At 72.2% G+C, this 56986-nt stretch carries 49 protein-coding genes (1 of these 49 only partly in view); 32 read left to right on the top strand and 17 right to left on the bottom strand.

Going from position 1 to position 56986, the window contains the following annotated elements:
* A protein-coding gene (aspS, locus tag IEJ02_RS24625; protein ID WP_191066849.1) for an aspartate--tRNA ligase crosses the window boundary here: on the top strand, positions 1 to 1580 show its 3' portion. It extends 256 nt beyond the left edge of the window; only the last 1580 of its 1836 coding nucleotides appear in the window; the start codon falls outside the window, past its left edge; its stop codon occupies positions 1578 to 1580.
* A 160-nt stretch (positions 1581 to 1740) separates the two neighbouring features.
* Positions 1741 to 2706, top strand: a complete 966-nt coding sequence (locus IEJ02_RS24620) for an intradiol ring-cleavage dioxygenase (protein ID WP_191066848.1) — start codon at positions 1741 to 1743, stop codon at positions 2704 to 2706.
* A gap of 98 nt (positions 2707 to 2804) precedes the next feature.
* On the opposite strand, the gene IEJ02_RS24615 is transcribed toward IEJ02_RS24620, so the two are convergent.
* From IEJ02_RS24615 to IEJ02_RS24605, 3 genes are all read right to left on the bottom strand, one after another.
* Positions 2805 to 3200 carry a DNA-binding response regulator gene (locus IEJ02_RS24615; protein ID WP_191066847.1) on the bottom strand — a complete coding sequence of 132 codons (396 nt, stop codon included), beginning with the start codon at positions 3198 to 3200 and terminating at the stop codon, positions 2805 to 2807.
* A 413-nt stretch (positions 3201 to 3613) separates the two neighbouring features.
* Positions 3614 to 5347 (bottom strand): methionine--tRNA ligase, encoded by a 1734-nt coding sequence (metG, locus tag IEJ02_RS24610; protein ID WP_191066846.1) that lies wholly within the window; start codon positions 5345 to 5347, stop codon positions 3614 to 3616.
* A gap of 234 nt (positions 5348 to 5581) precedes the next feature.
* A complete protein-coding gene (locus tag IEJ02_RS24605; protein WP_191066845.1) occupies positions 5582 to 7864 on the bottom strand; it encodes a VWA domain-containing protein in 2283 nt (760 codons plus the stop codon).
* Between the two features lie 271 nt (positions 7865 to 8135).
* Here IEJ02_RS24605 and IEJ02_RS24600 point away from each other — a divergent pair, with 271 nt between their 5' ends.
* Positions 8136 to 10214: a PhoX family protein gene (locus tag IEJ02_RS24600; RefSeq protein ID WP_191066844.1), complete on the top strand. Its 2079-nt coding sequence runs from the start codon at positions 8136 to 8138 to the stop codon at positions 10212 to 10214.
* Positions 10215 to 10283: 69 nt separating this feature from the next.
* Here the strand turns inward: IEJ02_RS24600 and ligD are convergent, their stop codons facing one another.
* Positions 10284 to 11228: a non-homologous end-joining DNA ligase gene (gene ligD / locus IEJ02_RS24595; RefSeq protein WP_191066875.1), complete on the bottom strand. Its 945-nt coding sequence runs from the start codon at positions 11226 to 11228 to the stop codon at positions 10284 to 10286.
* Positions 11229 to 11396: 168 nt separating this feature from the next.
* Here ligD and IEJ02_RS24590 point away from each other — a divergent pair, with 168 nt between their 5' ends.
* Positions 11397 to 12434: a LysR family transcriptional regulator gene (locus tag IEJ02_RS24590; protein WP_137980846.1), complete on the top strand. Its 1038-nt coding sequence runs from the start codon at positions 11397 to 11399 to the stop codon at positions 12432 to 12434.
* Positions 12435 to 12584: 150 nt separating this feature from the next.
* Here IEJ02_RS24590 and IEJ02_RS24585 read toward each other — a convergent pair whose 3' ends face one another.
* Positions 12585 to 13649 (bottom strand): endonuclease/exonuclease/phosphatase family protein, encoded by a 1065-nt coding sequence (locus IEJ02_RS24585; protein ID WP_191066843.1) that lies wholly within the window; start codon positions 13647 to 13649, stop codon positions 12585 to 12587.
* Between the two features lie 158 nt (positions 13650 to 13807).
* Between IEJ02_RS24585 and IEJ02_RS24580 the strand changes: the two genes are divergently transcribed.
* On the top strand, positions 13808 to 15046 hold the full coding sequence (locus tag IEJ02_RS24580) for an alginate lyase family protein (protein ID WP_191066842.1): 1239 nt from the start codon (positions 13808 to 13810) through the stop codon (positions 15044 to 15046).
* 1084 nt (positions 15047 to 16130) lie between these two features.
* Here the strand turns inward: IEJ02_RS24580 and IEJ02_RS24575 are convergent.
* Both IEJ02_RS24575 and IEJ02_RS24570 read right to left on the bottom strand, forming a co-directional pair.
* On the bottom strand, positions 16131 to 17669 hold the full coding sequence (locus IEJ02_RS24575; protein ID WP_191066841.1) for an ATP-dependent DNA ligase: 1539 nt from the start codon (positions 17667 to 17669) through the stop codon (positions 16131 to 16133).
* A gap of 48 nt (positions 17670 to 17717) precedes the next feature.
* On the bottom strand, positions 17718 to 18233 hold the full coding sequence (locus tag IEJ02_RS24570; RefSeq protein WP_370467121.1) for a DUF7144 family membrane protein: 516 nt from the start codon (positions 18231 to 18233) through the stop codon (positions 17718 to 17720).
* A 242-nt stretch (positions 18234 to 18475) separates the two neighbouring features.
* On the opposite strand from IEJ02_RS24570, the gene IEJ02_RS24565 reads away from it, so the two are divergent.
* From IEJ02_RS24565 to IEJ02_RS24525, 9 genes are all read left to right on the top strand, one after another.
* The gene (locus IEJ02_RS24565) at positions 18476 to 21232 is read left to right on the top strand and encodes a SpoIIE family protein phosphatase (protein WP_223864338.1); all 2757 of its coding nucleotides are present in this window, start codon (positions 18476 to 18478) and stop codon (positions 21230 to 21232) included.
* Between the two features lie 282 nt (positions 21233 to 21514).
* On the top strand, positions 21515 to 23224 hold the full coding sequence (locus IEJ02_RS24560; protein ID WP_191066839.1) for a sensor histidine kinase: 1710 nt from the start codon (positions 21515 to 21517) through the stop codon (positions 23222 to 23224).
* Between the two features lie 14 nt (positions 23225 to 23238).
* Positions 23239 to 23667, top strand: a complete 429-nt coding sequence (locus IEJ02_RS24555) for a roadblock/LC7 domain-containing protein (protein WP_020869870.1) — start codon at positions 23239 to 23241, stop codon at positions 23665 to 23667.
* The gene (locus tag IEJ02_RS24550; RefSeq protein WP_020869869.1) at positions 23664 to 24023 is read left to right on the top strand and encodes a DUF742 domain-containing protein; all 360 of its coding nucleotides are present in this window, start codon (positions 23664 to 23666) and stop codon (positions 24021 to 24023) included. Before IEJ02_RS24555 ends, IEJ02_RS24550 begins: the two co-directional genes overlap by 4 nt.
* Complete coding sequence (locus IEJ02_RS24545) at positions 24004 to 24648, top strand: GTP-binding protein (RefSeq protein WP_370467120.1); 645 nt, start codon at positions 24004 to 24006, stop codon at positions 24646 to 24648. Before IEJ02_RS24550 ends, IEJ02_RS24545 begins: the two co-directional genes overlap by 20 nt.
* The gene (locus IEJ02_RS24540) at positions 24645 to 25931 is read left to right on the top strand and encodes a cytochrome P450 (protein ID WP_317985903.1); all 1287 of its coding nucleotides are present in this window, start codon (positions 24645 to 24647) and stop codon (positions 25929 to 25931) included. Before IEJ02_RS24545 ends, IEJ02_RS24540 begins: the two co-directional genes overlap by 4 nt.
* A gap of 150 nt (positions 25932 to 26081) precedes the next feature.
* Positions 26082 to 27296, top strand: a complete 1215-nt coding sequence (locus IEJ02_RS24535) for a helix-turn-helix domain-containing protein (RefSeq protein WP_191066873.1) — start codon at positions 26082 to 26084, stop codon at positions 27294 to 27296.
* A 104-nt stretch (positions 27297 to 27400) separates the two neighbouring features.
* The gene (locus IEJ02_RS24530; RefSeq protein ID WP_317985902.1) at positions 27401 to 27799 is read left to right on the top strand and encodes an ATP-binding protein; all 399 of its coding nucleotides are present in this window, start codon (positions 27401 to 27403) and stop codon (positions 27797 to 27799) included.
* Between the two features lie 459 nt (positions 27800 to 28258).
* Positions 28259 to 28804: a TetR-like C-terminal domain-containing protein gene (locus tag IEJ02_RS24525; protein WP_317985901.1), complete on the top strand. Its 546-nt coding sequence runs from the start codon at positions 28259 to 28261 to the stop codon at positions 28802 to 28804.
* An 88-nt stretch (positions 28805 to 28892) separates the two neighbouring features.
* On the opposite strand, the gene IEJ02_RS24520 is transcribed toward IEJ02_RS24525, so the two are convergent.
* From IEJ02_RS24520 to IEJ02_RS24500, 5 genes are all read right to left on the bottom strand, one after another.
* Positions 28893 to 29612, bottom strand: coding sequence for a DUF305 domain-containing protein (locus IEJ02_RS24520; protein ID WP_191066836.1), 720 nt, complete (start codon positions 29610 to 29612; stop codon positions 28893 to 28895).
* Positions 29609 to 30277, bottom strand: coding sequence for a thioredoxin-like domain-containing protein (locus IEJ02_RS24515; RefSeq protein WP_191066835.1), 669 nt, complete (start codon positions 30275 to 30277; stop codon positions 29609 to 29611). The genes IEJ02_RS24520 and IEJ02_RS24515 overlap by 4 nt, the downstream gene beginning before the upstream one ends.
* A gap of 87 nt (positions 30278 to 30364) precedes the next feature.
* Positions 30365 to 30778 carry a hypothetical protein gene (locus IEJ02_RS24510; RefSeq protein WP_191066834.1) on the bottom strand — a complete coding sequence of 138 codons (414 nt, stop codon included), beginning with the start codon at positions 30776 to 30778 and terminating at the stop codon, positions 30365 to 30367.
* Between the two features lie 200 nt (positions 30779 to 30978).
* Complete coding sequence (locus IEJ02_RS24505; RefSeq protein WP_137978773.1) at positions 30979 to 32079, bottom strand: phenylacetate--CoA ligase family protein; 1101 nt, start codon at positions 32077 to 32079, stop codon at positions 30979 to 30981.
* Positions 32080 to 32140: 61 nt separating this feature from the next.
* Positions 32141 to 33547 carry an aldehyde dehydrogenase family protein gene (locus IEJ02_RS24500; RefSeq protein WP_317985900.1) on the bottom strand — a complete coding sequence of 469 codons (1407 nt, stop codon included), beginning with the start codon at positions 33545 to 33547 and terminating at the stop codon, positions 32141 to 32143.
* A gap of 187 nt (positions 33548 to 33734) precedes the next feature.
* On the opposite strand from IEJ02_RS24500, the gene IEJ02_RS24495 reads away from it, so the two are divergent.
* From IEJ02_RS24495 to IEJ02_RS24485, 3 genes are all read left to right on the top strand, one after another.
* Positions 33735 to 34433: a response regulator transcription factor gene (locus tag IEJ02_RS24495; protein WP_191066833.1), complete on the top strand. Its 699-nt coding sequence runs from the start codon at positions 33735 to 33737 to the stop codon at positions 34431 to 34433.
* 197 nt (positions 34434 to 34630) lie between these two features.
* The gene (locus IEJ02_RS24490; protein WP_191066832.1) at positions 34631 to 35074 is read left to right on the top strand and encodes a hypothetical protein; all 444 of its coding nucleotides are present in this window, start codon (positions 34631 to 34633) and stop codon (positions 35072 to 35074) included.
* Complete coding sequence (locus IEJ02_RS24485; RefSeq protein WP_191066831.1) at positions 35071 to 35319, top strand: hypothetical protein; 249 nt, start codon at positions 35071 to 35073, stop codon at positions 35317 to 35319. Before IEJ02_RS24490 ends, IEJ02_RS24485 begins: the two co-directional genes overlap by 4 nt.
* A 61-nt stretch (positions 35320 to 35380) precedes the next feature.
* Here IEJ02_RS24485 and IEJ02_RS24480 read toward each other — a convergent pair whose 3' ends face one another.
* Positions 35381 to 35725 carry a hypothetical protein gene (locus IEJ02_RS24480; RefSeq protein ID WP_191066830.1) on the bottom strand — a complete coding sequence of 115 codons (345 nt, stop codon included), beginning with the start codon at positions 35723 to 35725 and terminating at the stop codon, positions 35381 to 35383.
* A gap of 96 nt (positions 35726 to 35821) precedes the next feature.
* Positions 35822 to 37615, bottom strand: coding sequence for a cellulose-binding domain-containing protein (locus tag IEJ02_RS24475; RefSeq protein ID WP_191066829.1), 1794 nt, complete (start codon positions 37613 to 37615; stop codon positions 35822 to 35824).
* 630 nt (positions 37616 to 38245) lie between these two features.
* On the opposite strand from IEJ02_RS24475, the gene IEJ02_RS24470 reads away from it, so the two are divergent.
* The 11 genes from IEJ02_RS24470 to IEJ02_RS24415 all read left to right on the top strand — a co-directional run bounded on the left by IEJ02_RS24470 (position 38246) and on the right by IEJ02_RS24415 (position 50067).
* Complete coding sequence (locus tag IEJ02_RS24470) at positions 38246 to 40270, top strand: TerD family protein (RefSeq protein ID WP_191066871.1); 2025 nt, start codon at positions 38246 to 38248, stop codon at positions 40268 to 40270.
* A gap of 96 nt (positions 40271 to 40366) precedes the next feature.
* Positions 40367 to 41278, top strand: coding sequence for a dihydrodipicolinate synthase family protein (locus IEJ02_RS24465; RefSeq protein WP_191066828.1), 912 nt, complete (start codon positions 40367 to 40369; stop codon positions 41276 to 41278).
* Positions 41279 to 41354: 76 nt separating this feature from the next.
* Positions 41355 to 42356 carry a proline racemase family protein gene (locus tag IEJ02_RS24460; protein ID WP_137978777.1) on the top strand — a complete coding sequence of 334 codons (1002 nt, stop codon included), beginning with the start codon at positions 41355 to 41357 and terminating at the stop codon, positions 42354 to 42356.
* A gap of 27 nt (positions 42357 to 42383) precedes the next feature.
* On the top strand, positions 42384 to 43067 hold the full coding sequence (locus IEJ02_RS24455; RefSeq protein ID WP_191066827.1) for a GntR family transcriptional regulator: 684 nt from the start codon (positions 42384 to 42386) through the stop codon (positions 43065 to 43067).
* A complete protein-coding gene (locus tag IEJ02_RS48800; protein WP_317985899.1) occupies positions 43064 to 44440 on the top strand; it encodes an NAD(P)/FAD-dependent oxidoreductase in 1377 nt (458 codons plus the stop codon). Before IEJ02_RS24455 ends, IEJ02_RS48800 begins: the two co-directional genes overlap by 4 nt.
* Entirely contained in the window at positions 44421 to 44810 is a 390-nt protein-coding gene (locus IEJ02_RS24440) for a (2Fe-2S)-binding protein (protein ID WP_191066826.1), read from the top strand. The genes IEJ02_RS48800 and IEJ02_RS24440 overlap by 20 nt, the downstream gene beginning before the upstream one ends.
* On the top strand, positions 44800 to 46248 hold the full coding sequence (locus IEJ02_RS24435; protein ID WP_223864337.1) for an FAD/NAD(P)-dependent oxidoreductase: 1449 nt from the start codon (positions 44800 to 44802) through the stop codon (positions 46246 to 46248). The genes IEJ02_RS24440 and IEJ02_RS24435 overlap by 11 nt, the downstream gene beginning before the upstream one ends.
* Before the next feature lie 276 nt (positions 46249 to 46524).
* Entirely contained in the window at positions 46525 to 46914 is a 390-nt protein-coding gene (locus tag IEJ02_RS24430) for a TOBE domain-containing protein (RefSeq protein ID WP_166484036.1), read from the top strand.
* A 56-nt stretch (positions 46915 to 46970) separates the two neighbouring features.
* The gene (modA, locus tag IEJ02_RS24425) at positions 46971 to 47840 is read left to right on the top strand and encodes a molybdate ABC transporter substrate-binding protein (protein WP_191066824.1); all 870 of its coding nucleotides are present in this window, start codon (positions 46971 to 46973) and stop codon (positions 47838 to 47840) included.
* 281 nt (positions 47841 to 48121) lie between these two features.
* A complete protein-coding gene (locus tag IEJ02_RS24420; protein ID WP_191066870.1) occupies positions 48122 to 48946 on the top strand; it encodes an ABC transporter permease in 825 nt (274 codons plus the stop codon).
* A gap of 20 nt (positions 48947 to 48966) precedes the next feature.
* Entirely contained in the window at positions 48967 to 50067 is a 1101-nt protein-coding gene (locus IEJ02_RS24415) for an ABC transporter ATP-binding protein (RefSeq protein WP_191066869.1), read from the top strand.
* 8 nt (positions 50068 to 50075) lie between these two features.
* Here the strand turns inward: IEJ02_RS24415 and IEJ02_RS24410 are convergent, their stop codons facing one another.
* Positions 50076 to 50564 carry a hypothetical protein gene (locus IEJ02_RS24410; protein WP_191066823.1) on the bottom strand — a complete coding sequence of 163 codons (489 nt, stop codon included), beginning with the start codon at positions 50562 to 50564 and terminating at the stop codon, positions 50076 to 50078.
* 801 nt (positions 50565 to 51365) lie between these two features.
* Complete coding sequence (locus IEJ02_RS24405) at positions 51366 to 51962, bottom strand: hypothetical protein (RefSeq protein WP_223864336.1); 597 nt, start codon at positions 51960 to 51962, stop codon at positions 51366 to 51368.
* A 165-nt stretch (positions 51963 to 52127) separates the two neighbouring features.
* Between IEJ02_RS24405 and IEJ02_RS24400 the strand changes: the two genes are divergently transcribed.
* From IEJ02_RS24400 to IEJ02_RS24390, 3 genes are read left to right on the top strand one after another with little or no spacing between them, the layout of a single operon-like run.
* Positions 52128 to 53588 (top strand): NsdA family TPR-like regulatory protein, encoded by a 1461-nt coding sequence (locus tag IEJ02_RS24400; protein ID WP_191066821.1) that lies wholly within the window; start codon positions 52128 to 52130, stop codon positions 53586 to 53588.
* A gap of 19 nt (positions 53589 to 53607) precedes the next feature.
* Positions 53608 to 54114 carry a hypothetical protein gene (locus IEJ02_RS24395; protein WP_191066820.1) on the top strand — a complete coding sequence of 169 codons (507 nt, stop codon included), beginning with the start codon at positions 53608 to 53610 and terminating at the stop codon, positions 54112 to 54114.
* A gap of 30 nt (positions 54115 to 54144) precedes the next feature.
* Positions 54145 to 54915, top strand: coding sequence for a hypothetical protein (locus IEJ02_RS24390; protein ID WP_191066819.1), 771 nt, complete (start codon positions 54145 to 54147; stop codon positions 54913 to 54915).
* 25 nt (positions 54916 to 54940) lie between these two features.
* Here IEJ02_RS24390 and IEJ02_RS24385 read toward each other — a convergent pair whose 3' ends face one another.
* On the bottom strand, positions 54941 to 56011 hold the full coding sequence (locus IEJ02_RS24385) for an alkene reductase (protein WP_191066818.1): 1071 nt from the start codon (positions 56009 to 56011) through the stop codon (positions 54941 to 54943).
* A 243-nt stretch (positions 56012 to 56254) separates the two neighbouring features.
* Here IEJ02_RS24385 and IEJ02_RS24380 point away from each other — a divergent pair, with 243 nt between their 5' ends.
* Positions 56255 to 56806 carry a MarR family winged helix-turn-helix transcriptional regulator gene (locus tag IEJ02_RS24380; RefSeq protein ID WP_191066817.1) on the top strand — a complete coding sequence of 184 codons (552 nt, stop codon included), beginning with the start codon at positions 56255 to 56257 and terminating at the stop codon, positions 56804 to 56806.
* Positions 56807 to 56986: the final 180 nt, after the last annotated feature.

The following is a 56986-nucleotide window of genomic DNA, read 5'->3' as shown; positions in this document are numbered from 1 at the left end:
ACCCCGAGCTGCCGACCGGCGAGATCGAGGTCGAGGTCACCGACGTCGAGGTGCTCGGCGCCGCCGACCCGCTGCCCTTCACCGTCTTCCCCGAGGACGGGGTCGGCGAGGAGCGGCGGCTGGAGTACCGCTTCCTGGACCTCCGCCGCGAGCGCATGCACCGCAACATCATGCTGCGCTCCGCCGTCATCTCCGCCATCCGGCAGAAGATGACCGCGCAGGGGTTCAACGAGCTGGCGACCCCGATCCTGTCCGCCACCTCGCCGGAGGGCGCCCGGGACTTCCTGGTCCCCTCCCGGCTGCACGCGGGCAAGTTCTACGCGCTGCCGCAGGCCCCGCAGCAGTTCAAGCAGCTGCTGATGATCGCGGGCTTCGACCGCTACTTCCAGATCGCGCCCTGCTTCCGCGACGAGGACGCCCGCGCCGACCGCTCGCCGGGCGAGTTCTACCAGCTCGACGTCGAGATGAGCTTCGTCGAGCAGGAGGACGTCTTCGGCGTCATCGAGAAGGTCATGACCGAGCTCTTCGAGGAGTTCGGCGGCGGCCGCCACGTGACCTCGCCGTTCCCGCGGATCCCGTTCCGCGAGGCCATGCTGAAGTACGGCTCGGACAAGCCGGATCTGCGGGCCCAGCTGGAGCTGCGGGACGTCAGCCACATCTTCGAGGGCTCCGGCTTCAAGGCGTTCGCGGACAAGCACGTGCGCGCGCTGGCCGTGCCGGACACCGCCGAGCAGCCCCGGAAGTTCTTCGACCAGCTCGGTGAGTTCGCCGTTGAGCAGGGCGCCAAGGGGCTGGCCTGGGTCCGGATCGGCGAGGACTCCAAGCTGACCGGCCCGATCGCGAAGTTCCTCACCGACGAGGACGTCGAGAAGCTGATCGCCGAGGTCGAGGGCAAGCCCGGTACGTCGATCTTCTTCGGCGCGGGCGACTTCGACGAGGTCTCCAAGATCATGGGCGCGGTGCGGGTCGAGGCAGCCAAGCGGGCCGGCCACTTCGAGGAGAACGTCTTCCGCTTCTGCTGGATCGTGGACTTCCCGATGTTCGAGCGGAACGAGGACACCGGGCAGATCGAGTTCTCCCACAACCCCTTCTCCATGCCGCAGGGTGGCCTGGAGGCGCTGGAGACGAAGGACCCGCTGGACATCCTGGCGTGGCAGTACGACATCGTCTGCAACGGTGTGGAGCTGTCCTCCGGCGCCATCCGGAACCATGAGCCGGACGTCATGTACAAGGCGTTCGAGATCGCGGGCTACTCCCGGGAAGAGGTCGAGCGCGAGTTCGGCGGCATGCTGCGCGCGTTCCACTTCGGCGCCCCGCCGCACGGCGGTATCGCCCCCGGCGTGGACCGCATCGTGATGCTGCTGGCCGATGAGCCCAACATCCGCGAGACCATCGCCTTCCCGCTCAACGGCAACGCCCAGGACCTGCTGATGGGCGCGCCGAGCGAGGTGGACGAGGCCCGGCTGCGCGAGCTGCACCTGTCGCTGCGCAAGCCGCCGCAGGTCAAGCAGGCCGGGAAGGCCGATAAGGCCGGGGAGGCCGAGAAGACGGGCGAGAAGGCCGAGAAGCCCGCCGAGTAGGCGGGGGCCGGACGAGACCCACGGGGCGGGGGCGTGCCGAACGGCGCGCCCCCGCCCTGCGTGTGCGCGCGGAGGGGGATGGCCGAATGCCGCTCTTCGCACAGCCATTCACAGCCGGCACCCATGGGGCTGCCAGGTTGCCTCCCTACTGTCCCGGCCCATGACCGAACAGCAGAGCAGCAACGGCCTCGAGCCGCGGCCCCGGCGGGACATGACGAGGCGACGGGTCGTGGTGGCGGGCGGCGCGGCGGTCGCGGTGGCGGGCCTGGGAGCGGCCGTCGCCACCACCGCCTCGGCGGGCGAGACCTCCGCGTCCGCCTCCTCGGCCACGCCCTCGGCCTCCGCGTCCTCCCCGTCCTCCGCGTCCTCCCCGTCCTCCGCGTCCTCCCCGTCCGGCGAGGTCTGTTACCGGCTCACCTCGGAGACCACCGAGGGGCCGTACTACATCGACGCCGACAAGATCAGAAAGGACATCACCGAGGACCGGGAGGGCATTCCGATGACCCTCCGCCTCAAAGTGATCGACTCCGAAAGCTGCGAACCCGTGGCGAAGGCCGCCGTCGACATCTGGCACTGCGACGCGCTGGGCCTCTACTCGGGCTACGAGAGCTCCAGCGGCGGTGGCGGCGGTGCCCCGCCCACCGGGACCCCGCCCACGGGCGCCCCGACGGGCGCGCCGACCGGTGCCCCGCCCGGTGGCGGCCACCAGGAGCCGACCGACGACAAGCGGTATCTGCGCGGCACCCAGCTGACCGACCGGCACGGCTTCGTCGAGTTCACCACGGTCTTCCCCGGCTGGTACCGGGGCCGCTGTGTGCACATCCACACCAAGGTGCACGTCGGCGGCAAGCTCACGGACGCCGGTTACGAGGGCGGCCACGCCTGCCACACCGGTCAGCTCTTCTTCGCCGAGGAGGCGGTGCTCGACTCGGCGAAGGTGGCCCCGTACAACACCAGCACCACGGAGCGCACCACCCTCGACGAGGACGGGATCTACCCCGGCAACGGCGCGCAGGGCGGGCTGCTGCACCTGAAGTACCGCAAGGGGAAGATCGAGAAGGGCGTCGTCGGCAGCCTCACGCTGGGGGTCGATCCCGACGCGACCCACGACGGCACGGACCTCTGACGCAACTGGGGTCGTCTGAGGCCCTGAGGCCCCTGAAGCCTTTTGGTCGTCCGACGCCCTGGGGCCGTCTGAAGCCTGGGGTCGTCTGAAGCCTGGGGTCACAGCCTCCGGTCCACGCCGCACGGTGTGCCCCGGTCCGCGCGGGCGGCCCGGTGCACGGCGCGCAACAGCCGCTTCGGCGTGGTCCGGTGCTGCCATAAGACGGCTCGGACGCCGTACTCCATCACCGCCATCAGCTCCGTCTCCCGGAGCTCGCCTGCGATCAGTACCACCCGCTGCCGGCCGCCCCGCACCAGGCGGCGCAGCTCCGCCCCGGCGCGGTCGTCGAGGCGCTCGGCGAGCATGACGGCGACGGCGCCGCGGGGTTCGTCGCCGAGCGGGCATGGCCGGTCGACCAGCTCGACGCTGGGCTGATGCTGCAGATGACGCACGACCCCGGCCCGGCTGAGCGGGTCGGGGCCGTGGACCGTCACCGTGACACGCGCGTCCGGCACTGTGTTCCTCGATTTCCCGGTGGCTATGGACTCCACAGGGTCTTCGAGGGGGCTAAACGAACGGTTGCCGCGCGATCAACACGTACGAGAGGGGGCGCATGAGGGGCCCGCGCGGCGCCGTTCCCGGCTGCGCCGAGGATCTTTCCCCTCCCCGCCCCTTCCCGTAACCAAGGGCTCCGCCCCTGGACCCCGGGTTCTGGGGCGGGACCCCCGCCGCTTGGCCCCCGCGGCCGGTGCGGGAGGCCTCCCCGCACCGTTACCAGGGGCTTCGCCCCTGGACCCCGGAGCCCCGTCATGCGGCGGAGCCGTGTATCGATGCTCAGCCGCCGCCGGGTCTGGGGCGGAGCCCCAGTTGTGGGAAGGGGCGGGGAGGGGAACAGCCCGCCGCAGGCGTCACCAACCGCCGGACACCCCTACGCCACGCCGTTCCCGTTCTGCTCCTCGCCGCCGAAGCGCTGCCGGAAGGACTCCAGGTCCTCCTCGGTGATCTTCGCGAAGAGCACCGGAGGAACCGTGAAGGCCGTGCCCGCCGGGACCGACGCCAGCGCCTTCGCCTCCTCCTGGCCGACCCAGGCCGCGGTGTCCTCGCCCAGCGCGAACGCCGACCGCATGGCCCGCGCCGAGGCCGGGATGAACGGCTCGGAGACGATCGCGTAGAGGTGGATGAGGTTCATCGCCGTACGGAGGGTGAGGGCCGCGGCCTCCTGGTCGGTCTTGATCTCCAGCCAGGGGGCCTTCTCCTCCAAGTAGGAGTTGCCCGCGCTCCACAGGGCACGCAGCGCCGCCGCGGCCTTGCGGAACTGGAGCGCGTCCATGTGCTCCTCGTACTCCGCCAGCAGCCGCGCGATCTCCTCGCCCAGGCGCTCCTCCGCCTCCCCGGCGGCCTTCCCGGCCGGGACCTCGTCGCCGAACCGCTTGCGGGAGAAGGACAGCACGCGGTTGACGAAGTTGCCGAGGGTGTCGGCCAGGTCCTTGTTGACGGTGGCGGTGAAGTGCTCCCAGGTGAAGGATGCGTCGTCGGACTCCGGGGCGTTCGCCATCAGGAAGTAGCGCCAGTAGTCGGCGGGCAGCACCTCGAGCGCGGCGTCGGTGAACACCCCGCGCTTGGCGGAGGTGGAGAACTTCCCGCCGTAGTACGTCAGCCAGTTGAACGCCTTGACGTAGTCGACCTTCTTCCAGACGTCCCGGGTGCCGAGGAGGGTGGCCGGGAACATCACCGTGTGGAACGGGACGTTGTCCTTGGCCATGAACTCGGTGTAGCGGACCGTCTGGTCCACGTCGTACCACCACGACTTCCAGTCGCGGTGCTCCGGGTCCAGGTCCGCCCACTCCTTCGTGGCGCCGATGTACTCGATCGGGGCGTCGAACCAGACGTAGAAGACCTTGCCCTCGGCGGCCAGGTCCGGCCAGGTGTCGGCCGGCACCGGCACGCCCCAGTCCAGGTCACGGGTGATCGCCCGGTCCTGGAGCCCCTCGTTCAGCCACTTGCGGGCGATCGAGGAGGCGAGCGTCGGCCAGTCCTTGCCGTGCTCGTCGACCCAGGCCGCGACCTCGTCCGCCAGCTTGGACTGGAGGAGGAAGAGGTGCTTGGTCTCCCGGACCTCCAGGTCACTGCTGCCGCTGATCGCCGAGCGGGCGTCGATCAGATCGGTCGGGTCGAGCACGCGGGTGCAGTTCTCGCACTGGTCGCCGCGGGCGCGGTCGTAGCCGCAGTGCGGGCAGGTGCCCTCGATGTAGCGGTCGGGGAGGAAGCGGCCGTCGGCGTTGGAGTACACCTGGCGGATCGAGCGCTCCTCGATGAAGCCGTTCGCCTTGAGCTCACGCGCGATCGTCTGGGTGATCTGCACGTTCTGCGCGGAGGAGCTGCGGCCGAAGTAGTCGAAGGCGAGCCCGAAGCCGTCGTAGATCGCCTTCTGCGCGTCGTGCTGCTGGGCGCAGAACTCGTCGACCGGCAGCCCGGCCTCCTTGGCGGCCAGCTCGGCGGGGGTGCCGTGCTCGTCGGTGGCGCAGATGTAGAGGACGTCATGCCCGCGCTGGCGCATATAGCGGGAGTAGACGTCGGCCGGGAGCATGGACCCCACCATGTTGCCCAGGTGCTTGATCCCGTTGATGTAGGGAAGGGCGCTGGTGATGAGGTGTCGAGCCATTGCAGGCTGCTCCCGAGTCGATACGGTAAGTGACAATTCGTTCTGCTGAGCCGCCCATATCGTATCCGAGCGACGGGGGCCACCCGCGCGGCGTTTTTCCGCGGCGGATGGCCCCCGGGGTGGCGCCGGTGCGGCGCCCGGTGGTGTGCCCGGTCGGACGGGGTCCCTAGTCAGCCCTGCTGTCTGCCCTGCTGCCAGCCCTGCTGTGTCAGTCCTGCTGTGTCAGTCCTGCTGTCAGCCCTGCGCGCGGGCGGCCAGCCAGCCCGGGAACTTCTTCAGCAGCTCCCGGTACAGCTCGGCGTCGGCGACCGTACGGGGGTCGAGCCCGGCGTGGAAGAAGCCGGTGTTGTCGACCACCCGCTTCTCGGGGACGGCGAGGGCGGGCGAGGTGTCCAGCTTCCGCAGGAAGTCGAACCCCTTCGCCTCCGGGTCCCCGAACGCCAGGAACTGCCAGAACAGCGGCAGCCCCGCCGCCTCGCACAGCGCCTTCTCGGCAGCGGTCTTGGTGGTGGGCGCGCCGTCCGTCTGGAAGATCACGAACGCGGGGTCGGTGGCGCCGGACGCCTTGTAGTGCTCGATGACGGCGTTGATGGCGGTGTGGTAGTTCGTCCGCCCCATGTGCCCGAGCGAGCCGTGCAGCTCCTCGATCCGGCCGGTGTGCTGGTCCAGCTCGAGGTCGGCGGTGCCGTCGATGTCGGTGGAGAAGAACACGACGGGCACGGTGCCGCTGGTGTCGAGCTGCGCGGACAGGGCGAGCGCCTGCTCGGCGAGGTGCGACACGGTGCCGTCCTTGAAGTAGCCGCGCATCGAGCCGGACCGGTCCAGCACGAGGTAGACGACGGCCCGCTGACCACCCAGCCCACTCTCCCGAACGGCCTCCCCGGCCGCGCCGTACGCCCCGACAAGACCAGGCGCCCGCGACGTGAGCTCGGCGAGAGAAATGGCGGCCCCTTCGCTCTCGGCCGCGGCCGCGGTCTTGGCCGCGGTGGCGGGCGCGTCGGCCTCGGCGGCGGTGGCGTTGTCTGCGGCCGCCCCGGGCTCCGCCCCGGCCGCGGTCTTGGCCTTGGCCTTGGGCTTGGTCTCGGGCTCGCTCGCGGCTGCGGGCTCGGCGTCTGCCTTGGCGGGCTCGTCGGCTGCGGGGGCGTCGTCGCCAGCCTCTGCCTCCGCCTCCGCCTCTGCCTCCGCCCCGGCGTCGGCCTTCGGCTCGGCGTCGGCGTCAGCCTGTGCGGCTGCCTCAACCTTGGGCTCGGCGGCTTCTGCTGCTGCCTCGGTTTCGGGCTCGGCCTTGGCCGTGGACTCGGGCGCCTCGGCGGGCTCCGGCTCGGGGTCCTCCGCAACCTCGGCTTGGGGCGTGGTGTCGGCCTCCGCCACTGGCGCCGCGGCCTCGGTCTCGGGGGCACTCGCGGCTGCGGGCTTGGCCTCCGCCTTGGCGGGCTTGTCGTCACTCTTGGCGGCGGGCGTGGCCTCGTCGGCAGCCTCTGCCGCTGCCTCATCCTCGGGCGCGGCGGTCTCTGCTGCCGCCCCGGTCGTCGCGGCGGCTTCCGTCTCCGCCTTGGTGGGCTCCGGCGCGGGGTCCTCATCAGCCTCGGCTTGGGGCGTGGTGTCGGCCTCCGTCACCGGCGCCGCGGCCTCGGTCTCGGGGGCACTCGCCTCTGCCGCCACGGTCTTGGCGGTGTCGTCGCCGGTCTTGGCCGTGGGGGCGGCCTCGTCGCCGATCTCTGCCTCGGCCTCGGCGGACCTGGGCTCGGCGTCGGCACTCGCCTGGGCTGCCACGGCCTCGGCGGGCTTGGCGTCGGTCGTGGTCGCGGAGGTGGCCTCGCCACTCGTCGCGTCTGCCGCCGGGGCATCGGCGGCTGCGGCCGCCTCGGGCGCGGTGGCGGGCTCCGCCTTCGCCTCGGTCGCCGGTTCGGGCGTCAGCTCGGGTTCGACATCGGCGTCGGTGGTGGCCGTGGCGTCGTCATCGGCCGATGACGACGGCTGGGCGTCAGCGTCAGGCTCGGCCGTGGCCTCCGGCTCGGCTGCGGGCTGGGGCTCGTCCGTCTTCGGCTTCGCCTCGGTGGCGGGCGCTTCCTTCTCGTCGGTCGCTGCCGCTGCCTCAACCGGGGTCTCGCCGCCGGAGGTTCCGGAGGTTGTCGTGTCCTCGGACGCGGGGGACTTCAGGATCTCGTCGAGGGACTTCAGCGGGGCGGACAGGGCCGGGTCGTGCGCGGATTCGTCGTCCGGGGTGTCCGGGGAGTCCGGGGAGTCCGCGGATTCCGGGGCCGAGGCCGCAGGGGCCGCGGTCGGCTCAGCCTTCGGCTCAGGCGCAGGCACCGGCTCAGGCGCAGGCTCCGGCTTGGCGTCCGACTCGGCCTTCCGCTCGGTCGCCTGGTCCACCGTCGGCTCCGCCGACTTACGCTCCGCCGACGTCGGCTGGGGGTCCGGGACAACCGCCGCCTCCGGCGCAGCAGAAGAATCGTCCACCCCCGTGGTTCGGGAGCGGCCGAAAACTTTGCGCAGTAGGTCCCGTATGCCCATGGGAGATACCTCTCACGTGTCGAGTGCGGTGCATGGCGGTGCATGTCCGTGGTGCCGAAAGGCTAGCGGGCCGTTCGGCGGCCCTCTTCCGCCGATTCCGCTCGCGCTTCGTTCACCTCTGGTTCAGCCGTTCGTCGCCACCATGCGGTTCTACGCCCATAGCTTCGCCGCCAAAGGATCCCGACGTCATGTCGGCCCGGACCGCGTCGGCGTACTGCCCATGCGGGGCCCGGCGAAGCCCATATGTGAACACCCTTACGGAGGGGAAGACGTGCGCAACCTCCTGCCGCTCATCAGCTCACACCCGGGCGGTCGTTCCGCGCTGACGTGCCGGTACCGCTGTGGCGACGCCTGCCTTCACGAGACGCCGAACACGAGCGACAACGCCTACGTGGGCGATGTCATCGCCGGTGCCGCCTCGCGCCGTGCCCTGCTGCGGGCCGGTGCCGTGGTGACCGTGGCGGCCGCGACCGGTGCGGTGGCGGTGGAGCGGGCGCCGCGGGCGTCCGCCGCGACGGGCGGCGCCGCCGCCGCGGAGCGCGAGGCCGCCGCGGCGAGCAAGGCCGCCCGCGGCCTCCGCTTCGCGCCCGTCGCCCCCAACACCGAGGACACCGTGGTCGTCGCCGAAGGCCACGACCAGAACGTGGTGATCCGCTGGGGCGACCCGATCCTGCGCAGCGCGCCCGCGTTCGATCCGGACCGGCAGAGCGCCAAGGCCCAGGCGGGCCAGTTCGGTTACAACAACGACTACATGGCGGTGCTGGACGTCCCCGGCGAGCGCGACCACCAGCTGCTCGTGGTCAACCACGAGTACACCGACGAGGTGCTGATGTTCTCGGGTTACGACCCGGAGAACCCCACCCGCGAGCAGGCCGAGATCGGCTGGGCCGCGCACGGGCTGTCCGTGGTCGTGACGGCCGAGGAGCGCGCTCTCGGCCGGCTCACCGCGCTGTCCCGCCACCGCCTCAACCGCCGTATCACCGCGACCACTCCGTTCGAGGTCACCGGCCCGGCGGCGGGCAGCGAGCTGCTGCGCACCTCCGCCGACCCGACCGGCAAGCGGATCCTCGGCACGCTGAACAACTGCGGCGGCGGCATCACGCCGTGGGGCACGGTGCTCTCCGGCGAGGAGAACTTCAACCAGTACTTCGCCAACGGAGGTTCGGTCACCGACCCGACCACCGCGGCCCGCCTCAAGCGCTACGGCATCACCGGCGCCGCCTCCGAGCGCAAGTGGGAACGGTTCGACGACCGTTTCGACGTGACCAAGGAGCCGAACGAGACCAACCGCTTCGGCTGGGTGATCGAGATCGACCCGTTCGACCCCGAGTCCACCCCGCGCAAGCTCACCGCGCTGGGCCGCTTCAAGCACGAGGCCGCCGAGCCCCGGCTGACCACCGACGGCCGTCCGGTCCTCTACATGGGCGACGACGAGAAGTTCGACTACTTCTACAAGTTCGTCTCCGCCAAGCGGATGATGAAGGGCAACAGCCGCACCGCCCGCGAGCACAACCGCACGCTGCTGGACGAGGGCACGCTGTACGTCGCCAAGTTCACCGGTGACAGCCCGTCCGCCGAGATCGACGGCTCCGGAAAGCTGCCCAAGGACGGCGAGTTCGACGGCGCCGGTGAGTGGATCCCGCTGGCCTGCGGCGACCGCTCCTTCGTGGAGGGCATGACCGCCGAGGAGGTCTACGTCTTCACCCGCATCGCCGCCGACAAGGCGGGCGCGACGAAGATGGACCGCCCCGAGGACGTCGAGCCGAGCCCCCGCACCGGCCGGGTCTACATCGCGTTGACCAACAACAGCGACCGCGGCAAGGCGGGCAAGGCCCCGGCCGACGAGGCCAACCCGCGCAACGGCAACAAGCACGGCCAGATCCTGGAGCTGACCGAGCGCTGGAACAACGCGGGCTCCACCCGCTTCAACTGGCGGCTGTTCCTGGTCTGCGGCGACCCCGAGGACCCGAGCACCTACTTCGGCGGCTTCCCCAAGGACCAGGTCAGCCCGATCTCCTGCCCGGACAACATCACCTTCGACGCGTACGGCAACCTGTGGATCTCCACCGACGGCAACGCGCTCGGCAACCACGACGGGCTGTTCGGCGTGGCCACGGCGGGCAGCCGCCGCGGTGAGGTCAAGCAGTTCCTGACCGTGCCGAACGGCGCCGAGACCTGCGGGCCGATCGTGCAGGACCGGCGGGTGCTGGTGGCCGTGCAGCATCCGGGCGAGATCGACGGCGCGAGCGTGGAGAAGCCCGCGTCCACCTGGCCCGACGGCCCGGGCAAGCTGACCCGGCCGTCCGTGATCAGCGTCTGGCGGCGCGACGGCGGCGACATAGGCGCCTGATCCGCTCCGGCGCCTGCCCCGCTCGGCGGTAGCCCGCCCCGGCGGTGACCCGAACCCGCTCCGGCGGGGTCAGCCCTCGCCCGCCGCGAGCCGCTTCAGCCGCTCGCGGGGGCCGCGCAGCGAACGGCCCCTGGTGTCCGTACGGGCCCAGGGGTCGTCCGCGATCCGCTCGCCGACCGTCCGCAGCGTCCAGCGGTCGGCCCGCAGCTCCGGGTCGTCCAGCTCCCGCGCGTCGATGGGCGTGGCCACGGGGGCCCCGGGCCGGGCCCGCACCCCGTACGGGCTGACGGCGGTCTGGGCGTAGGCGTTGCGCTGGGTGTCCAGGTAGAGCCGGCCGCCCCGCTTGGCCTTGCGGGGCTCGGTGGTGAGCCGGTCCGGGTGGCGGGCGGCCAGCAGATCGGCGGCGTCGCGGGCGAAGGCCCGTACGGTGTCGAAGTCGGCGCGGCGGTCCAGCGGGACGATGACGTGCAGCCCGCGCGAGCCGGTGGTCATCAGCAGCCCCGGCAGCCCGAGCTCGCCGAGCAGCCCGCAGCAGCGGCGGGCCGTCCAGCGCACCTCCTCGAAGCCGAACTCCTCCGACTCCGATGAGGGCGGATCGAGGTCGAAGACCAGCCGGTCGGGGTGGTCGGGCCGGTCGGCCCGGGAGAGCCAGCGGTGCGGGGTGACGCACGCCTGGTCGGCGAGATAGAGGAGGGTCGCGGTGTCGTCGCAGACCACATGGGTGACCTCGCCGCCCTCCTTGGGGAGCACGGCCCGCCGCACCCAGTCCGGAAAGTAGTCGGGTGCGTTCTTCTGCATCAGCGGCTTGCCGCCGATTCCGTCCGGATGGCGTTCCATCATCAAAGGGCGGCCGCGCAACTGCGGAATGATGCGCCGGGAGACCGAGCGGTAGTACGCGACGAGGTCCCACTTCGTGATCCCGTCGTCGGGGAAGAGCTCCTTTTCCGGCCGGCTGACTCGTACGGTGTGGCTGCCGGTCCTGACGTTCCGCGCATCGGTCCGCTTCTCGCTCATATCGGACTCGGGTAACCCCATGGATCGCTGACTAAACTCTGGAGTCCGGAAAACGGGAGAAGTGGAAAAGCGGGGGAAATCATGGTGAGACCCGGTTCGCTCGGCCCGCCGACGACGGATCGGCGCGGCCGCTGGGCGCAGAGCCCGCTCGCGCTGATGGACACCACGATGGACCAGTTGCGCACCCTGATCATGGTCCATGAGGCCGGTACGGCGCTGGGCGCCGCGCGGATTCTGGGCCGCGAACAGTCCAGTGTGCAAAAGCAGATCGACACCATGAACCGGAACTTTCGCGAGCTTTGCGGCGAACCCCTCGTACTCAAGCAGGGGCGGGGCAAGGACGTGCTGTTCACCGGCACCGGAGAAGCCCTGGTCGAATTGGCGCGCGGAACTCTCGGCGACTGGCTGGACGGCATCCATGAGTCACGGCGCCGCCTGGGAAAAACGCTGATGGTGGGCACCACCCGATTTACCCTCAGCTATCTGGCGGGTGCCGGCGAGCGGGTGGCCGAGGACTTCCGGCAGCGCGGTATCGAGCTCAAGGTCGGCCATGTGCGCACCCGGGACGTGCTGGCCAAGCTGCGCGCCAAGGACGTGGACCTGGTGTGCGGCTCCGTGGTGACCCGGCCCGACGGCGACGATGAGCTCGCCGCCTTCGATGTGATGGAGTGGCGGCGCAGCGGTGTCTCGCTGCTGACCAATCTCTCCGAGGCCGAGCTGCCCGGCCCCACCGCGCCGACCAGCGCGCTGCGCACCCTCCCGCTGGTGGTCTCGGCGAGCGGGCTGATGGCCGGGGTGCTGCACACCTGGTTCGGCGGCGACTACCGCGGCAAGCTGCGCATCGCGGCCGAGATCGACACCGTCAACTACGGTTTCGAGCTGCTGCGCTCCGGCCTGCTGCGTGGCTGCATGCTGGTCACCAAGGGGGTCGCGGACGCGGCGGGCGATCCGAGGGTGGCGTACGGACGCGGGCTGCGCGCCGTCGAGCTGGTCAATGACACCGGGCCCCGGCTGGAGGTGCTGCTGGGCGCGTTCACCCGGCGCGGGGAGCGCGCGTCCTATGACCCGGCCCATCCGCTCAATCTGCTCTGGGACTCGCTCGCGCAGGAGAACGCGCGCTGGCAGCGGGAGCAGCGCTGGCCCACGGCGGGCCTGGAGCCCGATCCGTTCGAGCTGGCCAACTCCTACGACCCGAGCGAGAGCTGAGCCCCCTGGTCGGCTCTTGAGCTCCCGTCGGTCCTCGAGCCCCCTGGTCGGCCCTCGAGCCCCCGTCGGTCCTCGAGCCCCCCGGCCAGCCCTCGAGCCCGGCCAGCCTTGAGCCCCCCGGTCGGCCCTTGAGCTCCCGAAGAGCTGCCCTCAGCTCTGCTGTCCGTAGAGGTCCAGCTCCACCAGCAGCGCCCGGTGGTCGGTGTGCGGCAGGTCCAGGAAGCGGGCCGTGCGCGGCCGTAGCGCCCGGCTGACCAGGACGTGGTCGATCTGCGCGCCCAGGACCGGGGTCGTGGTGCTCGGCCAGCTGGGTGTGCGGGACACCCCGGTGGCCCGTGCGCCGTCCCGCAGCCCGGTGTCCAGGACGGCCCGGAAGGCGGCGTGGTCCTGGGTGGCGTTGAAGTCGCCCGCGATCAGGGTGGTTTCCCCGTCCCGCCCGGCCGCGTAGGCCCGCAGCCGCCCCAGCTCGGTGCGCCAGAGGTCCACGTGCCCCGGCATCGGCGGCATGGGATGCGCGACCTGCACCCGCAGCCGCTGTCCCGCGACCCGGACCACCGCGCCCGGCATCCGCAGCGTTCCGCGCACCCCCTCCGCCCGGGTCAGCGGGTGGCGGCTGAGGATCGCCGAGCCCGCGGCGGCGCTGTCGCCGAGGGCGACGCTCCGGTACGGGTAGGCCCCGCGGACGGCGGCCGAGTCCAGCGCCGCGGCGCACCGCGTATCGCACTCCTGCACCGCGACCAGGTCCGGCCGCTCCCGGCGCAGCGCGCTCAGCAGCCCCTCCCTGGCCTGACCGAACTCGAGGTTCGCGGTCATCACCCGCAGCCGGGCGAGGACCGGTCCGCGCGGCTCGGGCGGGGAGCCGCCGTCGTACGGCTGGATGAACCACCCGGTGGCCGCCGCTGCCGCGAGCGCCCAGCCGCACCCCAGCGGCCAGCGCGCGGCCGTGCTCAGCAGCAGCCCGAGTGCCGCCGGAACCAGCAGCCAGGGCAGGAAGGCCAGCAGCTGCGGTAGGGGGGTGATGCCGTCGGTGTCCGCGGCGCGGGCCAGCACCACCGCGCTGACCAGGGCCAGCGGCGGCATCGCGCACCAGGCCGCCCACCGCCGGGCCCGTCCGCCGGGGAGCCGTAGCAGCCGGGCGACGGCGCCCCGGGCGCCGCGCGGTGCCAGGGGGCGGCCGTGGCCTGCGGCTTGGTCCTCCGCGACTGTCGTCTCCACGCTGGGCCTCTCGATCGGGGCGGGGCGCCCACATTCTCCTACGCACGGCAGGTCTAGACCTTGACGTGTTCATGAGCTAACTTCCCGGAGCACCACAGGAGTTCATGTCGGCATCCGTTGTTCACGCATACGAACTCACCGTCAGGAGAGCCGCCCCCATGCGCACCAGAGCCTTGTATCTCGCCCTCGCCACAGCGCTGGCCGCGCTGTTCGCGGGCATCCTCAGCGGCCCGGCCACGGCCGGGCAGCCCCAACGGTCCACCGCGTCCGAGGCCGCCACCGAAGCGGCGCCCAAGGTCACGCCCAAGGCCGCCTTCACCCACCCCGGCGTCCTCGTCAGCCGCGCCCAGCTCGACTTCGTCCGCTCCAAGGTGAACGCCGGCGCCCAGCCCTGGAAGGGCGCGTACGACGCGATGCTGGCGAGCCCGTACGCCTCGCTGTCACGCACCCCCAAGCCGCGCGCGGTCGTCGAATGCGGTCCGTACTCCGACCCCAACATCGGCTGCACCGATGAGCGCCAGGACGCGCTCGCCGCCTACTCGCTCTCGCTGGCCTGGTACATCACCCGCGACAGCCGCTACGCCGAGAAGGCGATCCAGATCATGGACGCCTGGTCGGCCACCATCAAGGACCACACCAACAGCAACGCCCCGCTCCAGACCGGCTGGGCCGGATCCTCCTGGCCCCGGGCGGCCGAGATCATCCGCTACAGCTACGACGGCTGGTCCGCCGCCTCGATCGACCGCTTCAAGACCATGCTGCGCACCGTCTACCTCCCGAAGGTCATCGGCGGCTCGAACTCCAACGGCAACTGGGAGCTGGTGATGATGGAGGCCGCCACAGGCATCTCCGTCTTCCTGGACGACCGGGCCGACTACGACAAGGCGATCGCCAAGTTCCGAGGCCGCGTCCCCGCGTATGTCTACCTGGAGTCCGACGGCTCCCTGCCCAAGACCGCGCCCGGCAGCGGCCTGGACACCCGCGACAAGATCATCAAGTACTGGCAGGGCCAGTCGACCTTCGTCACCGGGCTCACCCAGGAGACCTGCCGCGACTTCACCCACACCGGTTACGGCATCGCCTCCATCGCGCACGTCGCCGAGACCAGCCGCATCCAGGGCCAGGACCTCTACCCCGAGGTGGGCGAGCGGCTGCGGCAGGCGCTGGGCTTCCAGTCGAAGTACGAGCTGGGCGAGGCACCGCCGTCCTGGCTGTGCGGCGGCAGCGTCAAGCGCGGCCTCGGCCCGATCACCGAGGTCGGCTACAACGCCCTGCACAACCGGCTCGGCATCGCCATGGCCAACACCCAGAAGCTCACCGAGCGGCAGCGCCCGGCGGGCACCAACAGCCTCTTCCTGGGCTGGGAGACCCTGACCCACGGGGACAACCCCTCCTGAGCCCCGCCTGCTCCCGGGCCGACCCCGGGGCTTGCTCCCGGGCCTGCTCCCGGGCCTGCTCCCGGCCCGGCCCCGGGCCGCCGCGCGGCTCGGGGGCCTGGGGCGCCCGGCGGTCCACGCGGCGGAGCTTTCCCCTACCCGCCCCTTCCCGTAACTGGGGCTCCGCCCCAGACCCCAGGGCCCGGGGCGAAGCCCCCGTGCGGCGGAGCCCTGGCGCGGTGGAGTCCTCGTGCGGTGGAGTCCTCGTGCGGTGGAGTCCTCGTGCGGTGGAGTCCTCGTGCGGTGGAGTCCTCGTGCGGCGGAGCCCTCGCGCGGTGGAGCCCTCGCGCGGTGAAGCCGCATACCGATGCTTCCCCCTACCCGCCGCTTCCCGCAGCACCGACATGCAGCTCCGCCGCGCGGCAGGGGCTCCGCCCCTGGACCCCCAGGGCCTGGGGCCGAGCCCCGGGACCGGGCTCTGGGGTCTGGGGCGGAGCCCCGGGACCGGGCTCTGGGGTCTGGGGCGGAGCCCCGGGACCGGGCTCTGGGGTCTGGGGCGGAGCCCCGGGACCGGGCTCTGGGGTCTGGGGCGGAGCCCCGGGACCGGGCTCTGGGGTCTGGGGCGGAGCCCCGGGACCGGGCTCTGGGGTCTGGGGCGGAGCCCCGGGACCGGGCTCTGGGGTCTGGGGCGGAGCCCCGGGACCGGGCTCTGGGGTCTGGGGCGGAGCCCCGGGACCGGGCTCTGGGGTCTGGGGCGGAGCCCCGGGACCGGGCTCTGGGGTCTGGGGCGGAGCCCCGGGACCGGGCTCTGGGGTCTGGGGCGGAGCCCCGGGACCGGGCTCTGGGGTCTGGGGCGGAGCCCCGGGACTGGGGTCTGGGGTCTGGGGCGGAGCCCCGGGACCGGGGTCTGGGGTCTGGGGCGGAGCCCCAGTTTCGGGAAGGGGCGGGGAGGGGAGCAGCCCGCCGCAGGCGCCAAGACCCGACGGACACCCCCAGGGAGACTCGGGCCGTGGGGCCGTGGGGCCGTGGGGCCGTGGGGCCGTGGGGCCGTGGGGCCGTGGGGCCGTGGGGCCGTGGGGCCCGGGGGCCCGGGCCCCCGGTCACGTCACTCGCCGCGCAGCGCCAGCACCGTCTCGACCGTGTCCGCCTGATCCGCCGGCTTGTCCTCCCGGTAGCGCAGCACCCGCGCGAACCGCAGCGTGACGCCCGCCGGATAGCGGGACGAGCGCTGGAGCCCGTCGAAGGCCACCTCCACCACCAGCTCCGGCCGCACCCGCACCACCCAGCCGTCGTCGCTGACCGCGATCCCCAGCAGCGCCTCCGTCTGCCACTCCAGCATCACGTCGGTGAGCCCCTTGAAGGTCTTGCCCAGCATCACGTACGTGCCGTCCGGCGCCCGCGCGCCCAGGTGGAGGTTGGACAGCTTCCCGGTGCGGCGGCCGTGCCCCCACTCCGCCGCCAGCACCACCAGGTCCAGCGTGTGCACCGGCTTGACCTTCAGCCAGGACGCCCCGCGCCGGCCCGCGCCGTACGGCGCCTCAAGACCCTTGACCAGCACCCCCTCATGCCCCCGGGCCAGCACGTCCGCGGCGAACTCCCGTGCCGCCCGCCGGGTTTCCGGATCCGCCGGGTCGTCGGCCACCAGCCGCCGCACCCGTCGGGGCCCGGGGGCGATCCGGGCCAGTTCGGCGTGGCGCTCACGGGTCGGGAGGTCGAGCAGATCGTGGTCGTCCACCACGAGCAGATCGAAGAAGACGGGGGACAGCGGCAGCGCGGCCGACGCCCCGGCCACATCGAGCCGGGAGCCGACCCGGCCGGAGGTCTCCTGGAACGGCCGGGGCCGCCCCTCCGCGTCCAGCAGGATCACCTCGCCGTCGAGGATCGCCCGGTCCACCGCCAACTCCCGCGCCGCCGTGACGACCTCCGGCAGCCGCTCGGTGATCTCGTCGAGGGTGCGGGTGTAGATCCGTACCTCCTCGCCGTCCCGGTGGACCTGCACCCGGATCCCGTCCAGCTTCTCCTCGACCGCGCACGGCCCCAGCCGGTCCATGGCCTCGTCGAGGTCCTTGGCGCTCTGCGCGAGCATCGGCAGCACCGGCCGCCCCACCTCGAGCCGGAAGTCGGCCAGCGCCTCCGGGCCGCGCGCCAGCAGCGCCTCGGCCACCGCGCCCAGCGACCCGCCGACCATCACCGCCCGCCGCACCTCGGTGGCCGGTGCGCCGACCGCCTCGGCGACGCCCTCCACGGCCAGCCCCTCCAGTGCCCCCTGCCGCAGCTCCCCGCCGATCAGGCCGAGCAGAAAGCCCTGCTCCTCCTTGGTCGCGGCGGACAGCAACTCGCCCACCAGCCGCTTGCGGGTCGCCGTCGCACCGGTGCCGGAGACCGCCGCGACCCGGCTCAGGGCCTCGTCCACATCGAGCACCGCGAGCGTCGGCTCGGCGGCGGGTTCCCGCCGGTGGCGCAGGGTGGACCAGCCCACTCCGGTGCGGCGCTGGGGCAGCTTGCCCGCGAGGTAGGTGATCACCACGGCCGCCTCGGCCGGTTCCGTGCGCCGGAACAGCCGGGCCAGCGCGGCGATCTTCTCCGAGCGGGCGGAGGTGGCCGCGACCTGGCGGGAGGTCAGCGCGACATCAGCCAGCAGCATGGCTCCAGCCTGCCCCGCGCCCCGCTGGGAAGCCAGGCATCGCGTCCCTCAGGCGGTGTGTCCCGTCTCGGGGCGTCCGGTCTCGGGGCGCCCTGTCTCGGGCCGTCCCGTCTCGGGGCGTCCCATCTCCGCGCGCCCCGCGCCACCACGGCTCGGCCCGGCGCACAGCGCCCAGATCACGAGGGCGTCGATGATGAGCAGCACCGTGGCCCAGACCGGGTAGTACGGCAGCCACAGGAAGTTGGCGATCAGCGCGAGACCGGCCAGCACCACGCCCGTGACTCGGGCCCACATCGCACCGGTGAACACCGCGAAACCGGCGACCACCACGGCGATCCCGAGGGCCAGGTGGACCCAGCCCCATCCGGAGAGGTCGTACTGGAAGATATAGCTGTGCGTGACCAGGAAGACCCGGTCGGTCCGGATGGCCGAGATGCCCTGGGCCAGGTTCATCAGGCCACCGAAGATCATCATGACCCCCGCGAAGACGAGCCATCCGCTCACCGCCCGGTGCATATGGCCCGGAGCGGCCCCTGTCTGAACTCCACCGGCGTGACTGGCCATGTCGGGCTCCTTCGTCCGGCGCGATCGGCGCCGCCACGACACCGATTCGCGGCAATAAGGGTGAATTGCCCTTTTCTTAGATTTGCATAGACGCCCGCCCTCGGCACCTCGCCCGCCGTGAGCGCGCCGGTCGCATTCGCTATAAGAACGGAAAGTCGCGCATCATACGCGGAACGTGATGCCGCCGGGCCTCCGGAGGCGGAGATTCGCCTTCCAGGAATTCGCGGTGTAGATGTATGTGTATGGCCCGTTTTATGGGTCGATCGTGGGCTGCCCGCACGTTCCCCGGTCGGCGCCCACGGAGTCGGCGGCGGGAGCGCCCGGAGGTGGCGGGCCGGCGCTTTCGGTCGTGGCTGAACGTTCGCAGCGTCGCCGGTCAGGTCTTCATCCTCCAGCTCGTGATCGTGCTGCTGCTCGGCGCGGCGGCCACCGTCGCCCTGGTGCTCCAGGTGCGGCACGACGCCACCGACGAGGCGCGCGGCCGGTCCGTCGCGGTCGCCGAGTCCTTCGCCAACTCCCCCGGGATCGTCCAGGCCCTGCACAGCTCCAACCCCACCAAGGTGCTCCAGCCCCGGGCCGAGGCGGCGCGGAAGAGGACCGGTCTCGATTTTGTCGTGGTCATGACCACAAGGGGGATTCGGCTCACCCATCCCAAACTCAACCGGATCGGCAAGCACTACGTCGGCGTCATCGAGCCGGCGCTGCACGGGCACACCATCACCCATACCGGCCCCGGCACACTGGGCGAGGCGATGGACGCGGTGGCGCCCATCTTCAACAGCCACCACAAGGTCGTCGGCGCGGTCGGCGCGGGGATCACGATCAAGAAGGTGAGCGGGCTCGCCAACCGCCAGCTGCCGCTCCTCGTCGGCGCCGTCTCCGCCTCGCTCGCCCTCGCCACCGGCGGCACCGCGCTGGTGAGCAAACGGCTGCGGCGGCAGACCCGTGGCCTGGACCCGGTCGAGATGACGCGGATGTACGAGCACCATGACGCGGTGCTGCACTCGGTGCGCGAGGGCGTGCTGATCGTCGGCGGCGACGGGCGGCTGGTGCTGGCCAACGACGAGGCGTCCCGGCTGCTGGATCTGCCGCCGCGCCCGGAGGGGCGGCTGGTCGACGACCTGGGCCTGGAGCCCCATGTCGCCGATGTCCTGGCCTCCGGGCGCGATGTCACCGACGAGGTGCTGGTGGCCGGCGACCGGCTGCTGGCCATCAACAACCGGCTGACCGACCGCGCCGGCGGACCGCCCGGCAGCGTCGCCACCCTGCGCGACTCCACCGAGCTGCGCGCCCTGTCCGGCCGCGCCGAAGTGGCCCAGAAGCGGCTCAAGCTGCTGTACGACGCGAGTGTGGAGATCGGCACCACGCTCGATGTGGGCCGTACCGCCGAGGAGCTGGCGCAGGTGGCGGTGGACCGCTTCGCCGACTTCGTCACGGTCGACCTGGCGGAGCCCGTGGCGCGCGGCGATGAGCCGCTGGCGGTCGGCGGTGTCGAGATGCGCCGGTCGGCGGTCCACGGCATCCGGCCGAGCCACCCCTTCTATCCGGTCGGCCGGGTGTTCTCGTTCGTCCCGTCCTCGCCGCAGGCGTTCGGGCTGAGCGAGGGCGAGCCGGTCGTGGAGGCCGATCTCTCCGAGGCCGCCGGCTGGCAGGCCCAGGACCCCGAGCAGACCGCCAAGGTCATCGAGTACGGCATCCGGTCGCTGGTCACCGTGCCGCTGCGGGCCCGGGGCGTGCTCCTGGGCGTGGTCAACTTCTGGCGGATGAAGCAGCGCGAGCCCTTCGAGCAGGAAGAGGTGTCCCTCGCCGAGGAGCTCGCCTCGCATGCCGCGGTCTGCATCGACAACGCCCGCCGCTACACCCGCGAGCACACGATGGCGGTGACCCTCCAGCACAGCCTGCTGCCCCGCGCCCTGCCCAGCCAGAGCGCCCTGGACGTGGCCTTCCGCTATCTGCCGGCGGAGTCGGGGGTCGGGGGCGACTGGTTCGACGTCATTCCGCTGCCGGGGGCGCGGGTGGCGCTGGTGGTGGGCGATGTGGTGGGGCACGGTCTGCACGCGGCGGCGACGATGGGGCGGCTGCGGACGGCGGTGCACAACTTCTCCACGCTCGACCTCCCGCCCGACGAGATCCTCTCCCATCTCGACGATCTGATCGCCCGGATCGACCAGGACGAGAGCCCTGGTGGGCTGGACGGCGACGGCAGCGGTGGTGGAGGTGGCAGCGAGGGCATCACCGGGGCGACGTGTCTGTACGCGATCTACGATCCGGTGACGCGGCGTTGCACGATGGCGCGGGCCGGCCATCCGCCGCCCGCGCTGGTGCGTCCGGACGGTTCGGTGGAGTTCCTGGACCTGCCCGCCGGGCCGCCGCTGGGCCTGGGCGGGCTGCCGTTCGAGACCGCCGAGGCGGAGCTGGCCGAGGGCAGCCATCTCGTCCTCTATACGGACGGGCTCATCGAGGACCGCCGCCGGGAGATCGACACCGGCCTGGAGATGCTGCGCGGTGCCCTGGCCCACCCAGGCCGGACCCCCGAGCAGATCTGCACCGACGTGCTGGACGCGCTGCTGCCCAGCAACCCGAGCGATGACATCGCCCTGATCGCCGCCCGGACCCGGGTCGTGGGCGCGGACCGCGTGGCCTCCTGGGAGGTGCCGTCCGACCCCGCCGCGGTGTCCGGGGTGCGGGCGGAGGTCATGCGGAAGCTGGCGGAGTGGGGGCTGGACGAGGCCGCGTTCACCGCCGAGCTGGTGCTCAGCGAGCTGATCACCAACGCCATCCGGTACGCCACCGGCCCGATCCGGGTGCAGGTCCTCCGCGACCGCGCGCTGATCTGCGAGGTCTCCGACACCAGCAGCACCTCCCCGCATCTGCGGTACGCGGCGACGACGGACGAGGGCGGCCGGGGGCTGTTCCTGGTCGCGCAGTTCGCCGAGCGCTGGGGCACCCGCTACACGGCGAACGGCAAGGTCATCTGGGCCGAGCTGGCGATTCCGTAGCGCCCGCCCCGACCGAGTGGGCGATTCCGTAGCGTCCAATCCGGGCAGCGCGGGCGATTCCGGTACGTCGCGGGGAGGGCCGACGACGGCGGCGTCAATGGCAACGTCATATGCGTCCGGAACATGACGCTTCGCTGCGCCTCGATTTGACGGACCGTCATGATCCATGTGCTGAGAGGGCCCGGTCAAACCGACGTGACTCTACTAACATGTGGCGCCCACGGCTTGATGTCCGCGTGGTCCAGCCGAAAACCCCTCAACGCGCCCATGAGGACCTGATAGATGTCAGCACACATATCCAGCCATCCGTACAAAGGGCCCTCGGTGACGCGCGGGGCCCTGACCGTCCCCCTGCTGGCAGTCGTCGTCGCCGCCGGAGCGGGACTGTGGGTGACCACCGCGGTGCCATCCGCCCAGCGCACCTTCGTCGCCGTCTTCTGCGGAGCCGCCGCCGTGCTGCTGGGGGTGGCGCTCGCGGTCGCCGCCAACCGGTCGCGGACCATCGACCGTCTCCAGGAGCGGGTCACCGCGCTGGAGAGCGCGGCCGCCGCGCAGGAGATCGAGGCCACTCGGCTCGCTGAGGAAACGATTCCTTCCGCGGTGCGGCAATTGCGCGAGGGCGGCTCGGTGGAAACCGTGATCAGCCGCATGGAGCGCCCCACCAGCCGGGCCCATCAGTACCTCCTGCGGACCCTGCTGCGCGAGATCGGCGACGGTGAGCGGATGCGCGCCTCCGCCATGGCCGCGTGCGCCAACGCCGCGGGCCGCGTCCAGGCGCTGGCCACCAGCATGCTGGCCGACCTCCGGGAGATGGAGAACCGCCACGACGAGACCGTCCTCGGCGATCTGCTGAAGCTGGACCACACCACCGCCCAGGCGGGCCGGATCGCGGACAGCATCGCGGTCCTGACCGGTGCCCGCTCCGGGCGCCGCTGGACCAGGCCGATCGTCATGGAGTCCGTGCTGCGCGGCGCGATCGGCCGGATCAGCGCCTTCCAGCGGGTGCGGGTCCACTCGACCAGCAACGCGGCGGTGGCCGGTTACGCGGCCGAGGGCGTCATGCACGCCCTCGCCGAGCTGATGGACAACGCCGCCAGCTTCTCGCCTCCCACCGAGGAGGTGCACGTGTACGTCGAGGAGACGCACGCGGGCGTCGTGGTGACCGTCGAGGACGGTGGCCTGGTGATGGGCCCGGCCGCCCTGGACCGCGCCCAGAAGGCGGTCTCCTCCGAGAGCCTGGACCTGATGAGCCTGTCCGGCACCCGGCTGGGCCTCGCGGTCGTCGGCTGTCTGGCCCGTAAGCACGGGCTCACCGTCTCCTTCCGGCCGTCCGCGCGGGGCGGCACCGGTGTCGTCGTCCTGATCCCGCAGCAGCTGATCACGCACATCAACCAGGACGCCGTGGTCCTCGACACGCCGGGCACCGTCCGCACCGGGATCCCCCGGCAGGCGCCCGCCACGCCGTCCGCCGCGTCCACGGCCACGAGCGCGTCCACGGCCACCAGCGCGTCCACCGCCACGAGCGCGTCCACCGCCACCAGCGCGTCCACCGCCACCAGCGCGTCCACCGCCACGAGCGCGTCCGCCGCCGCGGTCGCGCCCGCACCGACGGCGCCCGCCCCGGCCGCTTCCCCGGCCATGCCGCCGGAGACCGCCCCGTCATCCCCGCTCCCGCCCCCGTCCCCGTCCACCGCGCCGGAGCCCTCCGAGCAGCCCTCGCGGGTCAACGGACTGCCCAAGCGGCGCCGTGGCGAGACGCTGGCCGCCGCCACCCGCGCGGCCGCCCAGGCGGCCGAGACGGAGCCCAGGCCCAAGGCCGGCCGTCCACGCCCCGAGGAAGCCGGAGCCCGCTTCGGCGCCTTCCGCCAGGCGGCCCGCGGTGGTTCCGCCGCAGGTGACCCGAGTGACACCGAGCCGTCGGTATCCGCAGATCACACCGAGACCGCCGAGCCTGCCGAGTCCACCGAGCCTGTCGAGAACGACAAGCCGTGACAGAAGGAACGCCGATGAACACCACCGACCGCAGCTTGGACTGGCTGTTGGAGAACCTGCTGGAGAAGACCCCGGGGTCGCGCCACGCCCTGGTGCTGTCACGGGACGGGCTCAAGCTGTGCCTCTCCTCCGGGTTGTCCGTGGACCAGGCCGATCAGCTGGCGGCCATCGCGTCGGGCATCCAGAGCCTCGCCCATGGCGCGTCCATCGAGTTCGGCGACGGCAGCGGCGGCGTACGGCAGTCGATGACGGAGTTCCACGGGGGGATTCTGTTCATCGTCGAGGCCGGCGAAGGCGCCCATCTCGCCGTGGTGGCCCATGATGACGCCGATGTCGGCATCATCGGCCACAACATGAACGAGCTGGTCGAGCAGATCGGCGACCACCTGCGGGCCGCTCCGCGGGTGGAAGCGGGCGGCAGCGGCGGCGGGGCGAAGGCATGATCCGAGGCCCGCTGGACAAGGAGGGGCCGGACCGGCTGTACACCGTCACCGGCGGCCGCAGCCGGGCGGACGAGAGCCGCTTCGACATGGTCACCCTGATCGTCAGCGAAAGCGACCCCACCCCCGGGATGCAGTCCGAGCACGTCAAGATCCTGCGGATGTGCCGCCGCCCCCTGTCGGTCGTGGAGATCTCCTCGTATCTGGAACTACCCGTCAGCGTGGTCAAGATCCTGCTGTGCGATCTGCTGGACACCGGCCGGATCACCGCGCGCCATCCGCATGCGGCCCGCCCCGGTGGCCGGCTGCCCGGGCCCGAAACCCTGAAGAAGGTGCTCGTTGCACTCCAGAATCTCTGAGACCACCGTGAGCACCACGCTTCCCGGCGGCGCCGGGCACGCCCCGCTGCGGGAGAGCGCGAGCCACGGTCTGAAGATCGTGATCGTCGGCGGGTTCGGCGTCGGCAAGACGACGATGGTGCAGTCCGTCAGCGAGATCCGCCCGCTCAGCACCGAGGAGACGATGACGCAGGCGGGCATCGGCATCGACGACGCCTCGTTCGTGCGCCACAAGACCACCACCACGGTGGCCTTCGACTTCGGCCGGATCAGCCTGGACGAGCAGATGGTGCTCTATCTGTTCGGCGCCCCGGGCCAGGAGCGGTTCTGGTTCCTGTGGGACCGGCTGTTCGCCGGGACGCTGGGCGCGGTCGTCCTGGTGGACACCAACCGGCTCTCCGACTCCTGGTACGCGCTGGACCGGCTGGAGCACCACGGCACCCCGTTCATCGTGGCCCGCAACAACTTCACCGAACCGAAGCACACGCTGGATGAGGTGCGGGAGGCCCTCGACCTCCCGCCCGAGGTGCCGATGATCGACTGCGACGCCCGCAAGCGCGACTCCAGCAAGGCCGTACTGGTCGCGCTCGCCCGCTACCTCTACTCCCTGTCCACCAACGGCGCCGCCGGAGAGAGCACCGCGTGACCACCCCTGATCCCACGGCCCCGCTCGAGGGCCGGCCCGAGCCCGTCTTCCCGTCGGCACCCGCGCCGCCCGACGGGGTGGTGCCCCCCGGGTCGGTGCCGCTGGACTACCAGCGGTTCCGGGACGAACCGATGGAGCTCTACCGCGAGCTGCGCCGGGACCACGGCCCGGTCGTGCCCGTCCTGCTGGACGGCAAGATCCCCGTCTGGACGGTGCTCGGCTACCGCGAGGTGATCCGGGTCACCACCGACCCCAATCGGTTCGCCCGTGACTCCCGCCGCTGGCACTCCTGGCATCTGGTGCCGCCCGACTGGGAGTTGACGACCTTCGTCGGCTACCGCCCGACCATGCTGTTCAGCGAGGGCGCCGACCACCAGCGGCGGTCCGAGGCGATCTGCGACGGCCTGGCGTCGGTGGACCAGTTCGAGCTGCGCGCCCAGTGCGAGCGCGTCGCCGACCGGCTGATCGACACCTTCGCGGGCAGCGGCCGGGCCGACCTGGTGGCCGAGTACGCCAGCCAGATCCCGCTGCGGGTGGTGACCCGGCTCTACGGCCTGGACGAGACCGAATCCGCCGCCGTCCAGGACGATTCGCTCCACCTCACCGGGAACGACGCCCCCATCGCGCTGCAGAACATGCAGACCCGGATGGAGACGCTGATCAAGCGCGTCCGGGAGAACCCCGACCAAGTCAACGTCGCCGCCCATCTGGTGTCCCACCCCGCCGGGCTCACCGACGACGAGATCATCAACGATCTGCTCGGCTCCATCTACGCCGTCCAGCAGCCCACCAGCGACCTGATCGGCAACGCCCTCCGGCTGATGCTGACGGACGAACGGTTCGCCATCACCCTCTCCGGCGGCCGCCGCAGCGTCGGCCAGGCGCTCAACGAGGTGCTGTGGGAGGACACCCCGGTCCCGTTCTGGATCGGCCGCTGGGCCGCCGAGGACACCATGCTCGGCGGACGCCGCATCCGTAAGGGCGACTGCCTGATGCTCGGCCTCGCCGCGGCCAACGCCGACCCCGACGTCCGCCCGGACTTCCACTCCGGCGCCGGTGGCAACCAGGCCCATATGGCCTTCAGCCACGGCAAACACGGCTGCCCCCCGGCCGCCCGCGAAATCGCCGAGGTCATCGCCACCGCCGCCATCGAGGTCCTGCTCGACCGCCTCCCGGACGTCACCCTCGCCGTCCCCGCGGACGACCTCGCATGGCGCGTCACCCTGATGATGCGCGGCGTGGCCGCCCTCCCCGTCGAGTTCACCCCGGCCCATCTGCACTGACCGTTTCGTTCCTGGCCTTGTCCCCCGGTGGTGCGTTGCCACCGCCGGGGGACGAAAGGGGCACACGGGTTTCCCATATGGCGCGCGCGAGGGCGTAGCGTGGAAGCCACATCCGCCGGATACCTGATGGTGAGTGGGGGACCAGGGGCCATGGGCTGTGAGGACGAGCGGGGGCTCGGGGACCGGATCGCTCGGTTCCGGGTCCGGCGCAAGCTCACCCAGGAGCGGCTCGCCGAACGGGCGGGGCTGTCCGTGGATGTGGTGCGCAAGCTGGAACAGGGGCAGCGGCAGACGGCGCGGCTCTCGACGATCAATGCCCTCGCCCGCGCACTCGATGTGGAACCGTCCGTCCTGATCGGTCAGCCGACCACCTTCGAGGCTCGTCAGGAGGGCGACTCGCCGTCCGTGCTCGCGCTGCGGCAGGCCGTCTCCCCGCTGACCGAACTCCTCGGTGAGGACGCCGACCCCGAGGCGCCGCCCACCATCGGGGCCCTGCACGCCGCGTTACGGTCCACCGAACGCATCCGGCGCGAGGGGCGGATGGCCGAGATCGGCGTCCTGCTGCCCCAACTCATCCGGGACGCCAGAACGGCGGCACACGCCCACAGCGGCGCCGACGCCGCCGCGGCCCACGCGGTGCTCGCCGAGGCGTATCAGGTGGCGGCCACCACGCTGGCCGCACTGGGCAAGGAGGATGCCGGGTTCACGGCGCTGGAGCGCTCCATGGAGGCCGCCCGGCGGTCGGACGATCCACACCTCGAGACCATGGGTGTCTCCACGTTGTCGTGGATCCTCACCAAGCAGGGGCGGCTGGAGGACGCCGAACGCGTCGCCCTGACCGCCGCAGAGCGGATCGAGCCCGGATTCCGGTCCCGGCCCATCGATCTCTCCCTGTGGGGAATCCTGCTGCTGCGCGCGGCGACCGCGGCCGTGCGACGCGGCAAGCACGACGCCGTGGACGAACTGCTCAACATGGCCACAGCCGCCGCCTCCCGCATCGGAGAGGACCGCCTCGACTACGCCACACCGTTCGGCCCGACCAACGTCGGTGTCGCCAAGGTCAACTTCCTGGTGGAGATGGAGCGCGGCGCGAAGGCGCTGACCGCGGCCCGTGCCGTCCCCGAACTCCACCGGCTTCCGCCGACATGGCGCGCCCGATTCCATGTCGACCGCGCCCTGGCCTGCGTCGACCTCGGCAAGGACGACAGCGCCGTCCGCGCGCTCCTGGCAGCGGAGGGCGATGCGCCGGAGTGGATGCGCTACCACGGAACGGCCCGGCGGGTGGTGGCCGAACTACGCGGCCGTGAGCGCCGCCGCACCTCCCCCGTGACCGAACTGGCCGACCGGCTCAACCTGGACGGCTAGGACGCGACGTCCCACACGGGCGTCAAAGTGGTACGTACGGTCACTGTCCGGTCGCTCTCGGCGGTCATAGCGTGCGCTCACGTTCACGAACCGCGAGGTCCGCCATGATTGTGACCACCACCGCCCGCCCCTCCGGGCACCCCGGCTACACGGAGACCCTGCCGTGCACGGCCCAGAGCGCCGCCACGGCCCGTCGTCTCGTCCGTACAGCGCTGGCGGTCTGGGGCATAGAGCACTGCGCTGACGGCGCCATCCTCATCGTCTCGGAGCTGGTGGCCAACGCGGTGGACCACACCGACTGCCGCGTCATCCGCGTCACCGTCACCCGCCCCGCGCCCGACGTGGTCCGCATCGCGGTGGTGGACAAGTGCCGCACCCTTCCTGTCCTGCGCACCGCTGGGCCCGACGACGAGCACGGACGGGGGCTGGCCGTGGTGGAGGAGTGCGCCTGGCGATGGGGGCCGATCGGCTGCCCTGGGGGAAGCGGGTGTGGGGCGAGTTGAGATGTGGGATCGAGGCGTGAGGGCGCCGGGCGGCACCGGCGTGAGCGTCGGCCCAGGGCGGGCCATTTCGGTTCAGCGCAACGACACCGAGGGAGCAGCAATGAGCACCGTAATGGAGAGCCCCGTGGCTTCTCCGACGATCGAGCGCGGTCGTCCAGGGGCCGAAGACCAGGAGAAAGAAGAGGAGCGTGCTGGACCTTCCTTCCCCTCGTGAGGAAGGTCCGGCAGACTCTGCGCCATGGTGGCCTAATGCGCTGTCGCGCGCATTAAGAACGGGTGTCACACTAGCGAGGGGTGTGTACGCCGTGCAATGGGTTACCGGGCGTTCGGTAGCCCCGAGGTCGTGAAGATCTGGTGCTCACGAGGGTGGAGGAGCCGTAGAGTCGGCGCGTCATGACAGAGCGACCACCGCATGGGTCGGCTCGCCCCGGGGGGCGTACGGCCCGGACTCGGGCCGCCGTGTTGGCGGCCGCGTACGAGGAACTCGACCGCGACTCGTTCGCCGCGCTCACCCTCGATCGGCTCGCGCGGCGGTCGGGGGTGCATGTGTCGACCATCCGGCGGCGCTGGCGCACGGTGGAGGGGGTGGTCGTCGATCTGCTGGCCGAGCGCAGTTCGACGCTGCCCACCCCGGACACCGGTGACTTCCACCGGGATCTGACGGAACTCGCCCAGGCCATCGCGGACTTCAACAACGCCCTGCGCAACCGCAATGTCATGCAGGGGCTGATCGCGGCCGCCGCGCATGACACCGGGGTCGAGGAGATCATCCGTAACGCGTTCGTACGACGGACCGAGGAGGTGACCCTGATCGTGCGGAACGCGGTGGAGCGGGGGGACGTCCACGAGGACACCGACGCGTGGGAGGTCATCGCCTCACTGGCGGCGCCGCTGTACTACCGGGTGCTCATCCTGCGCGGGGCCATCGACGAGCGGCTGGTGCGCACCACCGTCGAGGTGACGTATCAGGCGGCCCGGTCCGGGGTGTTCGTGCGGAAGGGGTGATGGCGCCCCGCGACCCCGTGGGGCAGACCCCGTGGGGCAGAACCCCGTGGGGCGGTCCCGTAGGGCGAGGGGCGCCATCGGCGGGGCGTCAGGAGGACGCGCCGCGTGCCTTGAGCATGTCGGCCATCAGCTGGATCTCCGACTGCTGGCCCTGGACCATCGTCCGGGCCAGGTGCTTCTCGGTCGGGTCCTTGACCAGCTCGACCGCGCCCTTCGCCATCTCGACGCCGCCCTTGTGATGGGCGGTCATCAGCTTCAGGTAGAGCACCTCGGCCGCCTTGCCCTTGGCCTTGCGCAACTCGTCGAGCTGGCTGTTGGTGGCCATGCCCGGCATGAGCGAGCCGTCGTGCGGCTTGTACGTGGAGCCCATGCCCTTCATCGAGCCGTGGTCCATGCCCTCCATGCCGTCCGTGTCGTCCGACGACATGTGCTTCATCCACGTCATCGGCGGGTCCTCGGACGTCTTGTCCAGCCCCCACATGTCCAGCCAGCCCTGGAGCATCCCGGCCTGGGTGGCCTGGGTGCTGGCGATGTCGAACGCCAGCCGCCGCACCTCGTCGTCGTCGGTGCGGTCGCGCACGATGAACGACATCTCCACCGCCTGCTGGTGGTGGACGGACATGTCGCGGGCGAAACCGGCCTCGGCCGAGGTGTCCTTCGGCGTCCCCGGGTCCGTCGAGCCCTCCGAGCGGTCGCTCGTCAGCCACAGCACCGCCACCGCCACCAGCGTCAGCAGCGCGAGGGCGGCGGCGACCCCCGCCACCAGCGGCTGGCGGGAGGCGCGGCCGACGGCGGTCCCGTCGCTCACGAAGTCTTCCCGTTGGTGCAGTAGGCGCCGGGCTCGGGCGTCTGCTTGCCCTGGACGAACTTCTTGAAGAAGTCGGCCACCCGCGGGTCGGACGCGTGTCGGATGTCCAGCTGGTTGCCCCAGGCGTTGAGGACGATCGGGGAGTCCTGCTCCTGGTAGGGGCTCATCATCGAGTACGGGGTCTTCTTCACCCGCTCCGAGAGGGCGGCGATGTCCTCCTTCGACGCCTTGTCGGTGTACGTCACCCACACCGCGCCGTGCTCCAGCGAGTGCACCGCGTTCTCCTTGGTCAGCGGCTTGGCGTAGACATCGCCGTTGCAGTTCTGCCAGACCTGGTTGTGGTTTCCGCCGACCGGCGGCGACATCGCGTACTTCACCGTGCCCTGGACATGCGTCCGGCCCAGGTTCTTCCAGGTCTTCATGCCCTTGAACTCGCCGGTCTTCACGACCGAGGAGGTGACCTTGGCCTCCTTCTCCTCCTTCTTGTCGCTCGCGTCGACGAGGAAGTAGCCCCCGACGGCCAGCCCGGCGACGATCACCGTGACCGAGGTGATGGTGATGATCCGGTACCGGCGCTCGCGCGCCTTCTCGGCGCGGCGCAACTCCTCTATCTTCGCGCGGCGGTCGGCCGCCGCGCCCTTCGTCTTCGATCCCTTGGAACCCATGGCTGTCCTCAACCTCGCAGTTCGCGCAAGTAGCGCAGTTCGCACACTGGATGGGTGGAGCGGTGCATCGCGGTGACCGGCGTCGGCCTAGGTCCGAAGTACTTGGAGTTGGTGAAGGCCGAGGGCGCGGACGGGATGGTCCGGCGGCGCCCGGGCGGAGTCCGGCTCCCGGGGGCCGGCGGGCGGCGGAACCTCGGCGAGGGAGGGCGGGGGTACGGGCGTGGGCACCAGGGCCTGGACGACTCCCCGGGGGCCCGCGACACAGTTGTCGCTTCCGGCGCCCGAGCCGGAGGCGTCGAACGGACGGTGCCCCGGAGCCGGATACGCGACCGGCTCCTCATGCGGCTGGACCGCCGCGGTCTCCGCCAGGCGGTGCGGGCGGCACCCCGTCGACAGGGCGGTGTGGCCGGCGGCGGGCTGGACGCACGAGGGCGCCATCCATATCGCCGCGGCGAGCAGCAGCACGGCGCGGCAGAGGACGGAAGGCACGGTGCCGCGCACCGGATCCCTCCGTATGTGGCCTATGTGGCCCCTCCGTATGCGGGCCTCTCCGCCGCCCTGCCCTCTGCCCATCGCGCCAGATCGTAACCACTGCGACTGTGGCGACTGAATGGGTCCATGCCGGAACGCGGCAAACGCCTGGTGGCGGCCCGGTGTCAGCCGCGCGCCACCCCGGCGTCCAGGTGTCTGTCAGCGGACGCCTAGTAGACGCCCTCGATCACGACCTCGTCGTCGAACATCGCCACCGGCCCCACATCGGCCACCGAGTCCCCGACCGCGCCCTCCGGCGGCGGCACGCGGATCGCCAGATCGCGCTCGAGGTTGCCCGGCAGCAGAGCGGACTTGCTGACGTGGTTCATCACCACCTGCCCGCGCTCGCCGTACGCCACCGGCGCCCCGCTCGCCGGGTCCACCACCGAGAAGGTGACGAACGGCGTCCGCGGATCGAAGACACACGGCTCGTCCGGGCCGAGCCCCAGCCGCTCGGTGGCACCGCCGAGGATCATGGTGTTGCCGTAGGTGCCGTACAGCTCACAGCCGGGGAAGACCTCGGTGCGCAGCAGATCGCGGGTGTCGGCGTCCATATGGGCGCCGCCCCACATGATGCCCTTGACCTTCTCCCCGATCAGCTCGATGAGGTCGTCGTGCCGGGCCAGCCGCTCCAGCAGCGGCGGGGTGGTCATCAGCACCCCGATGTCCTGGGTGCGCAGGACGTACGCCGCCTGCTCGATCAGATGGTTCACATAGGCGTCGGTCTCCTCGGCCTTCCCGCCGGAGATCAGCTTCTTCACCCACCGCGGATCCATGTCGACGCGGAACATCAGCCCACCGTGCCGGGCGGCCGTGCCCGCGACCATCTCGCCGACCATATGGGGGCCGCTGGGGGCGATGGCGAGCCAGTCCACCCCGCGCGGGATGCCGAGCCCGTCGAGGTCGGCGCTCAGCCCGTGGGTGAGGCGGTCCAGCCAGTCGCGCAGACACACGATCCGCTTGGGCGCGCCGGTGGTGCCGCCGCTTTCGAAGACCCCGACGATCCGGGCGTCGGCGCCGTAGCCCTGGGGGATCAGATCGCGCACCGGCACCTCGCGCAACTCCCCGGTGACATTGGGGAAGAGCGCGAGGTCGGCGACGCCCTTGACGTCCCGCCGCGGATCGAAGTCCAGCGTCTCCGCCTTCCGCAGCCAGAACGGGGAGCCGGTGTCCGGGCCGAAGTGCCACTCCATGGCGGCGCGGATGTACTCGTCGGGGTCGGGGCGCTCGTCGAAGGGGATGTCGAGCACCGAAAGGGAAGCTGTCGGCACGGGATGCTCCTCGCGGGTGGCGGCAGGGGTGCGGACTCATGGGGTCGGGGGACTCATGGGGTCAGCCGCGGATGACGGCCTTCGTACGCATCAGGAACTCGCCGAGATACGCGTCGTGCGGGATGCCCGGGGCGATCCAGTGGGTGGGGTGGTCCCCGATGTAGAGGTTCTTGATGGACGGCTCGGCGAGCAGCCCGTCCAGCAGCGCCTCGTCCCCGGTGACCGCCGTGACCACCAGGCTGTCCCGGAGCGCGGCGACCCCCGCCTCCCGCGTCCAGGGGGCCACCCAGACGCAGGGGAACGACAGCTCCACGCCCAGCCGCGCGTCCCGCGGATCGTCGAGCTGGAAGACGGCGGGGCGGAGGGCGGCGCTGCCGTCGCCGAGGTCGTCCACCACGCCGTCGCCGCCCAGCCAGGCCCGGGCGCCCGCGGCCTTGCCGAGCAGCAGGCGTTCGAAGCCGCGCGCGACCTCCAGCGGATGGACCGGCAGTACGGCCTTCTCGTCCTGCGGCGGCAGGCTGGGGAGGGCGGCGAGCCGCTCCGCCAGCGCCTCGGCCACCGGCGCCGGATCGCCCTCGACGAGGACGGCGGTGGCGTTGACGCAGGCGGTGCCGCCGTGGCGGGCGATGGAGTCGACCACGACATCGAGGTGGTCGCGCCACTCCCGGTCGGCGGTGATCAGGACCTTGGAGCGGCCGGGCCCGTTGGGCAGGACGGCCGGATCGGCGGCGTAGCGGTCGATGACCTCCTGCCCGCCGTAGACCATGGAGAGGTCCGCGCCGTGCAGGATCTCCCCGGCCGCGTCGTGGTCGGTGGGCAGCAGCACCACCTGATCCGTCCCGAACCCCGCCTCGCGCAGGGCGCTGACCAGCCGGTACGGGGTGAGCGGCTCACGGCGCGAGGGGCGTACGGCCACCCGGTAGCCCAGCGCCAGCGCCTCCAGCCACAGGGCGTGCACGGCGGGGTGGTTGCCGGCGGCGTGCACCGCGAAGACGTCGCCGCGCCGGATCCACACCGCGGTGCCGCTCCGGGCGTACGGATCGCGCCAATCGCCCACCGCGCCCACCGGGCGGGCCGCCTGGACGCTGCGGTACGCCTCGGTGGCGCTGAGCCGTATCGCCTCCACGGCGATCCGCACATTGGCGAGCGGGGTGCCCGACATCCGGCACACCGCGCCCTCGTACGCCTCGGCCGACATCCCGGCCACGGTGCCGGTGGCGAACAGCTCCCCCGCCCGCTTCAGCGCGGCCAGCCGCTCCTCCAGGGACAGGGTGTCGGCGGCGCGCAGCGCGGCCAGCGCCCGGGTGACGAACAGCCGGGGCACCAGGGAGAGTTCGGCCATCGGGGCGCCGGTGACATCGCCGACGGTGAGGCGGTGGCGGGAGCGGTAGGGCCCCTTGGGCCCCAGCGCGTCCAGAGAGGCCAGGGCGTCCAGGGCATCAGGGGCGGCGGTGGCGGGCTGGGACACGCTGGCTCCTTCGCGGGCGCGGGACACACCGGCTCCTGGGCGGGCGCGGCGGGAAAAGGGTGAACCAGGCCAATCCCACGGCGCGGACGGTACGGAGTCAATTGGCCCAAAGGCCATGCCCGGGCCCTTGGCGCGGGCAGGGCGCACGGCGGGGCACGTACCATGCCCGGCCGGAGGTGGTAAGGACATGGCGGGTACGGGCAGCGGTCGCGTCCTGGTGACGGATGACGACGCGGCCATCCGGCGGTCCCTGGAGCGCGGGCTGCGGCTGGGCGGGTTCTCCGTGACCCTCGCGGACGGTGGCCACGCCGCGCTGGCCGCGGTGCGCGACGGGGCGCCCGATGTGGTGGTCCTGGACATCTCCATGCCCGACCTGAGCGGGATCGAGGTGTGCCGCGCCCTGCGCGCGGACGGCAATGACGTGCCCGTCCTGATGCTCTCGGCCCTCGACGAGGTGGCCGACCGGGTGGCCGGGCTCCAGGCCGGGGGCGACGACTACCTCGTCAAGCCCTTCGCGCTCCAGGAGCTGGTGCTGCGGCTGCACGCCCTGCTGCGCCGCCGTCCGCCCGCCGCCACCGACCGGGTGCGGGCCGGGGCGCTGGAGATGGTGCCGGAGGCCCGGGAGGCGTGGCTGGACGGGGTGGAGCTGCGGCTCACCCGGCGCGAGTACGAGCTGCTGGACGTGTTCGCCCGCAACGCCGGGATCGTGCTCACCCGCGATCAGCTGCTGGATCGCGTCTGGGGCTATGACTTCGACGTCCGTACGGACGCCGTGGACACCTTCGTCAGCTATCTGCGGCGCAAGCTGGAGGCGGACGGCCGCCCGCGGATGCTGCACACGGTGCGCGGCGTGGGGTTCGTCCTGCGGCCCGCCGAGGCGCCGTAGCCGGGGGCGGCGCCGGTCTTTCCGGTGGGTCCGGAGGTTTCGGTGGGCGGGTCCGGCCGTTCCCGCTCGTCCGGCCCTTCCATCCCTTCCGTCCCTTCCGGCCCACAAGGTTTCCACAAAGAAGGCTCCTAGGTTTCCCCCGTCCGGGGCGGCCCGGCCCCTCCCGGGCCGCCCGGCTCCGAGGGAAGGAACGCACCATGCACCGTGGAAAGAGCGTCCTCGTGGCGTGCGCCGCCACCGCCGCCCTGCTCGGTCCGGTGGGCATCGCGGCGGCGGACGGCAGCGTCTCGGCCACGACACCGGCCGCCGCCCCGAGCGCGAAGGGAGCGAAGGGCGCGGGGGACGGCTCCCGGGGGCTGTGCAAGCGCGCCAAGAAGATCGACAAGCGGCTGGACCGGGCGCTGAAGCGGCTGAAGGGCCCGGCGACCGTCCGCGGGTCCGTGGCCCGGCTGGCGAAGCGGGTCGAGCGGGCGGAGAAGGCGGACCACACCGAGGTCCAGACGTTCCTCAACCACAAGCTCACCTTCCGCAGGTCCCTCGTGCCGACGCTCGAGCAGCGGCAGAAGGACCTGTCGAAGGTCCAGAAGTGGTGCGCCGCGCGCGGCGAGGGATCCGGCAGCGGTAAGGAAGCGGCCAAGTGAAGCGCGGCCCCTGGGCCCTGGCGGCCACGGCGCTGCTCTGCGCCGCGCTGGCCACCGGCTGCGGCGGCGGCAACGGGGGCTCCGGCGGCTCGGACGACGCGAACGGCTCATCGGGCACGTCCGCCCCGTCGGCCACCGCACCCCCGGCTCCTTCGGCCTCCGGCCTGGACGGGCTGAACAAGCTGGTGGACGACGCGGAGTCGGCGGCGAACAGGGCGGACTCCGACGCGGCGAACGACAACTGAGATGACGGGTCCCCGGCGCGCGACCTCACCGTTCGCGCCGCCGCGCCGGGGACCTCGTCCTTCAGACGATCGTGACCGGGGCGATCAGACCCGCGGTGGATCCGGCCGGTACGGGGTTGGCCTCGGCGCTGACCAGATCGCCGTTCTCCATGACCCCGGAGCCGCTGACGTCCACATGGACCCGCAGCCCGTAGTTGTCCCCCGGGACCAGCTCCCCGGGGACGGTGACGCTGAACGGGACATGGCCGCCCGGGCTCAGCGGCACATCGGTGAGGACCTGCGCGGCGACGATCGACTCGGGGGTGTCGGAGCGGGACACGTTGCGCACCTCCACCACCACCCGCGCCGCCCGCCCGGCGGGGGCGTCGGGGGGCAGGGTCACGATGCCACTGAGGACACTGCTCATTCCGAGATGGGTTCCCCCGCGGGCGGCGGTCTTGTTCCCCCATCCGGGTGGAGCGGTGCGGTGCGGAGCGGTGTGGTGCGGAGCGGTGTGGTGTCGTCAGTCCGCGCAGGGGCGGCCGTTCAGGGTGAAGGAGCCGGGCGGCCGGTTGCCGTCGCTCCAGGTGCCGAGGAAGCCCATGGAGAGGGAGTCACCGGCCTTGACCCGCTTGTTGTAGTCGGCCGGGGTGGCGGTCACCTTCGAGCCATGCTGGGTGAACTCCCCGTTCCACATCTGCGTCACCCGCTGGGAGTCGCGGAAGGTCCAGGTGACCCGCCAGCCGTCGAGGGACTCGCGGGAGGTGAGGGTGACGGCGGCCTGGAAGCCGTCGGGCCACTCGTTGACCAGATGGAAACGGGCGGTGCAGTCGGCGTCGTCGCCGGGCTTCCGGTCGTCGGAGGGCGGTTTGCCGCCGTGGCCGGACGTGGAGCCGGAGCCGGAGTCGCCCTTGGAGGACGAGGGGGATGGGTCGGGAGAGCGCCCCGGCTTCTTCTGCTGCCCCTTGCCGGAGCCCTTCCCGTCCTTCCCGCCCTCACTCTTCGAGGGGCTGGCGGAGGCGGGCGCGCCGGGGCTGTACGGGGAGGAGGTGGCGGGGGCCAGGCTGCCGGGGGTCACCTCGGGGCCCGTGGAACCGCCGCTGCGGTTGTCGGAGTCGGCGGCGGTTCTGGTCATCGCGACCAGTGCGGCGAGGGCGACGACGGCTATCACCGCCAGGATGACCGTCGTACGGGCTCTGCGTAACCGGCGGCGGGCGGCGCGGCTCCGGACGACCCGGTGCCCCCCGGAGCGAGCCCCGCTCGCCCCATCGGCCCCGCCCGCACCGGCTCTGCCATCCGAGCCGACTCTGCCACCCGAGCCAACTCTGCCCGCACCGGCTCTGCCCTCCACGCCACCGGCCCGTCTGCTCCGCCGCGTCCCGATCACGTCCAGGACCCGGTCGCGCAGCCGCTCCCACAGCGGCGCGCGGACCGCGTGCGCGGTGGGCGCGGCGGCGCGGGCGCTCGGCGCGGCGCCCGGGGCCCGCTCGGCGAGCGCACGGCGCCGCTTGAGGTAGAGGTGCGCGCCCCAGCCGATGACCCCGCCGGCCAGCGCGCCGGGCAGCCCGGCGCCGTCCACATACATACAGGTGGCGGCGTCCCGGCAGGTGCGGCACCGGGCGAGGTGCTGCCACAGGTCGGCGGGTGAGGGGGAGTCGGGCGCCCGGGTGGCGGCGTCCAGCAGCTTGGCGTAAGCGCGGCACTCCTCGTCGGTGAGGGTGTCCACATGGGCGCGCTGACACCGTTCGCGGAAGGCCGCGCGGACCCGGGCGATCTCCTCGGTGGCGTACTCCGGGTCGTACCCCAGCTGCCGGGCCACCGCCTCCGTGGACCGCGCCTCCACCTCGACCAGCCACAGCAGCTCCCCGTCCGCCTCCGGCAGGTCCCGCAGCGCGCGCAGGGCGAGCGGCTGGTCGCGGGGCGGGGCGGCGAACCGGGCGGCGAGGTCGGAGGCCAGCCAGGTCCGCAGCTCCGGGTTGAGCCGGTCCCCGTGCCGGTGGGCGTCCCAGTCGGCGGCGGTCTTCCGTACGGCGGTCAGAAAGAGCGGAAGCCACGGGAGGCGCTTGCCGAAGCCCCGGGTGCGGCGGTTGCGGGTCTCCCGGATCCCCCGCCGGAACGCCTCGGTGGCGAGCCGCATCCCGTCTTCCGGGGTGGTGGTGCACAGCTCCGCGTAATCGGCGACCGCGTCCCAGTACGCGCCCAGCAGCGCCGTAGCGGAGGCCGCGCCATCGACATCCTCGGCGGGCGCCTCGGCGACCCCGCGGCGCGTCGGGGAGCCGTCCCCGGGCGATTCCCTGGGAGATGAGTGGTCGGGCATGGAGGCAATTCCTCACTCACGAACAGCGGCGCCCCCGCCGGGGGCAACCCTCTCACAAACGGGCCGCGGGGTGTTCAGCCAACAGCACAGCGGTGCCTCGGAGTTGGGGATTCCCCTTACGGGGGCGCGCCGAGCCTTTCACGCCGGTGACCTGGCTGACAAGAGACGTAGAGCAGTCCCCATTTGGGATTATGAGCTACCTGACAAGCCGTGGGATCCAGCCGAATCAACGTGAATAGTAGTCACGTTCACTGTCCCGTGCGACACAATGGCCACACCCGCAAAAGGTATAGACCGCACAGTTCGCGCTGTGAACTCCTGTGCGTTTTCGGTGACTTCCGGGAGGCGCGGGCTTGCCGTCCCGCCGCGCCGGATGCGCCTCGGTGCCGATATCGGTGCCGGGGTCGGTGCCGGGGTCGGTGTCGGTGGGAGCAGGCGGGCGCGTGGGGCGTATCCGCCGGGGCGGGTCGTCCGTATCAATCAGCGCATGACCTCCCGAAACGTCTGGTTCGGGCGCTAAGGTTCACTTCACTCACGCGACATGTGCGGCGCGTCACACATCGCAACGCGGAGGCCGCTCGGGGGGTCCGAGGCGGCTGCTTTTTTTGGGGGGGACCAACCATGCGGGAGATGACCAAGGGCGGCAATGTCGGCCTGGCCGCTCTGAGCGAGGACACGGGGTCCGTGATCCTGAGCCTGAACTGGAGCTCGGCGACCGGAGACGGGGACGCCGATGTCTCCGTGCTGCTGCTGAACGGTGATGGCAAGGTCCGTGGCGACGCGGACTTCTACTTCTACAACAACCCGGCCGCCGCCGATGGCAGTGTGCAACTGCTGGGCAAGACGCCGACCGCCGAGGGGAACGAGGACCGCATCAGCCTCGATCTGACGGCGACACCCGCGGATGTCGAGCGGATCGTCGTGGCGGCCAGCCGGTACGGCGGCGCCAGGTTCGGCGATCTCAGTGACCTGCGGGTGACCCTCGCGGACCGGGTCGGCGAGACCCTGCTGGGATTCTCGATCGAGGACGCCGATGTGGAGAGCGCGTTCATCTTCGGCGAGCTCTACCGCCGGGGCGAGGAGTGGAAGTTCCGGGCCGTCGGGCAGGGGTACGAGTCCGGACTGGCCGGTCTGGCCACGGACTTCGGCATCGACATCGACGATGACGCGGCCGACGAGGAGACGGCCGATGAGGAGACGGCCGACGAGGTGGCGAACGCGGCGCCGGAGCCGGTGGAGCAGGCGCCAGCCCCCGGGGCCGAGGGGGTGCCCAGCATCCCCGCGCCGACGTCGGCGCCCACGGCCCGGGTGGCGGGCGAGGAGCCCGCACCGGCTCCGGCCCGCCGCCCCCGTACGGCGAAGAAGAAGGTCACGCTTCCCAAGGTCGCCAAGAAATCGCTGGCGGAGAACGAGTCGTGGCGGGTGGCTCGGCTCTTCCCGGTCTCCTCGCTCAGGTACGACCGGGAACGGGAGATGCGCGCCACGTCCGTCCTGCTGTCGGTGATGGCGCAGGTGCCCGAGCTCGGGCGTCGGCTCACCGCGGCCTTCGGCGCGCCCGCCGGCCGTATGGAGACCTTCACCGAGGTCTCCCTGCCGCACGGCGGCAACGCCCCCAAGCGCCCTGACGGCGTGATCCGCGTGGAACGGGCCGGGAAACTCTGGACCGCCCTGGTGGAGACGAAGACCAACGGCAATCCGCTCAAGTCCGAGCAGGTCCAGGACTACATGGACATCGCCGCCCGGCGGGGCTACGAGGCCGTCATCACGCTGTCCAACGACGTCGCTCTCGAGGGCAGCCCACTGGTCGACGTCAAGGTCGACGGGCGCCGTAAGCACAAGGTGGCGCTGTGGCATCTGTCCTGGGCCGAGGTGGCCCACCACGCCCAGATGCTGATCCGCCACGAGGGCGTCGGCAACACCGCGCACGCCTGGCTCCTCCAGGAACTGCTCCAGTACCTCCAGCACGAGAACTCCGGCTGCCACGGCTTCCAGAACATGGGCCCGGCCTGGGTGCCGGTGCGCAACGGCATCGACAACGAGACCCTGTGCCAGGGGGACCAGCGCGCCATCGACGTGGTCGAGAGCTGGGACCGGCTCGTCCGCCAGGTCTGTCTGCGGCTGGGCGGCGAAATCGGGCAGAAGGTCCTGCCCGTCCAGCGCGCCAGGCGGGGAACCGACCAGAGCTCCCGTCGTGCGGCCATGGCCGACCGGCTCTGCGAGGAGGGCCGTCTCTACGCCGAGCTGCGCATCGAGGGCACCTCGGGGATCCTCGCGATCGTCGCCGATCTGCGCACCGGCAAGCTGCGCACCTCCATCGAGATTCCGGCCCCGGACCAGGGCTACCCCCTCAGCTGGGCCAAGCGCCTGGTCCGGCAGCTCGCCGAGGCCCCGGCCGACCTCCATGTGGAAACCCTTGTCGAGGGGCAGGGCGGCGGCCCGCGCGGCACCCTTGAGCGGCTCCGCCCCGAACCGGCCGACATGCTCCCCAAGGGGGGCGCCCGGATAACCGGGTTCCGGCTGTCCCTCTTCAAGGGCATGGGCAGCGCCCGAGGCAACGCGGAGTCCGGCTTCATCCGCAGTGTCGACGACGCCGTGGACCGCTTCCACTCCGGTGTGGTCGCCCACTTGGGGAGCCGCTCGGCCCGCCGGCCGTAGGGGATGAGAAGGCGGATCGGGCCACTGTGCGGTGTGACATTGCACTGCTATCGTCGAGAGGACAGTGGCCTGGTCCCCTCCCCCTGGAGGTTCCGCATGCCCGATCTCTCCACGCCCTGGCGTGGCGTTCATGTCGCCACGGCGCTTCCGTTCCATGACGATGACGAGCTGTCGGTCGACTACGAGGGTTACGCCGCCCATGTGCGGTTTCTCGCCGAGCACGGCTGTGACGGGGTCTGCCCCAATGGGTCGTTGGGGGAGTACCAGACCCTGACGGACGAGGAGCGGGCGCGGGTGGTGCGGGTGGCGGTGGAGGCGGCGCCCGAGGGGTTCGGGGTGATGCCGGGGGTGGCGGCGTACGGGGCGCTGGAGAGCCGGCGGTGGGCGGAGCAGGCGGGGGAGGCCGGGGCGCGGGCGGTGCTGGCGCTGCCGCCGAACAGCTACCGCGCCGACCGGGAGGCCGTGGTCGGCCACTACCGCGAGGTGGCGCGGGCCGGGCTGCCGGTGGTGGCGTACAACAACCCCCATGACACCAAGGTCGACCTCACCCCGGAGCTCCTGGCCGAGCTGCACGGGGAAGGGCTGATCGTCGCGGTCAAGGAGTTCAGCGGGGATGTGCGGCGGGCGTACGAGATCGCCGAGCGCGCCCCCGGTCTCGATCTGCTGATCGGCGCCGATGACGTGCTGCTGGAGCTGGGGCTCGCCGGGGCCGTGGGGTGGATCGCCGGGTATCCGAACGCGATTCCCGACGCCACCGTGGAGCTGTACCGGCTCGCCACCTCGGGCGTCGGCGCGGACCTGGAGAAGGCGCTGCCGCTGTACCGCGCGCTGCATCCGCTGCTGCGGTGGGACTCCAGGACCGAGTTCGTCCAGGCCATCAAGGCGTCCATGGACCTCGCCGGGCTGCGTGGCGGGCCGTGCCGCCCGCCGCGTTCGCGGCTGGCCGGGGAGGCGGCCGCCCGCGTCGTCCGGGAGACCGAGACGGTGCTCGGGTTGGGGTACCGGTGAGGGCCGTGTCGGTGGGGGTGGCCGTGTCGGTGGGGGGGGCGGTGCCGGTGGGGGCCGTGTCGGTGAGGGGGTGCCCGTGAGGTCGCGGCGGGTCTTCCACACCGTGGAGTCCCACACCGAGGGCATGCCCACCCGGGTGGTCACCGGCGGCGTGGGGACGCTCCCGGGCGCGACCATGGCCGAGCGCCGCCAGTGGTTCATCGAGCACCGCGACGATCTGCGCACCCTGCTGATGTACGAGCCGCGCGGCCACTCCGCGATGAGCGGCGCCATCCTTCAGCCGCCGACCCGGCCGGACGCGGATCACGGCGTGCTCTTCATCGAGGTGTCCGGTGTGCTGCCCATGTGCGGGCACGGCACCATCGGCGTGGCCACCGTGCTGGTCGAGACCGGGATGGTCGAGGTGCGGGAGCCGGTCACCACCATCCGCCTGGACACCCCGGCGGGCCTGGTGGTCGCGGAGGTCGCCGTGCGCGACGGGGCCGCCACCTCGGTGACGATCCGGAACGTGGCCGCGTTCTGCCTGGCCACCGACCGTACGGTGCGGGTGCCCGGCTTCGGCGAGGTGCGCTACGACATCGCCTTCGGCGGCAACTTCTACGCCATCGTGGAGCTGGACGCCCTCGGGCTGCCGTTTGACCGGGCGGCGGGGCAGGAGCTGCTGACCGCCGGGCTGAAGATCATGGACGCGGTGAACGCGCAGGACCCGCCGCACCACCCCGAGCGGCCGGACATCACCGGCTGCCGCCATGTCTACCTCCAGGCCCCGGGCTCGACGGCGCGCCACTCCCGCCACGCCATGGCCATCCACCCGGGCTGGTTCGACCGCTCCCCCTGCGGCACCGGCACCTCCGCGCGGATGGCGCAGCTGTACGCACGCGGTGAGCTGGGGCTCGGCGAGGAGTTCGTGAACGAGTCGTTCATCGGGACGCGGTTCGTCGGGCGGCTGCTGGAGGAGACCACGGTGGCGGGGCTGCCCGCCGTCGTGCCCTCGATCACGGGGCGGGCGTGGGTCACCGGCACCGCGCAGTTCCATCTCGACCCCGAGGATCCGTTCCCGGCCGGGTTCCTGGTGTAGAGGGGAGAGATCGGTGGTGGATGGAACATGACCGGGTCCGCTCCCCGTGGCCGCGGCTCCAGTCTCGAGCCGCTCGGCAAGCGCGAGAGCCTGCGCGACCGGGTCAGGAACGCCCTGCGCGCGGGCATCATCTCCGGTGAACTCGCCCCCGGCGCCGTCTACTCGGCGCCCGCCCTCGGCGCCCGCTTCGACGTCTCCCCCACACCCGTCCGCGAGGCGATGCTCGACCTGGTGAAGGAGGGGCTGGTGGTCTCGGTGCCCAACAAGGGGTTCCGGGTCACCGAGGTCTCCGAACAGGACCTGGACGACCTGGCCTCCATCCGCCTGCTCATCGAGCCGCCCACCGTACGGGAGGCCGTACCCCGTATTCCGCCCGGCGACCTGCCCGCGCTGCGGGAGCTGGCCCAGGCCATCGTGGACGCGGCCGAACGCGGCGACCTCATCGGCTATATCGAGGCCGACCGGGTCTTCCACCTCACCCTGCTCGGCTACGCCGGGAACCGGCGTCTGGTGGACGTGGTCTCCGAACTCCGCTCCCAGACCCGGCTGCTGGGTCTCGCCCCGCTGCTGGAGAGCGGGCGGCTCGGCCGGTCGGCGGCCGAACACCACGCTCTTCTCGACCTCGTGGAGGCGGGGGACGCGCCCGGCGCCGAGGCCATGACACATCGCCATATCGGCCATGTGCGCGGGCTGTGGGCCGGTGGCCCGTGACTCGGGACGGGTGGGAATCGGCCTCCCAGGGCCTGCCGAAGACCGCCGACCTCGTCGTCGTCGGCGCCGGAGTCGTCGGCGCGGCCGCCGCCTGGTTCGCCACCCTCGCCGGGCTGCGGGTCGTGGTCGTCGACCGGGGCGCCATCGCGGGCGGCACCTCGGGCGCGGGCGAGGGCAACGTCCTGGTCTCGGACAAGGAGCCGGGCCCGGAGCTGGAGCTCGCGCGGTACTCGCGGCGGGTGTGGGGCGAGGACCTGGGCCCGTACGGCGAGCGGTGGGAGTTCGAGCGGAAGGGCGGGCTGGTGGTGGCCTCCACGTCCGCCGCCCTGGACGCGCTGCGGACGCTGGCCGAGCGGCAGCGGGCCAGCGGGGTCGACGTACGGGAGGTGGCCGGGGCCGAACTCCACGCCCTCGAACCACGGCTGACCCGCGAGGCCGCCGGGGGTGCGCTGTATCCGCAGGACGCCCAGGTGCAGCCCATGCTGGCGGCGGCCCACCTGCTGCGGCTCGCGCGGCAGCGCGGAGCGGTGGTGCGGACGGGGACGGAGGTGGTGGGGTTCCTCCGGCGGGGTGGGCGTGCGGGCTTTCCGGGCGCCTCGGGTGGGCGTGCGGGGTTTTCGGCCGTCTCGGGTGGGCGTACGGGCTTCCCGGCCGTCTCGGGAGCAGGCGGGGCGGGCGTCCCGGTCACCCCGGGAGGCGGCGCGGGCGCCCGGGCCACCCCGGGAGCAGGCGGCGCGGGTGCCCCGGTCACCGGCGTACGGACACCCCACGGCACCATCAGCGCCCCCGCCGTCCTGAACGCGGCGGGCACCTGGGCCGGTGCGGTGGCGGGGCTCGCGGGCGTCGAGCTGCCGGTGCTGCCACGGCGGGGCTTCGTCCTCGTCACCGAACCGCTGCCGCCCGCGACCGTACGGCACAAGGTCTACGCGGCCGACTACGTGGACGCCGTGGCCAGTTCGGACGCGGAGCTCCAGGCGTCGCCGGTCGTGGAGGGCACGGGCGGCGGCACGGTGCTGATCGGGTCCACCCGGGAGCGGGTCGGCTTCGACCGGCGGCCGTCCCCCGCCGCCGTACGGGCGCTGGCCCGGGGCGCGATCGGGCTGTTCCCGATGCTGGCGTCGGTGCGGGCGATGCGCGTGTACGCGGGCTTCCGCCCGTACTGCCCCGACCATCTGCCGGTCATCGGCCCCGACCCGCGCGCCCCCGGGCTGTGGCACGCCTGCGGCCACGAGGGCGCGGGGATCGGCCTCGCGGCGGGGACGGGGAAGCTGATCGCGCAGGCGCTGACGGGGGAGGCGACGGATCTGGACCTGACGCCGTTCGCCCCCGAACGCTTCGAGGAGGGTGGTGCGGATGAGCCACGCGGGGAGTGAGGAGCGCACGAGGTCGTTGCCCTACCGGCTGACCTTCGACGGTACGACGGTCACCGCGCGGCCAGGCCAGAGCGTGGGCGCGGCGCTGGTGGCCGCCGGGATCGTGGCCTGGCGGACCACGCGGCGCGAGGGCAGACCGCGCGGGCTGTTCTGCGGGATCGGGGTCTGCTTCGACTGCCTGATCACCGTGGACGGGCGCCCTGGGCAGCGGGCCTGCCTGGTCCCGGCGCGGGACGGGATGCGGCTGTCGCCGGAGGACGGTGGCGATGGCGGTGGCGATGGCCGTGGCGGTGTCGAGGGCGGCGGTGGTGGCGGTATGGCCGGCGGCGTAGAGGACGATCGCGAGGGTGATGGCAGCGATGGCGACTGATCGGCCGACGTACGACGTAGCCGTCGTGGGCGCGGGTCCCGCCGGGCTCGCCGCCGCCGTCGGGGCCGCCGAGGCGGGCCTGGACGTGGTGCTCATCGACGCGGGGCGGTTGCCCGGCGGCCAGTACTGGCGCCACGACGAACACTCCACGCCCCCTGCCCACCACCACGGTCGGCTCTTCGCCCGCCTCCGCGCCCGGTTGCACTACCAGCGCCACCTCGGCCGCCTCCACTACCTCCCCGGCCATCAGGTCTGGCTGATCGACCGCGCCCGCCCGGACGCCGGGCCGTTCACCCTGCGCCTGAACGGCCCGTACGACACGGCCCCCGTCGAGCGGGACCGGGTGCGGGCCCGTGCGCTGGTGCTCTGCTGCGGTGCGTACGACCGCCAACTGCCGCTCCCCGGCTGGGAGCTGCCGGGGGTGATGGCGGCCGGAGGCGTACAGGCGCTGCTGAAGGGGCATCGGGCGGCGGCGGGGCGGCGGGCGGTGGTCGCGGGTACGGGCCCGTTCCTGCTGCCGGTGGCCACGGGCCTGGCGCGGGCGGGGGTGCGCGTCCTCGCCGTGTGCGAGGCCAACCCGGCGCACGGCTGGCTGCGCCACCTGGACGGGGCGGTGCGGGTGCCCGCCAAGTCCGCCGAGGCGGTGCGGTACGCGGCGCTGATGGTCCGCCACCGCATCCCGTACCGGACCCGGGCCGCGGTGGCCGAGATCCTGGGCGAGGACCGGGTGCGCGGGGTGCGGCTCGACGGCGGCGAGGTGCTCGAGGCGGATCTGGTGGCGCTGGGCTGGGGGTTCACCCCCGCACTCGAACTGCCCCTGATGGTCGGCGCCGCCACCCGGCGCGACCTCGACGGCTCCCTCGTCGCCGTGGTCGACGCCCGCCAGCGCACCACCGTCCCGGACGTCCTGGCCGCGGGGGAGACCACGGGCGTGGGCGGTGCCGCGCTCGCCGTCGCCGAGGGACGGCTGGCCGCCCTGTCGCTGGCGGCGGCCAACGGGCTGCCGGTCGATCCGCGCGCCGTACGGCGGCTGCGCGCCGCGATCCGCCACGGCCGGGCCTTCGCCGCCGCGCTGCACCGCACGTACCCCGTGCCCGCCGGGTGGGCCGACCGGCTGACCGAACGCACGGTGGTCTGCCGCTGCGAGGAGGTCACCTACGGGGAGCTGTGCCGCGCCCGTACCGAACTCGGCGCCGAGGACCCCCGCACCATGAAGCTCCTGGCCCGCCCGGGGATGGGCTGGTGCCAGGGCCGGATCTGCGGTTTCGCGGTCGCCGCCGTCACCGCGTCGCTGACCGGCCGCCCGGCGACGGCGGAGGAGCTGCGGCCGCTCTCGGCACGGCCGTTCGCGGCGCCGGTGACGCTGGGGGAGCTGGCGGAGCTGGACGAGCCGGCGGAGCTGGACGAGCCGGCGCACGACGCGGACGAGGAGCCCTAGCTGTGCTGTCCGGGGGAAGTGGCGCCATGCGTCGCTGGCCGACTGCGGCGCCGTCGTGGCTGGTCGCGCCCGCGCGGCGGAGCCGCACATCGACACAGCCCCGCGCCCCTTCGGGGCGCTGCCCGAACCGTAGCGGACTTCCTCCGACCTGCTGAGCGCCCGCGAGCCCTCGCCTTTGGTCGCTTGCGCAGATGCCAGCACCCATACTCAAATCGTTGGACGGATGCCACCTGATCGGCATGTACCGGCTCGCAGATGCGGCGCTACCATGGGCGGATGCATACGTACCGGATCGGTGAGGCCGCGGCTCTGATGGGGGTCAGCGTCGACACCCTGCGGCGCTGGGTCGACAGCGGACGGCTGACCGCCGAACGGGACGAGCAGGGGCGCCGGATCATCCCGGGCCCGGCGCTCGCCGCGTTCGCCCGCGAGGTCGCCAGCGGCACGGACCGCGACCACCCCGGCTCCTCGGCCCGCAACCGCTTCTCGGGGATCGTCACCGAGGTGATCCTCGGCGATGTGTCCGCGCAGGTGGAGATCCAGGCGGGGCCGTTCCGCGTGGTGTCCATGATCAGCCGGGAGTCGGCTGAGGAGCTGAAGCTGGAGCCGGGCGTTCCGGCCGTCGCCGTGATCAAGTCGACCAACGTGGTCGTGGAAACGCCGTGAACACGCGCGCCGAGGGCGGCCCAGGCAGCAGTGGCAGAGAGGGAGGGACAGACCCCATGACGACCCGTTCCGTATCCGGTTCCGGATCCCGACCCCGACCCCGTTGGACACTCCGTGTGGTGGGCGGTGTCGCGCTCGCCGCCATGGTGCTCACCGCCTGCTCCTCCGGCGACTCCGGCGACTCCAACGACTCCGGTGACTCCTCCAAGAAGTCCGGCTCCGGTTCCTCCTCTTCCTCCTCCGAGAAGCTGTCCGGCACGGTGACCGTGTTCGCGGCGGCCTCGCTGAAGGAGAGCTTCACCGCGCTGGGCAAGACCTTCGAGAAGGAGCACCCCGGCACCAAGGTCGCCTTCAACTTCGGCGGCAGCGACGCCCTCGCGGCCAGCATCACCTCCGGCGCGCCCGCCGACGTCTTCGCCGCCGCGAGCCCGAAGACCATGAAGACCGTCACCGACGCCAAGGACGCGAAGGGCACCCCGGTCACCTTCGTCCGCAACCAGCTCGAGATCGCGACCCTCCCGGGCAATCCGAAGAAGATCAAGACGCTCAAGGACCTCACCCGCTCCGGGCTGAAGGTCGCGCTGTGCGCCAAGGAGGTGCCGTGCGGCGCGGCGGCGCAGAAGGCGCTGACCGCGGCCAAACTCAAGCTCACTCCGGTCTCGTACGAGCAGGACGTCAAGGGCGCGCTGACCAAGGTGCAGTTGAAGGAGGTGGACGCCTCCGTCGTCTACAAGACCGATGTGAAGGCGGCGGGCGGCAAGGTCGCGGGCGTGGAGTTCCCCGAGTCGGAGCAGGCCATCAACGACTATCCGATCGCCCCGCTGAAGAACGCCCAGAACGCGGAGGCGGCCACGGCCTTCATCGCCCTGGTGAAGTCCGCACAGGGCCAGAAGGTGCTCGGCCAGGCCGGTTTCCTCAAGCCGTGACGGAGCGGAACGCTGAGGCTGAGCGGAACGCCGGGGCGGAACCAGGGGCCGGGCCGGGGCCCGGGGCCGAGCCGAAGGCCACGACCGGGCCGAACGCCGCAGCCGGGCCGGACACCGCAGCCAGGCCGAAGGCCACGACCGGGCCGAACGCCGGAGCCAGGCCGAACGCCGCAGCCAGGCCGAAGGCCACGACCGAGCCGAACGCCGGAGCCAGGCCGGACGCCGGAGCCGGGCCGAACGCCGGAGCCGAGCCAGAGGGGACAACCAGCCCCCCGGAGGTCCTGGGCAGCGCCACACGGCGACGACGCCCCGGCACCTCCCGCCGCCGCGCGGGCGTCCCGCTGCCGCTGCTGCTCCCCGCCCTCGGCGGCCTGGTCTTCCTGGTGCTTCCGTTGGTCGCGCTGCTGGTCCGCGCGCCCTGGCGGAGCCTGCCCGACCAGCTGACCAGCGTCGCGGTGTGGCAGGCGCTCCGGCTCTCGCTGATCACCGCGACCGCCGCCACCGCCGTGGCACTGGTGCTGGGCGTGCCCCTGGCCTGGCTGCTGGCCCGTGCCCGCTTCCCCGGCCGCCGGCTGCTGCGCGCCCTGGTGACCCTGCCGCTGGTGCTGCCGCCGGTGGTGGGCGGTGTGGCGCTGCTGCTCGCGCTGGGCCGTAACGGGATCGTGGGCCGCTGGCTGGACTCGGCGTTCGGCGTGACCCTGCCGTTCACCACGGCGGGGGTGGTGGTCGCGGAGGCGTTCGTGGCGATGCCATTCCTCGTGATCAGCGTCGAGGGCACACTGAGGGCCGCCGATCCGCGCTACGAGGAGGCCGCCACCACCCTCGGCGCCTCGCGCTTCACCGCGTTCCGGCGCGTCACCCTGCCGATGGTCGCGCCCGGTGTGGCCGCGGGCGCGGTGCTGGCCTGGGCGCGGGCGCTGGGCGAGTTCGGCGCCACGATCACCTTCGCGGGCAACTTCCCAGGCCGTACGCAGACGATGCCGCTGTCGGTCTATCTCGCGCTGCAGAGCGACCCGGCCGCCGCCATCGCGCTGAGCCTCGTCCTCCTCGCCGTCTCGATCGCGGTCCTGGCCGGGCTGCGCGACCGCTGGATGGCCGCCTCATGACCGATCCGGATGGCCGCCTCATGACCAACACGGACACCTCCCCCACCGAGGAGGCCGCGCCGCACACCGACGGCCTCGACGCCCGGCTCGTCGTCGACCGGGGCGGCTTCCGGCTCGACCTGAGGCTGACCGCCGCGCCCGGCGAGGTGGTCGCCCTGCTCGGGCCGAACGGCGCGGGCAAGACGACCGCGCTGCGCGCCCTGGCCGGGCTCACCCCGCTCACGGAGGGCGCGCTGCGGCTGGACGGCCGGACCCTGGAGGAGCCGTCGCATCGGCTGCGGACGCCGCCCGAACACCGCCCGGTCGGCGTCGTCTTCCAGGACTATCTGCTCTTCCCGCACCTCACCGCGCTGGACAACGTGGCGTTCGGCCCGCGCTGCCAGGGGGTGCCCAAGGCGGAGGCCCGCGCGCAGGCGGCCGAGTGGCTGGACCGGATGGGCCTGACCGACCGCGCGGGTGCCAAACCCCGCGCCCTGTCCGGCGGACAGGCCCAGCGGGTCGCCCTCGCCCGCGCCCTGGCCACCCGCCCCCGGCTGCTCCTGCTGGACGAACCACTGGCCGCGCTCGACGCCCGCACCCGCCTCGACGTACGCGCCGGACTCCGCCGCCACCTGGCCGACTTCGAGGCGGTGGCCGTGCTGGTCACCCATGACCCGCTGGACGCGATGGTGCTGGCCGACCGGCTCGTGGTCGTCGAGGACGGCCGTATCGTCCAGGAGGGCGCCCCGGCGGACATCTCCCGCCGCCCCCGCACCGACTACATCGCCAGCCTCGTCGGCCTCAACCTCTACCAGGGCCGCGCCGACGGCCACACCGTGGCGCTCGACGGCGGCACCACCATCACCACCACCGAGGACCTCACCGGCCCGGTCTTCGTCGCCTTCCCACCCGCCGCGGTCACCCTCCACCGCGACCGCCCCGACTCCAGCGCGCGCAACCTGTGGCGGCTGGAGGTGGCCGGGATGGAGTCCCACGGCGACCAGATCCGCGTCGACCTCACCGGCGAACTCCCCCTCCTGGCCGACCTCACGACGGCGGCGGTAGCCGAACTGTCCCTCCACCCGGGCGGCACTGTCTGGGCCACGCTGAAGGCCACCCAGACCCACGCATACCCGGCGTAAGCCGCGCATCAGCCCATCGGGCAGGGGATCGTCGGGCGGATGCGGTTCGGGCTGCACGCGACGACCTGGACCGAGGCGAATCCGGTGCCACGCAGATACCAGCCGCCTACGACATCCCCGCCCCACCTGAGCCGCTCCTCCGCCGCCGCGAACCACTCGGCCTGCCGGGAGGGGTCCTTGTCGTGGCCGGTGAGGAAGGACGGGCTCAATTCGCTGATCTGGTCTCTGTACCAGGCGGAGGCTTTGTCCGGTGCCTCGAAGGTGGCCTTGATCATTCTGGCTGGGCGGAGCAGCCAGTGCGGTACCTCCAGTGGGGGCACGTCGCTCGCCATGAAGGCGGGGCTGGCCGACGAGACCTGTTTCCACTCCTGAGGCGAGATGTCCCGTACGACGAGGTGCGGCGGCCGCCGGACGGACTCGTCGTCGTAGGTGCGGCGCTCTCCGGTCCAGCGGTAGCAGTGCCAGTGGGCGGGCATGGGTGGGGGTGGTGCGGTCATCCTTGGTACCTCCCGAGTAGTGGGAGCAGCCCACCCCGGCCGGGTGGGGACCCAGCCGAGGGGGCCGCCGTTACCTGGGGCGCCGACCGCCGACTACCTCGTGTACTGGCGTCCGTCGTCCGAGTCGCCGGGTGTCCGACCGCTCGGTGACGGGGCGTCCGTGTCCGGCATCGTGTCGCCGTCTTCCGGGTCTTGGCGGACAACGACATGCTGTAATCGCATGGGGCCTCCTGAGTTCACGCGCAGGGGTGTCCCCGCGCGATGGCGCGGTGCTCGTCCCGGCCACTGGCCTGCAAGCGGGAGGCCGGGGCGAGCCTTGCTGGATGGAACTCCGGTCCACGGTCTCGGCCGGGGTCCCTTCACCCCTGCCTTGCCGGCGCCCGCGTCGGCGCATGCCGACCGGCAGGGGGTCTTGGAGGGCGGGCCGCCGGCGGCGAAGCCCGTCCGGGGCGGGGGAGTCCCGGAGCGTCAGCGGCCCACCTGGTCTATGGCGCCGGGGTTCCGGCGATGCACACGAAGACGACGAGTGCCAGCAATGCTGCGATCGCGCTGAACAGCAGGCACAAGCGAGCGGCATGGAAGACGAATAGCGCGGTTCGCTCGGCCACAGCCTGTCGGCGGTGCCTCATGCCGCACCGCTTGACCGCGCCTGCCGCATGGCCCCCTCGTAGGCGCGCAACAGCCGCTCGCCCGTCTCACATCCCGCACCGGGCGTCCGGCAGGCTAGGCAGTCTGCGGCATGCTCGATGGCCGTACGCCACGCCTCGTCGGCGAACGGGTCCTCGGCTGAATGGCTGCTCGTCACCGGTTCCTGCCCCGCTGGAGTACGCGGCGCATGGCGGCAGCCTGGGTCACCGCGTCGCCTGGGTAGCTGCTGACGTGCCTCGGGCAGACGTAGAGGGTAGGGCTGGCGACGCTGCCGCTGTGCTCAACCGGCACGGGAATCGGCTCGTCAGTGGGGAATTGGCAGCGGTAGCAGAGTTGGCGGCCCTCAGGCGCTCGTCCGTATTCGGCGCGGTCGGCTTCGGCCAGTGCTTCCCACAGTTGCCAGGGGTGGGTCAGGTAGCGGTCGGCCGAAAGGGGCACGCGCCAGTGGGTGCCGGGCCCCTCGGTCCGGGAGGCGGGGGGTACGCCGAGGTAGATGGCCTCGTCGACGAGCTTGGTGAGGACGTGGACCTGACGGAGGTGCCAGCTCCTCGCGGAGTCCTTTTCGACCAGCCAGTACAGGATCCCGTAGGTGTCCTGAATGACGGCACCGGATGTGTTGCCGAGCCGGGCGAGGGCGCCCTCGCCGATCGTGGGGGCAGCACGGATGGCGTCCCACCATTCGCCGACCAGTAACGCTTCGACGTCCTGAGTGTTCGGCGGAGTCCATGGCAGGATTTGGGGATTTGTCATCATGTTCGCCCCATGTCATCGAAGAAGGTTCTTGGGCACACATCGAGATTGGCCGTGTGACCGTGATCACGGGATAACCGGCGGGTGTTACCGAGGCGGTAATACGCTCGTTCTCTGCTCGGTACGAACATTGCTTGCGCCTACGATCCACCGGAAGTTGGCACCATGGACGCCACCACACCCGGGCTGCTCGCTCCAGACGTCCTTGACCGGGATGACCTGCGCCGAGCCCTGGAAGAGCATGACTTCGCCGCAGCTTTCTCCTTGATTAAAAAGTGGGGTGGACTGTCCCAGAACCGGATCGCCGCAGCCTGCCAGCTCACGCCCGGCAAGGTATCCACGATCATGAACGGATCCAGCAGAGTCACTTCCATAGAGGTCATCCGTCGGATCTCGGATGGGCTGCGCATCCCGGGGCACCTCCTGGGTCTCGCGCCCCGACCGTGGGAGAGCGGGAACGCTGTACTGGACGAACAGCGGATGCCAGGCCCCGGCACCCGGCAACCGGGTACGGACGCCGTACCGTGGCGGCCAGACGCCACCACTGGCATGGCCGCTGATCTGACCAGGAGCGATCTTGTGATGGACCGCCGAGCCGCGACGCGTGCCCTAGCTGGCGCCGCCGTCACCGGCGCCCCACTTCTCGACGCCCTCGATGGCTGGCGCACACCGGCCGCCACCGATGACCGAGCGCGCCGCCCCGGCCGTCTGGGCGCACGTGAAGTGGAAGAACTGGAGTCCACCGCCCGCGCCTTCCGAAAGTGGGGTCGCACCGGCGGAGGAGGGCTCCGCAGGAAGGCGGTCGCCGGGCAGCTCGCCGAGGTAGCCGCCGCTCTCGACGAGCACCAGGCTCCGGTCATCGAACGGCGCCTCTACGGTGTCATGGCCCAGCTCGCGGGCACTGCGGCTTCTATGGCCTGGGATGTCGGTCAGCAGCGCCGCGCCCAGGACTACTACCGCCTGGCGCTCCGTGCAGCCCATGCGGGCGCTGACACCAGATTCGGTGCCAACGTGTTGGCTGGCATGGCTCGGCAGATGCTCTACCACGACCGGCCGCATGACGCCCTCGAACTGGTCCGCCTCGCCCAGGACGGAGCACGCCGAACAGCGGGCCCAAGGCTGCGGGCGATGCTCTACACACGAGAGGCGTGGGCCCTGGCTCGCATGGACCGGCCGTCCGGTTTCCGACGCGCAACTGGACAGGCTGCCGAAGCACTCAGTGACGCTGGAGGACCCGACAGCGAGCCTTACTGGATCGGCTACTTCGACGATGCCGAACTCGCCGGGGTCACCGGCGGCAGGCTCCTCGACATGGCCCGCTCCGACCCGCGTACCTACGCCGACCAAGCCGCCGACCACATCCGCAATGCCCTGGACCGGCGAGGCCCGGAGGCTGGACGCGGCCATGCTCTGGACTGGATTGGACTTGCTGAATGCGCCTTCCTGCTCGGCGACATCAGCAGCGCCGCCGACTACTCCCGTCGCGCTGTAGAGGTAGCGTCCGACCTCCTCTCCGGGCGCGTGCGCGCACAACTGGCGCAGCTGTACCCGTACACGGTAGGGGACGGCGTGCCAGGGGCTGTCGCCGAAGTACGCGCTAGCATCCGCACTCTGCTGACCACATGACGAGGAAGGCCACGCCCCGATGACGACGATCGCTGTGACCGGGCACATGGACCTCACCGACGCGTCGGTGCCGCTGGTCCGAGGTGAGCTGGACAAACTCCTGGCCGGCTACGACCCGGCCGGTCTGGTCGGTGTGTCATGCATCGCGAAGGGCAGCGACAGCGTGTTCGCCGAGGCGGTCCTGGCGGTCGGCGGGCGTCTGGTTGTGGTGATTCCGTCCCGGGACTACCGGCAGGCGAAGGTCAAGCCGGACCACACCGAGACCTTCGACCGTCTGGTGGAGGCCGCCGACGAGGTGCTGGTGATGCCGCACGAGACGGCGAACCGGCAGGCGTACGAGGCGGCGAACGCCGTGCTGCTGGAGCGGGCCGATCGGCTGATGGCGGTGTGGGACGGGCGGCCGCCCTCCGGCAAGGGCGGTGGTACGGCGGATGTGGTGGAGCAGGCGCGTGAGGCGGGCGTACCCGTCGACGTCGTCTGGCCGGACGGGGCGTCCCGCCGGGCGGGACACGCCTACCCGGCCTGAGCCGGGCCCGGTTGGGGCATGCTGGGGCACATGAGGCAGGGGGATCCCGGGGAGGGCGAGGGGTATTCGGGGCGGGCCGCGAGGCGGCGGGTCATCGTCGGCTCCGTGGTGAGCTGTGTGGCCATCGCGGTGGCCGTCACCCATGTGCTGGCGCCGGGCCTGAAGATAGACAGCGTCACCGTGGCGCTCCTGGTCGTGGCCGTCGTGCCCTGGTTGCGCGATCTGCTCGACAGCATCGAGTTGCCGGGTGGGTTCCGGCTGGAGTACGCGAAGGAGGTCGAGCGGCGCATCGAGGCCGCCGAGCGGATCGCCGACGCCGCCCTCGTGGGGAGCGGCGACGACGGACCCGAGGCCGACGGCGCCACGGCGCTGCGGGACGTGCGCCGACTGGCCGCCGAATACCTCGAGGTCCGTACGTCGATGGCCAGCGGGTCCGCCCGTACGCAGCGCATGAACGGCATCTTCGCCCGGCTGGTGCGCGCCACCCAGCGGCTCGCCGACCCCGACCTGGACGGCTGGCTCACCTCCCCGGACGGCGGGCTGCGCCTGGCCGCGTACGCGCGGCTGTACGCGGTGCCGGACGCGGACGCGCTGGCCGCCCTGACGGACGCCGCCGTGAAGGAGCCGCTCGCCTTCAGTCAGTACTGGGGCATCCACGCGCTCGACAAGGTCGTGGACGCCGTCGGGGTCGAGGACGTGCCGCCGGGGGTCGTCCGGCGCCTGGAGGACTGCCGGCCGCGCGGCAGCGACCGGGTGGCCCTGCTGCGGCGGCTGATCGCCAGGCTGCACGGCCTCCCGTAGCGGCGCTTGACGGCTGGGGCGTTGATCAGGCGGTGAGGGCGGGGTAGTCGGTGTAACCCCTGTGGTCGCCGCCGTAGAACGTGGCCGGGTCGGGGGTGTTGAACGGGCCGCTCGCGGCCAGTCGCCGCGGCAGGTCGGGGTTGGCCAGGAACAGCGCCCCGTACGCGACCATGTCCGCGGTTCCGTCCTCGATCAGCTTCAGCGCCTCGGGCCCGGTGGCGTCCGGGTGTGTGAACGGGTTGATGATGAACGCACCCGGCCACGACTTCCGCAGCCGCGCGGTCAGCTCGCGGTTCGGCCCCTCCAGCAGGTGGAGATAGGCCAGGTCCAGACCGGCGAGCCGGTCCAGCAGGGCGAGGTAGACCTCGTCCGGGGCCTCCTCGGCGATGTCGTTGTACGGGTTCCCGGGCGAGATCCGCAGGCCGACCCGGTGGCTGCCGATCGCCTCGGCCACGGCCGTGGTGACCTCGACGGCCAAGCGGATCCGGCCCTCGGTGTCGCCGCCCCAGCCATCCGCGCGCAGGTTGGAGTTGGGCGCGAGGAACTGGTGGATCAGATAGCCGTTCGCGCCGTGGATCTCCACGCCGTCGAACCCGGCCTCGACCGCGTTGCGCGCCGCCTCGGCGAAGTCGGCGATCGTCTGCCGGATGTCCGCCTCGCTCAGCTCCCTCGGCGTCACGAAGTCCTTCGGCCCCTCATGGGTGAAGACCTGGCCCTTGGCGGCCACCGCCGACGGTCCCACCGGCACCAGCCCGTCGGGTAGCAGGCTCGGGTGCCCGACCCGCCCGGTGTGCATCAGCTGCGCGAAGATCACGCCGCCCTCCCGGTGCACGGCGTCGGTCACCGTTCGCCACGCCCGCACCTGCCCGGCCGTGTGCAGGCCGGGGGTGTCGGGGTAGCCCTGGCCGACCGGCGAGGGCTGGATGCCCTCGGTGACGATCAGCCCGGCACTGGCGCGCTGCGCGTAGTACGTCGCCATCAGCTCGGTCGGCTCCGCGCCGGGCCCGAAGGCGCGGCTGCGGGTCATCGGGGCCATCGCGACGCGGTTGGCCAGGTGCTTGCCGCCGAGGACGATCGGATCGAAGGGGGTGGTCATGGTTCCTCCTTGGGTCTTGGGCCCTGGGCCCTGGGGCTTGGGCCTTTGGGTGGGTGATGCCTGTCTGAACAAGTAAATCACTTAGCCGAACAAGTAAATGCCGCGGAGCCATTCCTGGAGGTGGGTGTGAGGTAGGTTACATGCGTCTAGCTGCACTTATGTTGCTCGAAACCTAAAGCGCCGGGCGGGGAATGCTGGCTAGAAGGTAGACTTAACCTGCCCAAGCAGGAAAGTGAGGATGAGATGACGCACTCCACGCCGGAGGCCGGGAAGGGGCCTGCGGTGACGGGGCCTGCCGTGACCGGGCAGGAGGCCACCGTCCCGGTGCCGACCGCGGCCGGCGGCGGGCCGGTCAGTCACGCGATCTTCCGCCTGGCCCGGCTGCACCGCATGCTCGCCGGTCAGCTGCTGCGCCGTATCGGCCTGCATCCGGGCCAGGAGCTGGTCATGATGCATCTGTGGGAGCTCGGCCCGCAGCGCCAGACCGACCTGGTGCGGCTGCTGGACTCCGACGCCGCCACCATGACCCGCACCGTCCGGCGCCTGGAGCAGGCCGGTTTCGTCCGCCGCAGCCCCTCGCCCACCGACAAGCGCGCGACGATCATCGAACCCACGGTGGCCAGCCAGGCCCTGCGTCGCGAGGTCGAGCGGATCTGGAGCCAGTTGGAGGACATGTCGACGGCGGACCTCTCCGACGCCGAGCGTGCCGCGGCCCTACGCACGCTGGAGCGCCTGGAGGGCAACCTCGTCCAGGCCGCGACCGACTCCGCGGGGGCGGCGGAGACGGAGCGTTGACACCCCGCCGAACAGCTACGGGTCCGCCCGCCCCGCAAAGGGGCCGGGCGCAGACCCAAGCCGGGGCCCGGGGCGCAGACCCGGCGTGGGTCGGGGACGCAGGCGCAAGCCGGGGGCCGGGGGGCGGGGCGGAGTCCCGATTCGGGAAGGGGCGGGTTCCCCGGGAGCGTCGCCCTCGCC

It is taken from the genome of Streptomyces sp. 5-10, assembly GCF_014712245.1.
Classification (GTDB): domain Bacteria; phylum Actinomycetota; class Actinomycetes; order Streptomycetales; family Streptomycetaceae; genus Streptomyces; species Streptomyces violaceusniger.
Note: the sequence above shows the minus strand (reverse complement) of the source record. Positions and strands in the feature narration are given on the sequence as shown.

Excerpts from the sequence above, each read along its gene's own strand:
- IEJ02_RS24620 (WP_191066848.1), top strand. The coding sequence starts at position 1,741 with ATGACCGAACAGCAGAGCAGCAACGGCCTCGAGCCGCGGCCCCGGCGG.
- metG (WP_191066846.1), bottom strand. The coding sequence starts at position 5,347 with ATGGCTCGACACCTCATCACCAGCGCCCTTCCCTACATCAACGGGATC.
- IEJ02_RS24605 (WP_191066845.1), bottom strand. The coding sequence starts at position 7,864 with ATGGGCATACGGGACCTACTGCGCAAAGTTTTCGGCCGCTCCCGAACC.
- ligD (WP_191066875.1), bottom strand. The coding sequence starts at position 11,228 with ATGAGCGAGAAGCGGACCGATGCGCGGAACGTCAGGACCGGCAGCCAC.
- IEJ02_RS24590 (WP_137980846.1), top strand. The coding sequence starts at position 11,397 with ATGGACCAGTTGCGCACCCTGATCATGGTCCATGAGGCCGGTACGGCG.
- IEJ02_RS24580 (WP_191066842.1), top strand. The coding sequence starts at position 13,808 with ATGCGCACCAGAGCCTTGTATCTCGCCCTCGCCACAGCGCTGGCCGCG.
- IEJ02_RS24575 (WP_191066841.1), bottom strand. The coding sequence starts at position 17,669 with ATGCTGCTGGCTGATGTCGCGCTGACCTCCCGCCAGGTCGCGGCCACC.
- IEJ02_RS24570 (WP_370467121.1), bottom strand. The coding sequence starts at position 18,233 with ATGGCCAGTCACGCCGGTGGAGTTCAGACAGGGGCCGCTCCGGGCCAT.
- IEJ02_RS24565 (WP_223864338.1), top strand. The coding sequence starts at position 18,476 with ATGGCCCGTTTTATGGGTCGATCGTGGGCTGCCCGCACGTTCCCCGGT.
- IEJ02_RS24560 (WP_191066839.1), top strand. The coding sequence starts at position 21,515 with ATGTCAGCACACATATCCAGCCATCCGTACAAAGGGCCCTCGGTGACG.
- IEJ02_RS24555 (WP_020869870.1), top strand. The coding sequence starts at position 23,239 with ATGAACACCACCGACCGCAGCTTGGACTGGCTGTTGGAGAACCTGCTG.
- IEJ02_RS24550 (WP_020869869.1), top strand. The coding sequence starts at position 23,664 with ATGATCCGAGGCCCGCTGGACAAGGAGGGGCCGGACCGGCTGTACACC.
- IEJ02_RS24535 (WP_191066873.1), top strand. The coding sequence starts at position 26,082 with ATGGGCTGTGAGGACGAGCGGGGGCTCGGGGACCGGATCGCTCGGTTC.
- IEJ02_RS24530 (WP_317985902.1), top strand. The coding sequence starts at position 27,401 with ATGATTGTGACCACCACCGCCCGCCCCTCCGGGCACCCCGGCTACACG.
- IEJ02_RS24515 (WP_191066835.1), bottom strand. The coding sequence starts at position 30,277 with ATGGGTTCCAAGGGATCGAAGACGAAGGGCGCGGCGGCCGACCGCCGC.
- IEJ02_RS24495 (WP_191066833.1), top strand. The coding sequence starts at position 33,735 with ATGGCGGGTACGGGCAGCGGTCGCGTCCTGGTGACGGATGACGACGCG.
- IEJ02_RS24490 (WP_191066832.1), top strand. The coding sequence starts at position 34,631 with ATGCACCGTGGAAAGAGCGTCCTCGTGGCGTGCGCCGCCACCGCCGCC.
- IEJ02_RS24480 (WP_191066830.1), bottom strand. The coding sequence starts at position 35,725 with ATGAGCAGTGTCCTCAGTGGCATCGTGACCCTGCCCCCCGACGCCCCC.
- IEJ02_RS24475 (WP_191066829.1), bottom strand. The coding sequence starts at position 37,615 with ATGCCCGACCACTCATCTCCCAGGGAATCGCCCGGGGACGGCTCCCCG.
- IEJ02_RS24470 (WP_191066871.1), top strand. The coding sequence starts at position 38,246 with ATGACCAAGGGCGGCAATGTCGGCCTGGCCGCTCTGAGCGAGGACACG.
- IEJ02_RS24465 (WP_191066828.1), top strand. The coding sequence starts at position 40,367 with ATGCCCGATCTCTCCACGCCCTGGCGTGGCGTTCATGTCGCCACGGCG.
- IEJ02_RS24455 (WP_191066827.1), top strand. The coding sequence starts at position 42,384 with ATGACCGGGTCCGCTCCCCGTGGCCGCGGCTCCAGTCTCGAGCCGCTC.
- IEJ02_RS24440 (WP_191066826.1), top strand. The coding sequence starts at position 44,421 with ATGAGCCACGCGGGGAGTGAGGAGCGCACGAGGTCGTTGCCCTACCGG.
- IEJ02_RS24435 (WP_223864337.1), top strand. The coding sequence starts at position 44,800 with ATGGCGACTGATCGGCCGACGTACGACGTAGCCGTCGTGGGCGCGGGT.
- IEJ02_RS24430 (WP_166484036.1), top strand. The coding sequence starts at position 46,525 with ATGCATACGTACCGGATCGGTGAGGCCGCGGCTCTGATGGGGGTCAGC.
- modA (WP_191066824.1), top strand. The coding sequence starts at position 46,971 with ATGACGACCCGTTCCGTATCCGGTTCCGGATCCCGACCCCGACCCCGT.
- IEJ02_RS24415 (WP_191066869.1), top strand. The coding sequence starts at position 48,967 with ATGACCAACACGGACACCTCCCCCACCGAGGAGGCCGCGCCGCACACC.
- IEJ02_RS24410 (WP_191066823.1), bottom strand. The coding sequence starts at position 50,564 with ATGACCGCACCACCCCCACCCATGCCCGCCCACTGGCACTGCTACCGC.
- IEJ02_RS24405 (WP_223864336.1), bottom strand. The coding sequence starts at position 51,962 with ATGACAAATCCCCAAATCCTGCCATGGACTCCGCCGAACACTCAGGAC.
- IEJ02_RS24400 (WP_191066821.1), top strand. The coding sequence starts at position 52,128 with ATGGACGCCACCACACCCGGGCTGCTCGCTCCAGACGTCCTTGACCGG.
- IEJ02_RS24395 (WP_191066820.1), top strand. The coding sequence starts at position 53,608 with ATGACGACGATCGCTGTGACCGGGCACATGGACCTCACCGACGCGTCG.
- IEJ02_RS24390 (WP_191066819.1), top strand. The coding sequence starts at position 54,145 with ATGAGGCAGGGGGATCCCGGGGAGGGCGAGGGGTATTCGGGGCGGGCC.
- IEJ02_RS24385 (WP_191066818.1), bottom strand. The coding sequence starts at position 56,011 with ATGACCACCCCCTTCGATCCGATCGTCCTCGGCGGCAAGCACCTGGCC.
- IEJ02_RS24380 (WP_191066817.1), top strand. The coding sequence starts at position 56,255 with ATGACGCACTCCACGCCGGAGGCCGGGAAGGGGCCTGCGGTGACGGGG.